Annotated in this window: 54 protein-coding genes, 5 tRNA genes and 1 other RNA gene (1 of these 60 running past the window's edge); 54 read left to right on the top strand and 6 right to left on the bottom strand. The window is 39.2% G+C overall.

Going from position 1 to position 57,671, the window contains the following annotated elements; translation table 11 throughout:
* Positions 1-21: 21 nt before the first annotated feature.
* Positions 22-93: transfer RNA gene (locus GA0061074_RS06035), tRNA-Asn, on the bottom strand.
* 398 nt (positions 94-491) lie between these two features.
* Here GA0061074_RS06035 and GA0061074_RS06040 point away from each other — a divergent pair.
* From GA0061074_RS06040 to GA0061074_RS06205, 34 genes are all read left to right on the top strand, one after another.
* Positions 492-1,214, top strand: a complete 723-nt coding sequence (locus GA0061074_RS06040; RefSeq protein WP_092462858.1) for a MucBP domain-containing protein — start codon at positions 492-494, stop codon at positions 1,212-1,214.
* Between the two features lie 20 nt (positions 1,215-1,234).
* On the top strand, positions 1,235-2,200 hold the full coding sequence (gene manA, locus GA0061074_RS06045) for a mannose-6-phosphate isomerase, class I (RefSeq protein ID WP_092462860.1): 966 nt from the start codon (positions 1,235-1,237) through the stop codon (positions 2,198-2,200).
* Positions 2,201-2,351: 151 nt separating this feature from the next.
* Positions 2,352-3,704 carry a MurT ligase domain-containing protein gene (locus tag GA0061074_RS06050; RefSeq protein ID WP_092462862.1) on the top strand — a complete coding sequence of 451 codons (1,353 nt, stop codon included), beginning with the start codon at positions 2,352-2,354 and terminating at the stop codon, positions 3,702-3,704.
* A gap of 4 nt (positions 3,705-3,708) precedes the next feature.
* On the top strand, positions 3,709-4,416 hold the full coding sequence (locus GA0061074_RS06055; RefSeq protein WP_092462864.1) for a type 1 glutamine amidotransferase: 708 nt from the start codon (positions 3,709-3,711) through the stop codon (positions 4,414-4,416).
* 209 nt (positions 4,417-4,625) lie between these two features.
* Positions 4,626-5,228 (top strand): thymidine kinase, encoded by a 603-nt coding sequence (locus GA0061074_RS06060; protein WP_092462866.1) that lies wholly within the window; start codon positions 4,626-4,628, stop codon positions 5,226-5,228.
* A 24-nt stretch (positions 5,229-5,252) separates the two neighbouring features.
* A complete protein-coding gene (gene prfA / locus GA0061074_RS06065) occupies positions 5,253-6,338 on the top strand; it encodes a peptide chain release factor 1 (RefSeq protein ID WP_092462868.1) in 1,086 nt (361 codons plus the stop codon).
* A gap of 4 nt (positions 6,339-6,342) precedes the next feature.
* Complete coding sequence (gene prmC, locus GA0061074_RS06070; RefSeq protein WP_092462869.1) at positions 6,343-7,203, top strand: peptide chain release factor N(5)-glutamine methyltransferase; 861 nt, start codon at positions 6,343-6,345, stop codon at positions 7,201-7,203.
* A 2-nt stretch (positions 7,204-7,205) separates the two neighbouring features.
* Positions 7,206-8,234 (top strand): L-threonylcarbamoyladenylate synthase, encoded by a 1,029-nt coding sequence (locus tag GA0061074_RS06075; RefSeq protein ID WP_092462870.1) that lies wholly within the window; start codon positions 7,206-7,208, stop codon positions 8,232-8,234.
* A 30-nt stretch (positions 8,235-8,264) separates the two neighbouring features.
* Positions 8,265-9,515 (top strand): serine hydroxymethyltransferase, encoded by a 1,251-nt coding sequence (gene glyA / locus GA0061074_RS06080; protein ID WP_092462871.1) that lies wholly within the window; start codon positions 8,265-8,267, stop codon positions 9,513-9,515.
* Between the two features lie 44 nt (positions 9,516-9,559).
* The gene (upp, locus tag GA0061074_RS06085; RefSeq protein ID WP_092462872.1) at positions 9,560-10,189 is read left to right on the top strand and encodes a uracil phosphoribosyltransferase; all 630 of its coding nucleotides are present in this window, start codon (positions 9,560-9,562) and stop codon (positions 10,187-10,189) included.
* Between the two features lie 310 nt (positions 10,190-10,499).
* The gene (locus GA0061074_RS06090; RefSeq protein WP_092462873.1) at positions 10,500-11,777 is read left to right on the top strand and encodes a solute carrier family 23 protein; all 1,278 of its coding nucleotides are present in this window, start codon (positions 10,500-10,502) and stop codon (positions 11,775-11,777) included.
* Between the two features lie 302 nt (positions 11,778-12,079).
* Complete coding sequence (gene atpB / locus GA0061074_RS06095; RefSeq protein WP_092462874.1) at positions 12,080-12,790, top strand: F0F1 ATP synthase subunit A; 711 nt, start codon at positions 12,080-12,082, stop codon at positions 12,788-12,790.
* 38 nt (positions 12,791-12,828) lie between these two features.
* Complete coding sequence (gene atpE, locus GA0061074_RS06100) at positions 12,829-13,047, top strand: F0F1 ATP synthase subunit C (protein WP_002828033.1); 219 nt, start codon at positions 12,829-12,831, stop codon at positions 13,045-13,047.
* A gap of 24 nt (positions 13,048-13,071) precedes the next feature.
* Positions 13,072-13,587 (top strand): F0F1 ATP synthase subunit B, encoded by a 516-nt coding sequence (atpF, locus tag GA0061074_RS06105; RefSeq protein ID WP_092462875.1) that lies wholly within the window; start codon positions 13,072-13,074, stop codon positions 13,585-13,587.
* Positions 13,587-14,129: an ATP synthase F1 subunit delta gene (gene atpH / locus GA0061074_RS06110; protein WP_092462876.1), complete on the top strand. Its 543-nt coding sequence runs from the start codon at positions 13,587-13,589 to the stop codon at positions 14,127-14,129. Before atpF ends, atpH begins: the two co-directional genes overlap by 1 nt.
* A 69-nt stretch (positions 14,130-14,198) precedes the next feature.
* A complete protein-coding gene (atpA, locus tag GA0061074_RS06115; RefSeq protein WP_092462878.1) occupies positions 14,199-15,710 on the top strand; it encodes a F0F1 ATP synthase subunit alpha in 1,512 nt (503 codons plus the stop codon).
* Between the two features lie 12 nt (positions 15,711-15,722).
* Positions 15,723-16,604, top strand: a complete 882-nt coding sequence (locus GA0061074_RS06120; protein WP_092462880.1) for a F0F1 ATP synthase subunit gamma — start codon at positions 15,723-15,725, stop codon at positions 16,602-16,604.
* Positions 16,605-16,649: 45 nt separating this feature from the next.
* Positions 16,650-18,050, top strand: coding sequence for a F0F1 ATP synthase subunit beta (atpD, locus tag GA0061074_RS06125; protein WP_092462883.1), 1,401 nt, complete (start codon positions 16,650-16,652; stop codon positions 18,048-18,050).
* Positions 18,051-18,067: 17 nt separating this feature from the next.
* Positions 18,068-18,484, top strand: coding sequence for a F0F1 ATP synthase subunit epsilon (locus tag GA0061074_RS06130; RefSeq protein ID WP_092462886.1), 417 nt, complete (start codon positions 18,068-18,070; stop codon positions 18,482-18,484).
* 177 nt (positions 18,485-18,661) lie between these two features.
* Positions 18,662-19,315, top strand: a complete 654-nt coding sequence (locus tag GA0061074_RS06135) for a deoxynucleoside kinase (protein WP_092462889.1) — start codon at positions 18,662-18,664, stop codon at positions 19,313-19,315.
* 10 nt (positions 19,316-19,325) lie between these two features.
* Positions 19,326-20,609, top strand: a complete 1,284-nt coding sequence (serS, locus tag GA0061074_RS06140; RefSeq protein WP_092462892.1) for a serine--tRNA ligase — start codon at positions 19,326-19,328, stop codon at positions 20,607-20,609.
* Positions 20,610-20,925: 316 nt separating this feature from the next.
* Positions 20,926-21,008: transfer RNA gene (locus GA0061074_RS06145), tRNA-Leu, on the top strand.
* Positions 21,009-21,030: 22 nt separating this feature from the next.
* Positions 21,031-21,103, top strand: a tRNA-Thr gene (locus GA0061074_RS06150).
* Between the two features lie 6 nt (positions 21,104-21,109).
* Positions 21,110-21,182 (top strand) — tRNA-Gly (locus tag GA0061074_RS06155).
* A gap of 33 nt (positions 21,183-21,215) precedes the next feature.
* Positions 21,216-21,289 (top strand) — tRNA-Arg (locus GA0061074_RS06160).
* Between the two features lie 158 nt (positions 21,290-21,447).
* The gene (locus tag GA0061074_RS06165) at positions 21,448-21,924 is read left to right on the top strand and encodes a CtsR family transcriptional regulator (RefSeq protein WP_092462894.1); all 477 of its coding nucleotides are present in this window, start codon (positions 21,448-21,450) and stop codon (positions 21,922-21,924) included.
* Between the two features lies 1 nt (position 21,925).
* Positions 21,926-24,418: an ATP-dependent Clp protease ATP-binding subunit gene (locus GA0061074_RS06170; RefSeq protein WP_092462896.1), complete on the top strand. Its 2,493-nt coding sequence runs from the start codon at positions 21,926-21,928 to the stop codon at positions 24,416-24,418.
* Between the two features lie 257 nt (positions 24,419-24,675).
* Positions 24,676-28,272: a DNA-directed RNA polymerase subunit beta gene (gene rpoB, locus GA0061074_RS06175; RefSeq protein ID WP_483050721.1), complete on the top strand. Its 3,597-nt coding sequence runs from the start codon at positions 24,676-24,678 to the stop codon at positions 28,270-28,272.
* Between the two features lie 147 nt (positions 28,273-28,419).
* Positions 28,420-32,076 carry a DNA-directed RNA polymerase subunit beta' gene (rpoC, locus tag GA0061074_RS06180; RefSeq protein ID WP_092463010.1) on the top strand — a complete coding sequence of 1,219 codons (3,657 nt, stop codon included), beginning with the start codon at positions 28,420-28,422 and terminating at the stop codon, positions 32,074-32,076.
* 144 nt (positions 32,077-32,220) lie between these two features.
* Positions 32,221-33,417: an iron-containing alcohol dehydrogenase gene (locus GA0061074_RS06185; protein WP_092462901.1), complete on the top strand. Its 1,197-nt coding sequence runs from the start codon at positions 32,221-32,223 to the stop codon at positions 33,415-33,417.
* Positions 33,418-33,510: 93 nt separating this feature from the next.
* On the top strand, positions 33,511-34,359 hold the full coding sequence (locus tag GA0061074_RS06190; protein ID WP_092462903.1) for a methyltransferase domain-containing protein: 849 nt from the start codon (positions 33,511-33,513) through the stop codon (positions 34,357-34,359).
* Positions 34,360-34,489: 130 nt separating this feature from the next.
* Positions 34,490-34,891 (top strand): helix-turn-helix domain-containing protein, encoded by a 402-nt coding sequence (locus GA0061074_RS06195; protein ID WP_092462906.1) that lies wholly within the window; start codon positions 34,490-34,492, stop codon positions 34,889-34,891.
* Between the two features lie 11 nt (positions 34,892-34,902).
* Positions 34,903-35,733, top strand: coding sequence for an SAM-dependent methyltransferase (locus tag GA0061074_RS06200; protein WP_092462908.1), 831 nt, complete (start codon positions 34,903-34,905; stop codon positions 35,731-35,733).
* Between the two features lie 14 nt (positions 35,734-35,747).
* A complete protein-coding gene (locus tag GA0061074_RS06205; protein WP_092462910.1) occupies positions 35,748-37,004 on the top strand; it encodes a chloride channel protein in 1,257 nt (418 codons plus the stop codon).
* 69 nt (positions 37,005-37,073) lie between these two features.
* Here GA0061074_RS06205 and GA0061074_RS06210 read toward each other — a convergent pair whose 3' ends face one another.
* Together GA0061074_RS06210 and GA0061074_RS06215 are read right to left on the bottom strand one after the other, a co-directional pair.
* Positions 37,074-37,526: a threonine/serine exporter family protein gene (locus GA0061074_RS06210; protein WP_240005827.1), complete on the bottom strand. Its 453-nt coding sequence runs from the start codon at positions 37,524-37,526 to the stop codon at positions 37,074-37,076.
* A 28-nt stretch (positions 37,527-37,554) separates the two neighbouring features.
* Positions 37,555-38,307, bottom strand: a complete 753-nt coding sequence (locus GA0061074_RS06215) for a threonine/serine exporter family protein (protein ID WP_092462912.1) — start codon at positions 38,305-38,307, stop codon at positions 37,555-37,557.
* 261 nt (positions 38,308-38,568) lie between these two features.
* On the opposite strand from GA0061074_RS06215, the gene GA0061074_RS06220 reads away from it, so the two are divergent.
* Positions 38,569-39,798, top strand: a complete 1,230-nt coding sequence (locus GA0061074_RS06220) for an ArgE/DapE family deacylase (protein WP_240005826.1) — start codon at positions 38,569-38,571, stop codon at positions 39,796-39,798.
* Positions 39,799-39,858: 60 nt separating this feature from the next.
* On the opposite strand, the gene GA0061074_RS06225 is transcribed toward GA0061074_RS06220, so the two are convergent.
* The 3 genes from GA0061074_RS06225 to GA0061074_RS06235 all read right to left on the bottom strand — a co-directional run bounded on the left by GA0061074_RS06225 (position 39,859) and on the right by GA0061074_RS06235 (position 43,511).
* Positions 39,859-40,035 (bottom strand): PspC domain-containing protein, encoded by a 177-nt coding sequence (locus GA0061074_RS06225; RefSeq protein WP_092462916.1) that lies wholly within the window; start codon positions 40,033-40,035, stop codon positions 39,859-39,861.
* A gap of 80 nt (positions 40,036-40,115) precedes the next feature.
* The gene (locus GA0061074_RS06230; RefSeq protein WP_092462918.1) at positions 40,116-41,489 is read right to left on the bottom strand and encodes a sugar porter family MFS transporter; all 1,374 of its coding nucleotides are present in this window, start codon (positions 41,487-41,489) and stop codon (positions 40,116-40,118) included.
* A gap of 216 nt (positions 41,490-41,705) precedes the next feature.
* Positions 41,706-43,511 (bottom strand): M3 family oligoendopeptidase, encoded by a 1,806-nt coding sequence (locus tag GA0061074_RS06235; protein WP_092462919.1) that lies wholly within the window; start codon positions 43,509-43,511, stop codon positions 41,706-41,708.
* 310 nt (positions 43,512-43,821) lie between these two features.
* Here GA0061074_RS06235 and abc-f point away from each other — a divergent pair, with 310 nt between their 5' ends.
* The 19 genes from abc-f to tsaD form a co-directional block, all read left to right on the top strand.
* Complete coding sequence (gene abc-f / locus GA0061074_RS06240) at positions 43,822-45,318, top strand: ribosomal protection-like ABC-F family protein (RefSeq protein WP_092462921.1); 1,497 nt, start codon at positions 43,822-43,824, stop codon at positions 45,316-45,318.
* Positions 45,319-45,416: 98 nt separating this feature from the next.
* Positions 45,417-46,382 carry an alpha/beta hydrolase gene (locus tag GA0061074_RS06245; protein WP_092462923.1) on the top strand — a complete coding sequence of 322 codons (966 nt, stop codon included), beginning with the start codon at positions 45,417-45,419 and terminating at the stop codon, positions 46,380-46,382.
* 12 nt (positions 46,383-46,394) lie between these two features.
* Positions 46,395-47,012: a class I SAM-dependent methyltransferase gene (locus tag GA0061074_RS06250; protein ID WP_092462925.1), complete on the top strand. Its 618-nt coding sequence runs from the start codon at positions 46,395-46,397 to the stop codon at positions 47,010-47,012.
* A complete protein-coding gene (locus tag GA0061074_RS06255; RefSeq protein WP_092462927.1) occupies positions 46,990-47,520 on the top strand; it encodes a nucleoside deaminase in 531 nt (176 codons plus the stop codon). Before GA0061074_RS06250 ends, GA0061074_RS06255 begins: the two co-directional genes overlap by 23 nt.
* Positions 47,521-47,532: 12 nt before the next feature.
* An RNA gene (gene ffs / locus GA0061074_RS06260) (signal recognition particle sRNA small type) lies at positions 47,533-47,630 on the top strand.
* A gap of 178 nt (positions 47,631-47,808) precedes the next feature.
* Complete coding sequence (gene dnaX / locus GA0061074_RS06265) at positions 47,809-49,545, top strand: DNA polymerase III subunit gamma/tau (protein ID WP_092462928.1); 1,737 nt, start codon at positions 47,809-47,811, stop codon at positions 49,543-49,545.
* A gap of 23 nt (positions 49,546-49,568) precedes the next feature.
* Positions 49,569-49,877 carry a YbaB/EbfC family nucleoid-associated protein gene (locus GA0061074_RS06270; RefSeq protein WP_092462929.1) on the top strand — a complete coding sequence of 103 codons (309 nt, stop codon included), beginning with the start codon at positions 49,569-49,571 and terminating at the stop codon, positions 49,875-49,877.
* A gap of 26 nt (positions 49,878-49,903) precedes the next feature.
* Positions 49,904-50,503 (top strand): recombination mediator RecR, encoded by a 600-nt coding sequence (gene recR / locus GA0061074_RS06275; protein WP_092462931.1) that lies wholly within the window; start codon positions 49,904-49,906, stop codon positions 50,501-50,503.
* Positions 50,503-50,766 (top strand): YaaL family protein, encoded by a 264-nt coding sequence (locus tag GA0061074_RS06280; RefSeq protein ID WP_092462933.1) that lies wholly within the window; start codon positions 50,503-50,505, stop codon positions 50,764-50,766. Before recR ends, GA0061074_RS06280 begins: the two co-directional genes overlap by 1 nt.
* Before the next feature lie 133 nt (positions 50,767-50,899).
* Positions 50,900-51,544, top strand: a complete 645-nt coding sequence (gene tmk / locus GA0061074_RS06285; RefSeq protein WP_092462936.1) for a dTMP kinase — start codon at positions 50,900-50,902, stop codon at positions 51,542-51,544.
* Positions 51,545-51,558: 14 nt separating this feature from the next.
* Positions 51,559-51,888, top strand: coding sequence for a cyclic-di-AMP receptor (locus GA0061074_RS06290; RefSeq protein WP_092462938.1), 330 nt, complete (start codon positions 51,559-51,561; stop codon positions 51,886-51,888).
* A 9-nt stretch (positions 51,889-51,897) separates the two neighbouring features.
* Positions 51,898-52,902 (top strand): DNA polymerase III subunit delta', encoded by a 1,005-nt coding sequence (gene holB, locus GA0061074_RS06295; protein WP_092462940.1) that lies wholly within the window; start codon positions 51,898-51,900, stop codon positions 52,900-52,902.
* Positions 52,899-53,777 carry a 16S rRNA (cytidine(1402)-2'-O)-methyltransferase gene (gene rsmI, locus GA0061074_RS06300; RefSeq protein WP_092462942.1) on the top strand — a complete coding sequence of 293 codons (879 nt, stop codon included), beginning with the start codon at positions 52,899-52,901 and terminating at the stop codon, positions 53,775-53,777. The genes holB and rsmI overlap by 4 nt, the downstream gene beginning before the upstream one ends.
* Complete coding sequence (locus GA0061074_RS06305; RefSeq protein ID WP_092462944.1) at positions 53,777-54,520, top strand: acyl-[acyl-carrier-protein] thioesterase; 744 nt, start codon at positions 53,777-53,779, stop codon at positions 54,518-54,520. The genes rsmI and GA0061074_RS06305 overlap by 1 nt, the downstream gene beginning before the upstream one ends.
* Positions 54,521-54,558: 38 nt before the next feature.
* Positions 54,559-55,551: a UDP-glucose 4-epimerase GalE gene (gene galE / locus GA0061074_RS06310; RefSeq protein ID WP_092462946.1), complete on the top strand. Its 993-nt coding sequence runs from the start codon at positions 54,559-54,561 to the stop codon at positions 55,549-55,551.
* A 237-nt stretch (positions 55,552-55,788) separates the two neighbouring features.
* Positions 55,789-56,514 (top strand): tRNA (adenosine(37)-N6)-threonylcarbamoyltransferase complex dimerization subunit type 1 TsaB, encoded by a 726-nt coding sequence (gene tsaB / locus GA0061074_RS06315; protein WP_092462948.1) that lies wholly within the window; start codon positions 55,789-55,791, stop codon positions 56,512-56,514.
* Positions 56,498-57,082: a ribosomal protein S18-alanine N-acetyltransferase gene (gene rimI / locus GA0061074_RS06320; RefSeq protein WP_092462951.1), complete on the top strand. Its 585-nt coding sequence runs from the start codon at positions 56,498-56,500 to the stop codon at positions 57,080-57,082. Before tsaB ends, rimI (GA0061074_RS06320) begins: the two co-directional genes overlap by 17 nt.
* Complete coding sequence (rimI, locus tag GA0061074_RS06325) at positions 57,066-57,521, top strand: ribosomal protein S18-alanine N-acetyltransferase (protein WP_092462954.1); 456 nt, start codon at positions 57,066-57,068, stop codon at positions 57,519-57,521. Before rimI (GA0061074_RS06320) ends, rimI (GA0061074_RS06325) begins: the two co-directional genes overlap by 17 nt.
* A 3-nt stretch (positions 57,522-57,524) precedes the next feature.
* Positions 57,525-57,671, top strand: the beginning of a protein-coding gene (tsaD, locus tag GA0061074_RS06330; protein ID WP_092462956.1) for a tRNA (adenosine(37)-N6)-threonylcarbamoyltransferase complex transferase subunit TsaD. The gene runs 879 nt beyond the window's last position; the window shows 147 of its 1,026 coding nt (coding positions 1-147); it begins with the start codon at positions 57,525-57,527; its stop codon lies off the right edge, out of view.

Raw genomic sequence — 57,671 nt, forward strand, 5'->3', positions numbered from 1 at the left:
TTGATGTTTTTGACTATGTAACTGCTCTGGCTGGGTTCGAACCAGCGACCTCCTCATTAACAGTGAGTTATTCTACCACTGAACTACAGAGCAATAATTATTTGAATCAATAAATTAACTATACAACGCATTTTATTAAAAAGCAACAATAAAAATGAATATTTTTTAATTTTTATTTTATTTAAAAAGAAATGACATAATAGACATTAATATTACTTTTATGTATAAAGCTAGATTAACTATTTACCATACTTTTAATGAAATTAAGCCTACATTACTAGTTGATTTAGATGCACTAGTTAATTAACACGTGACATTAATATACAATCTATAAAATTAAAAGTCAACAAGCAAAATGAAAATAATTTAATATTATTGATTAAATGAACTGATATCACAAGAAACACAAGGAAAAGTCGGAATAAAGCAAGAAAAATTATAATTTAATTGGTATGATAGAGGTAATAAAAAACGATGAGGGGGCAACGCAAATGGCTAACTTTCAATTAATGGGAATGCCAGTCTGGGTTTATGCCAAAGATATTGATACAAAAAGTACGATTGTCCGTACAAGATTAATTGAAGGACATGTGGGTGAAACATTTAATATCGAACCACAAGAAATAGAAGGATACCGTTTTGTATCAGCAGCTGGTGTCACTGCGGGTGTCTTTACTGAAGAAGATATGCACACAATTACATTTTATTATCGCCATGCCGAAGTTGCTGAAACAGAAGCATTAACTGATAAATATTTACATATTTTTTCTGAAGTACAGCCGGTAGTTTCTATTGATGATCAAACAGTTACTGGACAAAAATTATGGCCGGGGACGGTTGTTAAAGCCGCACAACGTATGGCCTCGCGAACAGGTGAGTTTTGGTATCAACTAGCCGATTCAAGATGGGTTAAGTATGATATGAAAACGATGAAGTTGGCAGATAATGATGGTCATAATGAACGCCCAGCCGCTGATTGGCAACGTCCTAATAATTGGCAGCCAGTTGCTTATAATGCAACGGGCGTTATTGATTATATTTCGGGGGCTGAGGTTGCGGTTTATGCACAACCATATGGTCGCGAAATTGGACGTGTTGCACATGGTACAGCGGTTGAGGTAACTGAAATGGTTATTGATTCAGCACAAGTAACTTGGTATCACGTTGCACAACAGGGTTGGATTTCAAGTATTTATGTATCATTGAACGCTTAGTATATCATTGGGGGAATATTATGACGGAACCATTAATTTTAAAGCCAACGTTACACGAGAAAATTTGGGGAGGGACGGCACTTCGTGATGTTTATGGATTAGATATTCCATCAGAAACGACAGGTGAAGCTTGGGTTATTTCTGGTCATCCTAATGGAGTCGTATCCGTTATAAACGGTAAATATGCTGGTAAATCAGTTGCACAACTATGGCATGATGAACCACAATTATTTGCCAATAAGGATGTTGAACGTCCGTTCCCATTATTAGTGAAAATTTTGGATGCGCATCAAGATTTATCTGTGCAGGTGCATCCAGATGATCAGTATGCGAAAGCGCATGCTGGTGAGTTGGGTAAGACTGAGTCATGGTATATTTTGGCTGCTAAGCCTGGGGCTACGATTTATTACGGACATACAGCAACAGACAAGGCGGCTTTTGACCAGGCTGTTGATGAAGGCGATTGGGATCACCTGCTACAAAAAGTACCCGTTAAAGCTGGCGACTTCTTTTACGTGCCATCAGGGACTTTACATGCACTAGGTGAAGGTGTTTTAACTTTAGAAACACAACAATCTTCAGACGTTACTTACCGTGTATATGATTTTGATCGAGTTGATGCAAAAACTGGTCAAAAACGTGATTTACATTTGGCGGATGCAAAAAATGTGACTTCTGTACCATTTGTGCCGGAAAAGCCCGTTCAAATTGTTTCAAATGTCGGTGATTTAACAATGACTAATTTAGTGTCTGCACCATACTTTAACGTGGTAAAGTGGGAAATTGCGGGTAACGCAACCCTTGAGGCGGTAGCACCATATACTTTAGCAACAGTTGTTGATGGTGAATTAGATTTGATTGTTGATGGGGTTACGTATCATCTAAATAAGGCGGCTAGTTTTATTTTGCCAAATGATGTACAAACATGGCAATTAGATGGTGAAGCCACGTTGTTGACAACGACACCTGGTCCACAATCATTGTAAATTTAAAATGAGTAAGTACACCAACGGTAAATGATTAGCGGTGGTGTTTTTATTTATTGAAAATGGTAAAATTTGTTAGATGCTTATATTAAGCAATTAATTCTAATATATGAAAATAAGCGTGACTAACTGACACGATTGGGAGGATGGCATGAGCCTTAAAAGTGGATTAGCAACTTTTGTTGGTAAAAGTACACATACGCTATTGCATAATATTTTACATCGCGGTGGTACGTCGCTACCTGGTAAATTAGCGACTAAAATTGACCCGAATGTAATGCAAAGTTATGCTGAAAAATATGACGTTATTTTAATTACAGGTACTAATGGAAAAACATTAACGACCACGTTGACTACACGAGTGTTACGTGAAAAGTACGCTGACGTAATTACTAATCCTTCTGGATCGAATATGATGCAAGGAATTACGGGAACTATGTTGACGGCTAAACTTAAGGATAAAAGTCAACGACCAATCGCTTTGCTTGAAGTTGATGAAGCAAATGTTGAGGAAGTAGCTCGTCAATTGAAACCAAAGGCGTTTGTTTTAACAAATATTTTTCGCGATCAGTTAGATCGTTATGGTGAAATTTATACAACGTATGAAAAGATTTTAAAAGGAATTCGTTTGTTCCCTGAAGCGACAGTGATTGCAAACGCTGATTCACCTATTTTTATGCGTGGTGAATTACCAAATCCAAAGGTTTACTTTGGTTTTAACCATTTACCAGCAACAGGCAGCATGCGTGCGCCTCATAATACCGATGGTGTTTTATCGCCAACAGATAATTCAATCTTACGTTATCACTTTATGACGTTTGGGAATCAAGGATATTATTTTTCAACAACGGATGATTTCAAGCGTCCGGCTTTAGATTATGCTGTGACAAGTTTGAATAAATTAACACCAGTTTCATCAAACTTTGATATTGATGGGATTACTTACCAAATTGAAATTGGTGGCATGTATAACATTTATAACGCCTTAGCTGCATATGCAGTAGGACGTTTCATGGGTGTTTCTGCTGAACAAATTCAACATGCTTTTTCTTCAAATGCGCAAATTTTTGGTCGTCAAGAAGCTGTTAAGGTCAAGGATAAGGAAGTCACGATTGTGTTGATTAAAAACCCAGTCGGTGCAAACCAAGTTATTGATATGATGAAGACGGATGATCAACCATTTTCAATGTTGGCATTGTTGAATGCTAATTACGCAGATGGTATTGATACTAGCTGGATTTGGGATGCTGACTTTGAATCTTTGCATGATACCGGCATTCAGGCAGTAGCAACTGGTGGCGAACGTTACAAAGATTTGTATGTTCGTTTGAAGATGGCTGGCTTTGGTGACCATCCTGTTTACCAAGATTTGCAACAAATTGTGCCTGCGATTGAAAGTATGCCAACGAAGCGGGTTTATATTTTGGCGACTTACACGGCGATGCTACAATTACGAGCTGAACTAAAACAACAAGGTTATATTAAGACAGGAATGGGAGATTAAATCAATGGCTGAATATGAAATTAATGCGGCTCATTTATATGGCGATTTAATGAATACCTATGGTGATTTTGGTAATATTGTTGCTCTGCGTTACTATGCACAACAGATTGGCATCGATGTTAAGCAACATATTGTGTCATTAGGGGATGATTTTGATGCCAAAAGCTATGACTTTGTATTGTTTGGCGGTGGGCAAGATTACGAACAAATGATTGTTGCTGATGATTTACCAAAGAAAGCGACAGCGCTACAAGCCTACATTGAAGACTATGGACCATTCTTAGGTGTGTGTGGTGGTTTTCAATTAATTGGTCAATATTTTATTTTGGCAGATGGTACCAAGGTGAATGGTATTGGTGCACTTAGTCATTACACGCTTAATCAACCAGATGGACGATTTATTGGTAATGTAACGATTAAAGATGAAGTGAACGGACTAGAGTATCATGGATTTGAAAATCATCAAGGCCGGACTTTCCTAGGGGATGATGAACGTCCCTTAGGTAAAGTTATTAAAGGAAAAGGTAACAACGGCGAAGATGGTGGTGAAGGATTGGTTTATAAAAATGCATATGGAACGTATTTCCATGGACCAATTTTAACGCGTAACGGTAATTTGGCGTTGCATATGTTGCAACTTATATTGGAACGTAAGTATCCACAAGTAGATTGGCAACAAAAAATTGCAACTATCACGCCAGAATTTTTCTAGGTTAAATAAGTTATAAATAAATGAAAAAAGAGGCTGTCAGTCTAGCATTGTTATAGTGATAGATTGGCGGCCTTTACTGTGTGTTAAACTTTGGTTCTAATTTATAATTAAGTTCAGAACAACTTTTCTCACACTTTTTTTTATTCACAATTTTGTTATACTAAAATAGAGTGTAAACTGGAGTTTTACAGGAGAAAGGCAGGAGAAGAATGGCGCAATTATTTTTTCGCTACGGCGCAATGGCCAGCGGTAAGAGTATTGAAATTTTAAAAGTTGCTCATAATTATGAAGTTCAGCAACGGCGCGTATTATTGCTAACGAGTGCGTTAGATAATCGCTCAGGGGTTGGTGAAATTGCTTCTAGAATTGGGATGCAACGCTCTGCCAGAGCTATTCATGCTGCTGACGATTTGTTTGAATTAATCTCAAAACAAGCTAGCATTGCAGCTGTGCTGATTGATGAAGCGCAATTCATGACTAAGGAGCAGGTATTACAGTTAACGCGTGTTGTTGATGAATTAGAAATACCGGTGCTAACGTTTGGTCTAAAAAACGATGCGTTTAACCAATTGTTCCCTGGTTCAGAAGCCTTACTCATTTATGCAGATAAGATTGAAGAAATGAAGACGCTTTGTTCATTTTGCGGTCGCAAGGCGGTTATGAACCTACGTTTTTCAAATGGTCAACCTGTATATGAAGGTGAACAAGTTCAAATTGGTGGCGATGAAGCTTATATGCCTGTATGCCGCAAGCATTATAATCACCCAGATTTAGCGGCTTTAGCGCGAAGAACATCAATAAATAAGGTATAAATTAAGTTAAAGGAATGACACATTATGGATGAAATTTTTGATCAATTACAATCTGTTGTGGATCGTTATGAAGAAGTTAGTGAAATGATTTCTGATCCCGACGTGATTGCTGATACGAAACGCTTTTTGGCGTTATCTAAAGAAGAAGGTAGTCTACGTGATACCGTTGAAAAGTATAAGCACTATAAAGAAATTACTGATGGTATCGCTGAAAATGAAGAAATTTTGCGTGAAGAAGCTAATGATTCAGAATTAGAAGAGTTAGCCAAAGAAGAATTAAAAGAATTACGTGCTGAAAAAGATACTGTTGAAGATGAACTAAAGATTTTGCTTCTACCTAAGGACCCTAATGATGATAAGAATATTATCATGGAAATTCATGGAGCTGCTGGTGGTGATGAAGGTGCTTTGTTTGCTGCTGATCTTTATGATATGTATGTTCGTTATGCTGAAAAGCAAAATTGGCAAGTTGAAATCATTGATGAGAACAAGACAGAAATTGGTGGTTATAAAGAAATTGTTCTGATGATTACGGGTGATAATGTCTATTCAAAGTTAAAGTTTGAAAATGGTGCGCACCGTGTGCAACGTGTGCCAGAAACAGAATCAGCTGGACGTGTTCACACATCAACGGCTACGGTTGGTGTAATGCCAGAATATGAAGATGTTGACATTGAAATTGAAGACAAAGATTTGCGTGTCGATGTTTATCGTTCATCTGGTGCTGGTGGACAACACATTAACAAGACATCATCTGCTGTACGTATGACACATTTGCCAACGGGAATTGTCGTTGCAATGCAAGACCAACGTTCACAACAACAAAATCGTGCCAAGGCGATGGAAATTCTAAAGACACGTGTCTACGATTATTATGCTTCACAGAATGAGGCTGAATACGCCGAAAAGCGTAAAACAGCTGTTGGAACTGGTGATCGTTCAGAACGTATTCGAACATATAACTATCCACAAAACCGTGTGACTGATCACCGAATTGGTTTGTCACTAAATAAGTTGGATCGTATTATGAATGGTGAATTATCAGATGTGATCGATGCCCTATTGATTGCTGATCAAACAGCAAAGCTAGAGTCATTAAAGCAAGGATAGAAATATGTTTGATGAACAATGGACGATTCAAGCAGTTCGTGAATGGGGTGATTGGCAACTTGAACCTTATCTTCACGATGAGACGGAACGTATGGCACAAATTGATTACTTGTTAACGGGTATGATGGATTGGAATTATGCACAACTAGCAAATAATCGTAATACAGTGTTAGAGGATGAAAAACGTTTGCGCTTTATGGTCGCAGTACGCGCAATTAAAGGTGGTCAACCAGTTCAATATGCGCTTGGTCATGCGGCATTTTACGGGCGTGAATTTAATGTTGATCGTCGTGTTTTGATTCCGCGTCAAGAAACTGAAGAATTAGTGGAATGGATTTTAAAAGACTACGCTGGTAAAGAAGCTAAGAATGTTTTAGATATTGGAACAGGTTCAGGAGCAATAGCGGTGACGTTAAAGGCTGAACGGCCCGCATGGCATGTTTTAGGATCAGATATTTCAGCGGATGCATTAGTTGTTGCAAAAGAAAATGCACAATTGTACGCACCAGATGTTCAATTAGTGACAAGTGACCTGTTTACAGATGTAACAGGGACGTTTGATATTATTGTGGCTAATCCACCTTATATTAGTCGTGATGAGCAGTTAGTGATGGATGAATCAGTGGTTGCATTCGAACCGGACATCGCGCTATATGCAGATGATGATGGATTAGCATTGTATAAAAAGATAGCAACCGGCCTACTTAATTACCTAAATCCTGGTGGTGCAGCATATTTTGAAATAGGTTATCAACAAGGAAAGTCCTTGGTTGATCTTTTTTCGGCTTTGCCACATGTACAGGTTACTTTGCACCAAGATTTAAGTGGTCATGACCGAATGATTAAAGTATTGCGGGAGATGTAAAAATGACAGAAACAAAAATATGGACAGTCGATGAAATGGACGCCGCTGCGCGTGCCATTAAACGTGGTTCATTAGTAGCCTTTCCAACGGAGACGGTTTATGGATTAGGCGCAGATGCTTTTAATGAAGAAGCAGTTGGAAAAGTATACGCGGCAAAGGGACGTCCTTCTGACAACCCATTGATTGTTCACGTAGCTGATCCAGAACAGGTTGATGAGTTTGCGATTGTTAACGAACAAGCGCAAAAATTGATGTCAGCTTACTGGCCAGGACCATTGACTATGATTTTGCCAGTTAAACCAGGAACTTTGTCATCTATTGTAACGGGTGGCTTGGATACGGTGGCTGTACGTCTACCTGACAATGATGCAACACGCCAATTAATTCGTGAAAGTCATACACCGATGGTTGGACCATCTGCCAATACTTCAGGAAAGCCATCTCCAACTTTAGCTAAGCACGTTTATCATGACTTGCATGGCAAGATTGCGGGAATTTTAGATGATGGGCCTACAAAGATTGGTGTTGAATCAACAGTGCTTGATTTATCTACTGATATGCCAGCTGTTTTGCGACCTGGTAAAATTACGCCAGCACAGATTGAAGCCGTATTAGGTACAACTGTAGATTCTGAAGTTCATCATGTTGCTGATGATGAAACACCAAAGGCCCCTGGTATGAAATATCGTCATTATGCACCAGATAAAGATGTTTATATGGTAGCGCCAGAAGATTGGACGCAAGCAATCATTTGGATGCAGGCACAGTTGGAACCAGTTGGTGTTATGTTGACGAATGATTTGATTGTTCAACACCAATTGGCAGGAATGGATTTCGTTTGGTCACTAGGTGATAATAATGAAACTGCTGCTGCTAAGTTGTTTGCTGGACTACGTTATTTTGATGATAAAAAAGATGTTCAAACTGTTTTGGTAGCAGCATTACCAAAACTAGACGTTAATGGTGCTTATAATAACCGCTTGGGGAAAGCTGCTGGCGGACATTGGATTAGTGAACTACTAAATGATTAATCTGTTTTGACTGATAAGGAGGTCAAGCCTATGACAAATTACCGTGAATTCGATCCACAATTGTGGGCCGCAATTGATCGTGAAGCTGATCGACAAGAACATAATGTTGAATTGATTGCTTCAGAAAATATTGCATCTGCTGGTGTACGTGCTGCGCAAGGTAGTATTTTAACTAATAAGTACGCAGAAGGTTATCCTAACAAGCGTTACTATGGCGGAACTGAGTATATTGACCAAGTTGAGCAATTAGCGATTGATCGTGTAAAAGAATTGTTTGGTGCAGAATACGCAAATGTGCAACCACATTCTGGTTCACAAGCAAATGCGGCGGTTTATGCTGCTTTACTTGAACCAGGTGATCATGTTTTAGGGCTTGATTTAGATGCTGGTGGTCATTTAACACATGGTTCGCCAGTTAACTTTTCAGGTAAAAATTACCACTTCCATGCATATGGATTGAACGATGATGAGTTGATTGATTATGATCAAGTAGCTACTTTAGCTGATGAATATAAGCCAAAGTTAATTGTAACTGGTGCCTCAGCATATTCACGGTTTATTGATTTTGATCGTTTCCGTGAGATTGCTGATTCAGTTGGTGCTTACTTGATGGTCGACATGGCTCACATCGCTGGTCTAGTTGCCGCTGGTGTACATCCATCACCAGTTGGCATTGCTGATGTTGTGACTTCAACAACGCACAAAACGTTGCGTGGTCCACGTGGCGGTTTAATTTTGGCAAAAGCGGAGTTGGGTAAAGCACTTAATTCTGCTATTTTCCCTGGTACACAGGGTGGTCCGCTAGAACATGTGATTGCTGGTAAGGCAGCTGCCTTTTATGAGGCAATGCAACCTAGCTTTAAGACTTATGGTCAACAAGTTGTTGCTAATGCTAAAGCAATGGCGAAAGTATTTAATGAATCAGATTTGGTACGTGTTGTTTCGGGTGGTACTGATAACCATTTGTTTAATTTAGATTTAACAGAAACGGGTATTTCAGGTAAGAAAGCACAAAATGTGTTAGATCAGGTTTACATTACGACAAATAAAGAAGCAATTCCTAATGATCCACGAAGCCCATTTGTGACTTCAGGTATTCGAATTGGAACGCCTGCAATTACAACGCGTGGCTTTAAAGAGGCTGAAGCAACCCAGGTTGCAGAGTTCATTTTACAAGTTCTAGCTAATCCAGATGATGAAGCCAATCTTGCTGAAGTAAAGCAGGCAGTGGTGGATTTAACAAGTCGTTTCCCGCTATCAGCGATTGAACACGCAAATTAAGATAAAAAGTTATATAATAAAGAAAAATGAAATGGAGCTTTTAAATGAGTAAGCTAACGGTTTTTGATCATCCACTAATTCAACACAAATTAACGATTATTCGTGATAAGAATGTTGGAACAAAAGAATTTCGTGAAATTGTCGATGAAATTGCTTCATTGATGGCCTACGAAGTAACCCGTGATTTGCCTGTTGAGGATATTGAAGTCCAAACACCAGTTGCGACAACGACGCAAAAGACGCTTGCTGGTAAGAAACTAGCAATCGTACCTATTTTGCGTGCTGGTTTGGGAATGGTTGATGGTATCATGAAGTTGATTCCTGCTGCCCGTATTGGTCACATTGGTATGTATCGTGATGAAGAATCATTAGAACCAGTTGAATACTTCGTTAAGTTGCCAGAAGATATTGATCAACGTGAGGTATTGGTTGTTGATCCAATGTTGGCAACTGGTGGTTCAGCTGTGATGGCAATTGATGCATTGAAGAAGCGTGGCGCAACTAAGATTAAGCTAATTACATTGGTTTCAGCACCAGTTGGTGTTGAGACAGTGCAAAAGACACATCCTGATGTTGATATTTACACAGCAGGCTTGGATGAAGGGCTTAACGAACATGGTTACATTATTCCTGGTCTTGGGGATGCTGGTGACCGTTTGTTTGGTACTCACTAATTTTATAAATAAGAACGCTTGTGACTCTGATGGATTTATTAAAGTTACAAGCGTTTTTTTGTTAGTTAATTATAGTTAAAACGTTTAACTGTATTTGATACTGTTTACTAACTCTGTTAACTAATATATAATAAAACATTGTAAATACCTTTAACTTGGTCCTGTGAGGCTAATAAGATTAACTTGTTTTGATTGGCTTTATTTTGCTGTCATGACAACTATCATATTAGAAAAATGAACCAAGCTGAGGTGTCTTATATGCCTCAGCTTTTTTAGTGTAAATAATGTGTCGGATGAAAGGAATAATATGATGGAAACAAAACGCGATGTCGTTTTAGATGTAGATGAAAAGCCAAAATTCTTGCAGTGGGTAGGGTTGTCGTTACAACACATGTTTTCAATGTTTGGGTCAACTGTATTAGTACCGTTGTTAGTTGGTTTGAACCCTGGTATCGCGTTGTTTAGTTCTGGGGTCGGAACATTACTACATATTTTAATTACCCAACGGAAGATTCCAGCGTACATGGGATCAAGTTTTGCTTTTGTTATCCCAATGGTAGCTTTGATGAAAACGACGGGATATCCGGGCGTTGCGACTGGTGTCATTTCTGTAGGAATCGTTTACTTAATTGTTGCAGTAATTGTTGGGCTGATTGGAACGGAATGGATTGAAAAGTTGCTACCACCAATTGTTGTGGGTCCTATCATTATGGTAATTGGATTGTCATTATCAGGTTCAGCTGCTGAATCTGCGACGTTATTGAATGGAAAATATGATTTGCGTGTATTCTTAGTCGCAATGATAACGTTAGGTGTGACGATTTTCTTTAACATGTATATGCGTGGTTTCTTAGGTTTAATTCCAATTTTGCTTGGAATTGTTGTTGGTTATGTTATTGCCATAATGTTTGGCTTAGTTGATTTACAACCTGTTACACAGGCAGCATGGTTTGCACTACCAGACTTTGATTTTCCTTTCATTGATTACAAACCAATTGTTCATTGGGATGCTGTGCTGGTTATGGCACCTATTGCATTGGTAACAATTACCGAACACCTAGGTCATTTGATGGTATTGGATGATTTGACAGGCCGTGATTATATCAAGGATCCTGGTTTGCATCGTACATTGGCTGGGGATGGTGTTGCATCATTGTTCGCTGGATTAGTTGGTGGACCTTCTGTAACGTCATATGGTGAAAATATCGGCGTTATGGCTATCACTAAAGTTCATTCAGTTTATGTTTTGATTGGTGCGGCTGTTTTCGCAATTTTGTTCTCATTCGTTGGTAAGTTATCAGCTTTGATTCAAACTATTCCAGGAGCTGTAACTGGTGGTGTATCATTCCTATTGTTTGGTGTTATTGCAGCGTCTGGTTTACGAATTATCGTTGAAAATAAAATTGATTTCAATTTAAAGCGTAACTTGATGATTTCATCATCAGTGTTGGTTATTGGAATTGGTAACGCATATCTTCAACTAGGACATGGTAATAATATTGTGCAATTCTCAGGTGTTGCAATTGCAACTGTCTTAGGAATCGTCTTGAATTTGATATTACCAGATAAGGCGATGTCAGAAAAATAATTAACAAGTAATAAAACCCGTGATGGATTAAGGACATCACGGGTTTTATTTGTAAGTTATGTCGTTCACATGAGTTCCTTTTTTGTATATGTATAGTCGTGTTATTCTTATTTGGAATACTTGGAATTGTGATATATCAACCTTTAATGAAAATAGTTGCAAAATTGGTACAAATTAGGGAAGTCTTAAATGATTGAATTACCGTCAAAAAGGGGTAATATAGTGGAGAAAAGTTAAACGGTTCTGCTTTTGATATGGGTACCGCTTGATTAAAATTCAAGAAAGGAATGAGGTGAATTTCATTGGAGAAAACCGCGACCTTTAGTATTGCGGGGTTAACGTTTGATTGGAATGTGGTTATTTCGACACTTGTTGTTGTAGCAGTTGTCTTTCTTCTAGCATTGTGGACTTCTCGTAAACTGGTTTTGAAGCCAGCGGGAAAAAGCAAGCAGAATATGCTGGAATGGGTAATTGATTTTACAAACAACATTGTTGATGGATCACTACCAAATAAGACGGGAAATGGATTGAAATTTTTCATATTTTCATTGTTTTTGTTTATCTTCGTTGGAAATCAATTAGGTGTTGCTTTTACAGTAGCTGTTAATGGCGATACATTTTTGAATTCACCCACAGCTAATCCGTTAGTGACAATGACCTTAGCATTAATCGCTATTAGTATTGCTCACTTCTTAGGTGTGGAAAAACAAGGTTTTAAGAACTATTTCAAGTCAGTTTATCTGTCACCATTTAGCGTTTTGCTCCCTTTGAATCTTATCGAACAATTCACGAGTTTCCTAACGTTAGGATTACGTTTATTCGGTAATATTTTTGCTGGTGAAATGGTATTGTCGTTGTTATGGCAATTGGCACAATCTGCAGGTGTGGTTTCCTTTGTACCAGCTTTTGTGTTAACAATCATTTGGCAAGCCTTTTCATTGTTTATTGGAGCCATTCAAGCGTTTGTCTTCGTCACTTTGACGACTGTCTATGTTTCAGAAAAGACAGAGTAACTACAGTAACTGTTTAAATTAATTGGAGGATTTTAAAGATGGATGTTGCAACCATTGGTGTTGGTGTTGCCGCAGCTGGTGCCGCAATCGGTGCTGGTATTGGTAACGGTATTGTTATTTCAAGTATGATCGCTGGTACAGCACGTCAACCTGAACTAGAAGGTAAGCTACGTACAAACATGTTTATCGGTGTTGGTTTGGTCGAGGCCGTACCAATTATTGCGATTGCGATCGCCTTCATGTTGTTAGCACGATAGTCAAAACGCGGAGGCCAACTAATTATGTTTAATCAAATTGTTCTAGCGGGTGCTAGCGAAGGGTTGGCTTTGGGTAACATGTTGTTTGTGCTAGTGGCATTCCTAGTGTTGATGCTTCTATTAAAGAAGTATGCTTGGGGACCAGTAGTCAAAATGATGGAAAAACGTGCAGAAAAAGTTGCACATGATTTAGATACTGCTCAAGATGCACGCGAAGAAGCTGAAAAGATGGCTGCGCAACGTGCAGAACAGTTGCAATCTGCACGCTCTGAAGCTAATGGTATCGTAGCCGATGCTAAAGAAGCAGCAAATCAACAACGTGATAAAATTGTTGAAGACGCTCAAAAAGATGCCCAGGCAGCAAAGGACCAAGCTGGTGCTCAAATTGCCCAGGAACGTTCTGAAGCCATGGCAGATATTAAGAGTGATGTTGCTGAGCTTTCAGTAACCATTGCACAAAAGATTATCCAAAAAGAACTAAAGTTAGATGATCAAAAAGCGTTGATTGACGCTTATATCGAAGGGTTAGGTAAGAAATAATGGCATTGGATCAAGCAACGATTGCTAAACGATATGCCGTTGCTTTGTTCGAATTAACCCATGATCAAGGAACTGATGCAGCGACTTTGGCTGAGTTATCAACAATTCGTGAAGTATTAGTTCAAAATCCAGACATCATAAAAGCGTTGTTATCTTTGCGAATTGATGAAACGTCGAAAACACAATTATTGCATATGCTTTCAGATGGTACGAGTCAAGTCGTAACAAATCTGATAAATATGGCATATGATTATCGACGTATGCAAAACTTACCAGCAATTATTGACGAGTATCAAACCTTAGTTAATAAGGCTGCTGGTATTGTCGATGCTGAGATAACAACGGTCGTGCCATTAAGTGATGAACAAGTTGCACGTTTAACTGAGCAACTTGTGAAGCGTTATGAAGCTAACGAAGTGCGACTAACGCAAGTCGTTGATGAAGACTTACTTGGTGGGGTTATTATTAAAGCTAATAACCAAATTTTGGATGGATCATTAGCAACGAAATTAGCTGCTATTCGTCAGAGTATTATCCGCTAGTAATCAAAATTTAGTAGCAATAAAGTTGTGTGTAAAAAAACGCACTATAAAGAAAGAGGAACTGCTGAAATGAGCATCAAAGCTGAAGAAATCAGTTCACTCATCAAAAAGCAATTAGCAAATTATCAAGATGATTTGACAGTTCAAGAAACGGGTACAGTTACCTACGTTGGTGACGGTGTTGCTCGTGTAACTGGACTGGAAAATGCACTTGCTGGTGAGCTGGTTGAATTTGAAAACGGCGTTTATGGTATGGCACAAAACCTGGAATCAAATGATGTTGGTATCATTATTTTGGGAGCATATGACGGTATTCGCGAAGGTGATATCGTTAAGCGTACAAGTCGTATCATGGAAGTGCCCGTTGGTGAGCAACTGATTGGTCGTGTTGTAAATGCTTTGGGACAACCCGTTGATGGAATGGGCCCAATTGAAACAGATAAAACACGCCCTGTTGAAGTAAAAGCACCCGGTGTTATGGAACGTAAATCTGTTTTTGAACCACTACAAACTGGTTTGAAGGCGGTTGATGCGTTGGTACCGATTGGACGTGGTCAACGTGAGTTAATCATTGGTGACCGTAAGACCGGTAAAACATCAGTTGCTATCGATACGATTTTAAATCAAAAAGATCAAGATATGATTGTTGTCTATGTTGCCATTGGACAAAAAGCTTCAACTGTTCGTACACAAGTTGAAACACTACGTCGCATGGGTGCTATGGATTATACAATTGTTGTTACAGCTGGTCCTTCAGAACCAGCACCATTGTTGTACTTGGCACCATATGCCGGTGCAGCTATGGGTGAGGAATTCATGTATAACGGTAAGCATGTGTTGATTGTGTATGATGATTTGTCAAAGCAAGCAACGGCATACCGTGAGCTGTCATTGATTCTTCGTCGTCCACCTGGACGTGAAGCCTATCCTGGTGATGTCTTCTACTTGCACTCACGTTTACTAGAACGTGCTGCTAAGTTGTCAGACGAACTGGGTGGTGGCTCAATGACGGCCTTGCCAATTATTGAAACGCAAGCTGGGGATGTGTCAGCATATATCCCAACTAACGTTATTTCAATCACTGACGGTCAAATTTTCTTGGATGCTGATCAATTCTATGCCGGTGTTCGTCCTGCCATTGATGCTGGAACATCTGTTTCTCGTGTTGGTGGGGATGCCCAAATTAAGGCAATGAAGAAGGTTGCTGGAACGTTGCGTTTGGATTTGGCTTCATATAAAGAGCTAGAGTCATTCGCACAATTCGGTTCAGATTTGGACGAAGCAACTCAGACCAAGTTAGCTCGTGGTCGTCGTACTGTTGAATTGCTAAAGCAACCATTACATCAACCATTGCCAGTTGAAGAACAAGTGCTTTCACTTTATGCTTTGACACACGGCTTTATGGATGATGTAGCGGTAGATGATATTTTGCGTTTTGAGTCAGAATTAATTGCTGCTGTTCGTGCATCAAATAATGATTTGTTAACGACAATCGCTGAAACTAAGAACTTGCCAGATGGTGATAAATTAGATGAAGCAATTAAGTCGTTTAAAGCAACCTTTACTAGTTCAGCAGAATAGGAGGGGTAATAGATGGCAGCTTCTTTACAAGATATTCAACGCCGTATTGCCTCAACATCAAAGACACGTCAGATTACAAGTGCTATGCAGATGGTTTCAACCGCAAAGTTGAGCCAAATTCAACGACACGGTGGTTCTTATACAGTGTATTCAGATGCTTTGCATGATGTGGTCGCACATTTAGCAACAGCACACATTAATAATGTGAAGGGTACATTGTTAGAACAACGCCGTGTGACAAAGGTTGGATTCTTAGTTATTTCTTCTGATCGTGGTCTTGTTGGTGGTTATAATTCAACACTACTAAAAGAAGTTATGGCAGAAATTACGAGACGTCAATTAACAACTGATCAAGTTGTTATTTTGGCTGTTGGTGGTAATGGTGCTGATTTCTTTAAGAAACGTGGTTTTGATGTTGCGTATGAATACCGTGGCGTGTCAGATGTGCCAACCTTTGACGAGGTTCGTGAGATTGTCCAAATGGCAACAACCATGTACGACAATGAAGTATTCGATGAATTAAACGTGGCTTATCAGCATTATGTTAGTCGTATTAGTAATGAAGTTCATCTTGAAAAGATGTTGCCAGTTTCAACTGATGACTTGGTAGAGTCAAAAGATGAAACAAAATTTACGGCCGATTATGAGATGGAACCATCAGCTGAACAAATTTTGAGTATTGTTTTACCACAATATGCAGAAAGTTTAGTATACGGTACCATTTTGGATGCAAAAACCGCAGAACATGCGGCATCAGCTAATGCGATGTCATCCGCTACTGATAATGCTAAGGAAATCATCGACTCACTTGGTTTGAAATACAACCGGGCACGTCAGAGTGCAATTACGACAGAAATTACAGAAATTACTGGTGGTATGGCCGCTTTGAATTAAAAGCATCCTGCATCAAGTTGATATGAATGAAGAAAGGAAACGACAATGAATACCGGACAAGTTGTTCAAGTCATTGGTCCCGTTGTCGACGTTGCCTTTCCATCAGGAACAAAGATTCCGGACATTAACAATGCTTTGGTTATTGATAAAGGTGACCAAAAGACATTAACAGTTGAAGTTTCTTTGTCTTTGGGTGATGGTGTCGTGCGAACGATTGCCATGGACTCAACAGATGGATTGCAACGTGGAATGACGGCAACTGACACTGAAGCTTCAATCAGTGTCCCTGTTGGTGAAAAGACGTTAGGCCGTGTGTTTAACGTGTTAGGAGAACCGGTTGACGGTGGTGAAGTTCTTTCAGATGATGTACCACGTGATCCAATTCACCGTGATGCGCCATCATATGATGAACTATCAACATCAACAGAAATTTTAGAAACTGGTATCAAGGTTATTGATCTATTAGCACCATATGTTCGTGGTGGTAAGATCGGACTATTCGGTGGTGCCGGTGTTGGTAAGACGGTGTTGATTCAAGAATTGATTCACAACATCGCACAAGGTCACAATGGTATTTCCGTCTTTACTGGTGTGGGTGAGCGTACCCGTGAAGGTAATGACATGTACTATGAAATGAAAGAATCAGGCGTTTTGAAACAAACAGCCATGGTTTATGGTCAAATGAACGAGCCACCTGGTGCACGTATGCGTGTTGCTTTGACTGGTTTGACAATTGCTGAGCATTTCCGTGATGTGAATGGACAAGATGTGCTATTGTTCATCGATAACATTTTCCGTTTCACGCAAGCCGGTTCTGAAGTTTCAGCCTTGCTAGGTCGTATTCCTTCAGCCGTTGGATATCAACCAACTTTGGCTACTGAAATGGGACAATTACAAGAACGAATTACTTCAACTAAGAAGGGATCAGTTACATCAATTCAAGCCGTTTACGTGCCTGCCGATGATTATACTGACCCTGCCCCAGCAACGACATTCGCCCACTTGGATGCTACAACTAACTTGGAGCGTTCTTTGACGCAACAAGGTATCTATCCAGCGGTGGATCCTTTGGCATCAACATCAACAGCTTTAGCACCAGAAATTGTTGGTCAAGAGCATTATGATGTTGCTACTGAAGTGCAACAAACATTGCAACGTTATCGTGAACTACAAGATATTATTTCTATTTTGGGAATGGATGAATTGTCAGACGATGAGAAGACGGTTGTTAACCGTGCTCGTCGTATTCAATTCTTCTTGTCACAGCCATTCTCTGTTGCTGAAACATTTACGGGCTTGCCTGGTGAGTATGTACCACTTGAGGACACTATTCGCAGCTTTAAAGAAATTTTGGCTGGTAATTATGATCAGTATCCTGAAGATGCTTTCCGTAATGTTGGAGTCATCGAACAGGTTGCTAAAAAGGCTGCCGAGATGGATAAGTAAGCAAAGGGGGGAGTGCTATGAGTGAACACACCCTACATGTTAAGGTGGTAACGCCAAATGGAATTATCTTTGATTACGAAACTGCTTCATTAGTTGTTTTAGATACAACTAATGGTAGTGAAGGAATCATGGCTAATCACGCACCCATTATTGCAGCAATGCAAGTTAGCGAAGTGAAAGTTGTCGATGAAGAGTCAAGCTTTGAAGAAATTATTACGATTAGTGGTGGATTTGCTGAATTCTCAGAAAATACATTAACTGTTGTTTCTGATAGTGCCGAACGGGCTCAAGACATTGATGTTAAACGTGCACAAGAAGCTAAGGAACGTGCTGAAAAGCATATCGCTGCAAGCGACACGGATGATGTTGTTCGTGCACAAGCTGCCTTAATGCGTGCAGTTAACCGTATTCATGCAGTTACTGGTAGCAAGTAATTAATTGAAACGTTCATAAATTAAATACGTCTGTGTGGAAGTTATTCTTTTGCACGGGCGTATTTTTTGATTGCACATTTTACATAGTTCAAGTCAGTTCATAAAACTTGATGTGTTAGAGAGCATAAAGTTTGATAGAATAGACATAGTATTGATTAAAGAAAGTAGGACAACAGGATGATCGTATTATCAGGAACTATTGGTGCCGGAAAGACCAGCTTAACAACAATGCTTGCAGAACATTTAGGAAGTGAAGCATTATACGAATCCGTTGATGATAATCCGATTTTGCCATTGTTTTACGAGGATCCAAAGCGTTATGGTTTCTTGTTACAAAATTATTTTTTAAATAAGCGATTGGATAACATCAAGGACGCACAAGGTAGTCAATTAAACGTCATTGATCGATCTATCTTTGAAGACTTGTTGTTATTTAAATTAAATGCTGATTTAGATAGAGCAACTCAAACTGAAGTGCAAATTTATGGTGACTTGTTAAACAATATTATGGAACAAGTTGATTTTTCAGATGATGCCATTGTTAAAACACCTGATTTACTAATTTACATCCATGTTAGCTTTGATACGATGTTAGAACGTATTAAAAAGCGTGGTCGTAAATATGAACAAATTGAGAATGATCCATCACTATACAATTACTACAAAAGCTTGAATGAACGTTATGTGGCCTGGTTTGAATCATATGACCGTTCACCAAAGTTGAGTATTGATGGTGACCGTTTTGACTTTGTAACGGATGATGAGGCAGCTGAGCAAGTGTTAGCAATAATTGATGATAAAATTAAAGAGCTAGGTTTGAAAAATAATTAGGAGAATTATTATGCTAGATATGAAAATAATTCGTCAAGAGACGGAACAAGTAAAAGAACGTTTGGCAACTCGTGGGGTTGACCCTAAAGAAGTTGATGCGCTATTAGCTGATGATGTTAAGCGTCGTGAATTATTAGTACAAACTGAAGAATTAAAAGCACGTCGCAATACGGTTTCAGATCAAATTGGTTTGAAGAAGCGTCAAAAAGAAGATGCCAGTGAAGTAATTGCCGAAATGCAAAAGGTTTCAGCAACTATCAAAGAATTAGATGAACAAGTTGTAAAGCTAGATGAACAAATTAAGGAACGTGCTTTGCACTTCCCAAATTTGCCAAATAATACAATTCCTGTTGGTCCTGATGAAGATTCTAATCGTGAAGAACGTCAATGGGGTGAAATTCCAACGTTTAATTTTGCACCAAAGGCTCATTATGAAATTGGTGAAGATTTAGGTATTTTAGATTTTGAACGTGGTGCTAAAGTTTCTGGTGCCCGCTTTGTATACTATGTTGGTCAGGGAGCTCGTTTAGAGCGTGCAGTTTACAACTTCATGTTGGATGAGCACCAAAAAGAAGGCTACAAAGAAATGATCACACCATACATTGTAAAGAATGAAGCAATGTACGGTACGGGTCAGTATCCAAAGTTTATGGATGATGCTTACCGTGTTGGAACTAATGACGATATGACATTGATTCCAACGGCTGAAGTGCCTTTGACGAATTATTTCCGTGAAGAAGTGATTGATGATGCTAAGCTACCATACAGTGTGACAGCATTATCACCTGCATTCCGTCAAGAAGCAGGTTCAGCTGGTCGCGATACACGTGGTTTGATTCGTATGCACCAATTTAATAAGGTTGAAATGGTTAAGTTTACAAAGCCTGAGGATTCATACCAAGCTTTGGAAGATATGACGTTTAACGCAGAAACTTTGTTGCAAAAATTGGGCCTACCTTATCATGTGATTACGTTGTCAACAGGGGACATGGGCTTCTCTGCTGCTAAAACATATGATGTGGAAGTTTGGATGCCACAACAAAATATCTATCGTGAAATTTCTTCTGTTTCAAATACAGAAGCATTCCAAGCTCGTCGTGCACGAATTCAATATCGTGACGAAAATGGCAAGTTGCAATTTGTTCATACTTTGAACGGATCTGGATTAGCTGTTGGCCGTACAGTTGCAGCTATTTTAGAAAACTACCAAAACGAAGATGGTACGGTTACAATTCCAGAAGTTTTGCGTCCATACTTCGGTGCTGATAAGATTGTGCCAGAAGACACGATTTAAACAGTAAGTAACAACTATTAATTGAATAATTAAAACTAGAGGCAGCCGATTTTTATAAAATTGACTGCCTTTATTATCTATTTATAATGGTAAAATGACGTTGTAAACGACTGTAAATAAATAAAAATAAAAAAATACTAAAAAAGTAATTGCAAAAACATCAAAAAGCTAGTAATATATATCGAGTGGTAAGGAACTGCTAATTGTTTTACCACATACAGCAGTTGTTAGTTATTTGAAATTAAGTGTTGACACTTGATTGATAATTAGATATACTATAAAAGTTGTCGGATGTTATGTTCGACAGACGTCTGTTGCGGATGTGGCGGAACTGGCAGACGCGCTGGATTTAGGTTCCAGTGCCCCTAGGGCGTGCAGGTTCGATTCCTGTCATCCGCATATATCGTTTATCGATACAGAAGCCGACTTAGCTCAGCTGGCAGAGCGCTTCACTAGTAATGAAGAGGTCGCTGGTTCGAATCCAGTAGTCGGCATCCCATGCGAATATAGTTCAGCTGGTAGAACGCTACCTTGCCATGGTAGAGGTCGCGGGTCCGAATCCCGTTGTTCGCTTTCTTCCTTAAAAAGGAAGCATTAAATTAATATGCACCTATAGCGCAACTGGATAGAGTGTCTGACTACGAATCAGAAGGTTGAAGGTTCGAATCCTTCTAGGTGCATCAATTGAAAACCATCAAGAGAAATCTTGGTGGTTTTTGTGTCAGCAAATTAATTTGGATAGTGGGCACAAATATTATAAAAAATATGGGGTTTTAGTGGCATTGTGTTGCAATGCGTTCTATAATTATGTCAATATTGGTCAAAGGGGGTGTTAGCTATGGCTGATTCAAATATGTCTGATGTTATTGAGGCGTACTTGAAACAGATTCTACAGCAGGCGAATGAAATTGAAATTCGTCGTGTTGATCTTGCCCAACGCTTTAGTGTTGTTCCATCACAAATTAATTATGTCATTAAAACCCGTTTCAATACGGAAAATGGTTATTTGGTTGAATCGAAACGTGGTGGTGGTGGTTATATTCGTATCGTCAAAATGGCGTTGCGTAGTGAACCACAGTTAATTGAAGAAATAAAACAACAACTCCCAGAGGTAGTTAGCTTTAGAACAGCAACATCCGTGATATCTACCTTGTATCGCGAACAGATTTTAACAGCTCACGAAGGTGAATTAATTCTCACTTTACTTTCGAATGAGACGTTAAGCGTGGGAAATATAACGGTCCAAGGCCAGTTACGAGCGAGACTATTACAACAATTACTAAGCCGTTTAAGGTTTGAAAGTGAGCGTGATTAATATGGATAATCAATATACACCGAGTGCAAAGAATGTCTTAGTTGTTGCACAAGAACAAGCAAAATATTTTAAACATCAAGCAGTTGGTACTGAACACCTACTACTTGCGTTAGCGATTGAAAAAGAAGGTATTGCTAGTAAGGTAATGCAAGAATTTGATGTTAACGATGATGATATTAGAAGCCAAATTGAACAATTTACGGGATATGGTACGTTGTCACGTAATGCTAAAAGTGCTTATTTACCATATTCACCAAAGGCTGCAGATATTATGCGCTTATCGCATGAAAATGCCAAGCAGCTACATCAAGACCAGACAGGTACTGAGCATTTGTTATTGGCACTATTATCAGATGAAACGATTTTTTCATCACGAATTTTGGCTAATTTGAATGTTAATCCTTCTGAAATGCGCCGAGCAACTTTGCGTAAATTAGGCGTTAAAGAAGTTGCTAAAAAGCGTGATCCTCGTCGTAATCGACGTGGTCAACAAGCACAAGAAGCTGAAGGTACACCAACATTAGATATGTTGGCACGTGACTTAACGCAATTGGCACGTGATGACAAAATGGACCCAGTTGTTGGTCGTGAAGATGAAGTTAAGCGTGTTATTCAAATTTTGTCGCGTCGCACAAAGAATAACCCTGTTTTGATTGGTGAGCCTGGAGTTGGAAAGACGGCAATTGCCGAAGGCTTGGCACAACGAATTATCGCAGGCGATGTTCCTTCAGATATGACTCATAAGCGTTTGATGATGCTTGATATGGGTTCATTAGTTGCTGGGACGAAGTATCGTGGTGAATTCGAAGACCGTTTGAAAAAGGTAATTGATGAAATTCAACGTGATGGTCAAGTTATTCTCTTCATTGATGAGTTGCATACGTTAATCGGTGCTGGTGGTGCTGAAGGAGCAATTGACGCTTCAAATATTTTGAAGCCTGCTTTAGCTCGTGGTGAATTGCAAACAATTGGGGCAACAACCTTAGATGAATACCAAAAGTACATTGAAGCTGATGCAGCCTTAGAACGTCGCTTTGCTCAAGTAAGTGTTGAGGAACCAACCCAATCAGATGCTATTGCAATTTTGAAGGGGCTAAAGCCACGCTATGAGCAACATCATCAAGTTGCTATTCCAGATGAAGCAATTGTGGAAGCGGTAAAATTATCAGTTCGCTATGTTACGGATCGTTTCTTGCCAGATAAAGCTATTGATATTATGGATGAAGCGGCCGCAAAGGTACGTATTGATCGAGTAGGTCATGAAACGCCTGTTGCTAAACAACAAGAGAAGTTGGTAGCTTTGCGCCGTGATAAAGATGAAGCGATTGAACGTTTGGACTTCGAACTAGCTGCTGAGTACCGTAAAAAGGAAATGCGCCAAAAGCGTCATATTGATAAGCTTTTGGATGAACAAATCGCTAATCAAGCGAATAATCATTATGATTTAACTTTGTCGGTTCACGATATTGCCCAAGTTGTTTCTGAACAAACTGGGGTACCGTTGACACAAATGGAAAAGTCAGAACAAGAACGTCTAGTTAACCTAGAAAAGGTTTTGCATAATCGTGTTATTGGTCAAGATGAAGCCGTATCAGCGATTGCACGTTCTATTCGTCGGGCGCGTTCTGGTTTGAAAGACCCACAACGTCCAATCGGTACTTTCTTGTTCCTAGGACCTACTGGAACTGGTAAGACAGAGTTAGCAAAGGCACTTGCCGAGGCTGTTTTCGGTTCAGAAGATAACATGATTCGTGTTGACATGTCAGAATATCGTGAAGCTTATTCAGCAAGTCGTTTGGTTGGATCGGCTCCTGGTTATGTTGGCTATGAAGAAGGTGGTCAACTAACAGAAAAGGTACGTCGTCATCCATATTCAGTTGTATTACTAGATGAGGCGGAAAAGGCTCACCCAGATATTTATAATTTGATGTTGCAAGTCTTTGATGATGGTTATATGACGGATGCTAAGGGACGCAAGATTGATTTTAGAAATACAATCATTATCATGACGTCAAACTTAGGGGCAACACGTTTGCGTGATGAAAAGTCAGTTGGATTTGGTGCTGTCGATAATTCATCTAACTACGATGCAATGCGTGATACGATTATGAAGACGGTGAAGGAGACTTTCCGTCCTGAGTTCGTAAATCGTTTGGATGAAATTGTTGTCTTCCGTTCATTAAACAAGGATGAACTACATCAAATTGTTAAGTTGATGGCTAAATCAGTTTTGCAACGAATTAGTGATCAAGGATTTAATATTAAGATGACGCCTGCAGCGATGGATGTAGTCGCCAAAGCTGGATTTGATCCAGAATATGGTGCTCGCCCAATTCGCCGTGCATTACAATCAAAGGTTGAAGATGCACTTTCAGAAGAGTTGTTGCAAGGTAACATTACAATCAATGATCAAGTAACGGTTGGTGCTAAAAATGGTGAAATTACGATTAACGTGAAACCACTAAAAACTGATACTGCAACTGTTGCAGATTAAAATTAAAAAGTAAGCGTTGACAAGAAGACTTTTTCTTGCTAATGCTTACTTTTTCTTGTATACTTATTATTAGTTTAATTGTGTATAAAACAACGGTTGACAGGAAATATTGTCCCTGAAAGCCTGCATAGTAACGACAAGAGCGTTTTCATTACTGGGGATGCTGTTGTCTTTTTTGCACTTAAAAACCGGTAAAAAACAGAAATTGTAAACAAACTGTAATAAACTGGATGCACAGTTGGCCAATTCAAAGCGAGGTGGAAAACTTGGTAGGAACGCTTGTAAAGTATGGTAAACACCGTGTTCGTCGTAGTTATGCTCGAATCAAAGAAGTTCTTGATTTGCCTAACTTGATCGAAATTCAAACGGACTCATACAACTGGTTCTTGGATGAAGGATTACGTGAAATGTTTATGGACATTTTGCCAATCGAAGATTTCCAAGGTAAGTTGTCTCTAGAATTTGTGGACTATAAGCTCATGGAGCCTAAGTACACAGTAGAAGAAGCACGTAACCATGATGCTAATTATTCAGCACCATTGCACGTTACGTTGCGTTTAACAAATCAAGAAACTGGCGAAATCAAATCACAAGATGTTTTCTTTGGTGATTTCCCATTGATGACTCCAGCAGGAACTTTCATTATTAATGGTGCTGAGCGTGTTATCGTTTCACAATTAGTACGTTCTCCTGGTGTGTACTATAACGAAGAACTAGACAAGAATGGTCGTCCAAACTTTGGTACGACATTCATTCCAAGCCGTGGTGCTTGGCTAGAATTTGAAACTGATGCTAAGGGTCTTAGCTATGTTCGTATCGACCGTACCCGTAAGCTACCAATCACTGAATTGGTACGTGCATTGGGTTACGGATCAGATTCTGAAATCCTACAAATTCTAGGTGATCAATATGATTCAATTTCATTAACATTAGATAAAGATGTGCACAAGGTTATTGAAGACTCACGTGTTGAAGAGGCCTTGAAAGATATCTACGAACGTCTTCGTCCCGGTGAGCCAAAGACAGCTGATTCAGCACGTGCATTGTTGACAGCTCGTTTCTTTGACCCAAAGCGTTATGACTTAGCACCAGTTGGTCGTTACAAGATCAACAAGAAGCTATCATTAAAGTCACGTTTGATGGGCTTGACGTTAGGTGAAACTTTAGCTGATCCAGATACTGGTGAAATCATTGCTGAAAAGGGTACTGTGATTGATAAGCAAGTAATGTCTGCTTTGTCACCTTACTTGGATCGTGATGACTTTAAGCGTACGACTTTTACACCATCTGATGATGCTGTCGTAACTGAACCAATGGTTTTGCAAACTATTTTAGTTGAAAATCCAGAAGATCCTGAAAAGACTGTACCAGTTATTGGTAACGGTCAATTTGATCCAAAGGTTCGTACAGTTAAGCCAGCTGACATTATTGCTGGAATGAACCACTTCTTGAACTTGCCATTAGGCATTGGTACGACCGACGACATTGACCACTTGGGTAACCGTCGTATCCGTCGTGTTGGTGAATTGTTACAAAATACATTCCGTATTGGTTTGAGCCGTATGGAACGTGTTGTTCGTGAGCGTATGTCAATTCAAGATCCTGATACTGTAACGCCACAACAATTGATTAACATTCGTCCAGTTGTTGCTGCTGTTAAGGAATTCTTTGGTTCATCACAATTGTCACAATTCATGGACCAAACTAACCCATTGGGTGAGTTAACTAACAAGCGTCGTTTGTCAGCCTTAGGACCCGGTGGTTTGACTCGTGACCGTGCCGGATATGAAGTTCGAGACGTTCACTATACTCACTATGGTCGTATGGATCCAATCGAAACGCCCGAAGGACCTAACATTGGATTGATTAATTCATTGGCCACTTACGGACGTGTTAACAAGTACGGTTTCATTGAAACACCATATCGTCGTGTTGATTGGAATACGCACAAGGTTACTGACCGTATCGACTACTTAACTGCCGATGAAGAGGATAACTTTGTGGTTGCACAAGGAAATTCTGTCTTAAATGAAGACGGTTCATTTGCTACTGATACTGTTTTGGCTCGTAAGAGTGATGTCAACGTTGAAGTGCCAATTGATCAAGTTGACTACATGGACGTTTCTCCTAAGCAAATCGTTGCCGTTGCTACGGCTGCTATTCCTTTCTTGGAAAACGATGACTCAAACCGTGCTTTGATGGGTGCCAACATGCAACGTCAAGCGGTTCCTTTGATTGATCCACATGCACCATTAATTGGTACAGGTATCGAATACAAGGCTGCCCACGACGCTGGTGTTGCTATCATTTCAAAGTATCCTGGTGTTGTTGAATATGTTGACGGTCGCGAAATTCGTGTTCGTCGTGAAGATGGTTCATTAGATAAGTACGCTTTGATGAAGTTCCGTCGTTCAAACGCAGGTAAGAATTATAACCAACGTCCAATTGTTAAGGTTGGCGATAAAGTTGATGCCGATGAAGTATTGGCTGATGGACCTTCAATGGAACAAGGTGAATTGGCCTTGGGACAAAACCCATTGATTGCCTTCATGACTTGGCAAGGTTATAACTTCGAGGATGCCATCATTATTAATGAACGTTTGATTCGTGATGATGTTTATACATCAATTCACATTGAAGAATATGAATCAGAGGCTCGTGATACAAAGCTTGGCCCTGAAGAATTTACACGTGAAATTCCAAATACTGGTGAAGACCAATTGAAGAATTTGGATGAACGTGGAATTATCCGTATCGGTGCTGAAGTAGAAGACGGTGATATCTTGGTTGGTAAGGTTACTCCTAAGGGAGTGACTGAGCTATCAGCCGAAGAACGTTTGCTACACGCTATCTTTGGTGAAAAGGCACGTGAAGTACGTGATACTTCATTAAAGGTACCTCACGGTGGTGGTGGTGTCGTACAAGATGTACGTATCTTCACTCGTGAAAATGGTGATGAATTGTCACCAGGTGTTAACATGATGGTTCGTGTCTACATTGCCCAACGTCGTAAGATTCAAGTCGGTGACAAGATGGCTGGACGTCACGGTAACAAGGGTACTGTTTCAGTTATCGTTCCTTCAGAAGATATGCCATTTATGCCAGATGGAACACCAATCGACATTATGTTGTCACCAATGGGTGTGCCTTCACGTATGAATATTGGTCAAGTGCTTGAGTTGCACTTGGGTATGGCTGCTCGTGAATTAGGTATCCACGTTGCATCACCTGTCTTTGATGGGGCTCGTGACACGGATATTTGGGATGCTATTCAAGAAGCTGGTTTGCCAGCCGATGGAAAGACAATCCTATACGATGGTCGTACAGGTGAAGCCTTTGATAAGCGTGTGTCTGTTGGTATCATGCACTACATGAAGCTAGCTCACATGGTTGATGATAAGATTCACGCCCGTTCAATCGGACCTTACTCATTAGTTACGCAACAACCACTTGGTGGTAAAGCACAATTCGGTGGACAGCGTTTCGGAGAAATGGAAGTTTGGGCCCTTGAAGCTTATGGTGCTGCACATACGTTGCAGGAAATCTTAACATACAAGTCTGACGACGTTGTCGGACGTGTTAAGACTTACGAAGCCATTGTTAAGGGTGAACAAATTCCTAAGCCTGGTGTACCAGAGTCATTCCGTGTGTTGGTTAAAGAATTGCAAGCACTTGGTTTGGACATGAAGGTATTGGATGCTGATGATCGCGAAATTGAATTGCGTGATATGGATGAAGATGATTCAGTTCTAAACGTTGAAACTGCTGGTCAAAAGACTGACAAGTTAGCACAAGAATTTAATGCTGATGGTACAACCAAGGCAGCTGCTAATACAACAGATAGTGCTAAATAGAATTTAAAATAAAGTGTAGCCGACCTAGCTTTTGCTAGGTTTGTGCTTAGTGTGGCGGGCATGTAGTAGTGATCATCATACTAAGGACAAATCTAGTAAATTGTGGGGTCGGAATTGTATAAAGAACCTATGAAAGGGGTCGAACAATTGATCGATGTCAATAAGTTTGAAAGTATGCAAATCGGTCTGGCAAGCCCAGATAAGATTCGCAGCTGGTCTTATGGTGAAGTAAAAAAGCCTGAGACAATCAACTACCGTACACTTAAGCCTGAAAAAGATGGTCTTTTTGATGAGCGTATCTTCGGACCTACAAAAGATTATGAATGTGCTTGTGGAAAGTACAAGCGTATCCGTTATAAGGGAATTGTTTGTGACCGCTGTGGTGTTGAAGTAACTTCTGCTAAGGTTCGTCGTGAGCGCATGGGTCACATTGAGTTGGCTGCGCCAGTATCACATATCTGGTACTTCAAGGGTATTCCATCACGTATGGGACTAGTCTTGGACATGTCACCACGTTCACTTGAAGAAGTTATTTACTTCGCTTCATACGTTGTTACAAAGCCTGGTGATACACCATTGACTGAAAAGCAATTGCTTTCAGAACGTGAGTATCGTCAACTAAAGGCTGAATATGGTAACGCCTTTGAAGCTGGTATGGGTGCTGAAGCTGTCCAAACCTTGTTAGCAAATGTTGACTTGGAAGAGGAAGTTACAGAATTAAAGGCACAATTGCGTGAAGCAACTGGTCAAAAGCGTGTTCGTGCTGTCCGTCGTTTGGACATTATCGAAGCCTTTGTTAAGTCTGGTAACAAACCAGAATGGATGGTTATGGATGTTATTCCAATTATCCCTCCTGACTTGCGTCCGATGGTTCAACTTGAAGGTGGCCGTTTTGCCACTTCAGATTTGAACGATTTGTACCGTCGTGTTATTAACCGTAACAACCGTTTGAAGCGTTTGCTAGAGTTAAATGCACCTGGTATCATCGTGCAAAACGAAAAGCGTATGTTGCAAGAAGCAGCCGACGCATTAGTTGATAATGGTCGTCGTGGTCGTCCAGTTACCGGTCCTGGTAACCGTCCATTGAAGTCACTATCACACATGCTTAAGGGTAAGCAAGGACGTTTCCGTCAAAACTTGCTTGGTAAGCGTGTTGATTATTCTGGACGTTCAGTTATCGACGTTGGTCCTTTCTTGAAGATGAACCAAATGGGACTACCTCGCCCAATGGCTATGGAATTGTTCCGTCCATTCATTATGAAGGAATTGGTTAAGCGTGATTTAGCTGGTAACATTCGTGCCGCTAAGCGTAAGATTGATCGCCATGATGAAGATGTAATGGACGTTTTGGAAGACGTTATCAAGGAGCACCCAGTTCTATTGAACCGTGCACCAACGTTGCACCGTTTGGGTATTCAAGCATTCGAGCCAGTCCTAGTGTCTGGTAAGGCTATGCGTCTACACCCATTGGTAACTGAAGCTTATAACGCCGACTTCGATGGGGACCAAATGGCCATTCACGTGCCACTATCTGATGAAGCACAAGCTGAAGCACGTTTGCTAATGCTAGCTGCTGGACACATTTTGGCACCTAAGGATGGAAAGCCTATCGTGGCACCATCACAAGACATGGTTATCGGTAACTACTACCTAACGACTGAAGAAGCTGGTCGTGAAGGTGAAGGTATGATCTTTAAGGATCTTAACGAAGTTCGTACGGCTTACCAAAACAAGTATGTGCACTTGCACACACGTATTGGTATCCAAACTTCTTCATTACCTGCCGAAAAGCCATTTACTGCTGAGCAACGTTCACGTATTATGATGACGTCTGTTGGAAAGCTATTCTTTAATGATATCTTGCCAGTGGACTTCCCATATTTGAACGAGCCAACAGAAGCTAACTTACACGAAATTGATAACCGTTTCTTCTTGGAGCCAGGTGAGGATATCAAGGCACGTTATGCTGAGACACCAATCTTGCCACCATTTAAGAAGGGTTACTTGTCAGACATCATTGCCGAAGTCTACAAGATTTACAAGGTTACAGAAACATCATTGCTATTGGACCGTATGAAGGACTTGGGTTACGATGAGTCAACTAAGTCTGGTTTGACAGTGGGAGTTGCCGACGTTACTGACTTGAAAGAAAAGCCAGAAATTATCGAAGATGCTCACAAGCAAGTTGCAACTGTTACAAAGCAATTCCGTCGTGGATTGATTACTGATTCAGAACGTTATGAACGCGTTATTGCTATTTGGAATAAGGCTAAGGATGACATTACTGAAAAGCTAATCGAACACTTCGAACCAGATAACAACATCTTCATGATGTCTGATTCTGGAGCTCGTGGTAACATTTCTAACTTTACGCAATTGGCTGGTATGCGTGGATTGATGGCCGCACCTAATGGTCGTATCATGGAGCTACCTATCATCGCCAACTTCCGTGAGGGACTATCTGTTTTGGAGATGTTCTTCTCAACTCACGGTGCTCGTAAGGGAATGACCGATACGGCCTTGAAGACCGCCGATTCTGGTTATATGACACGTCGTTTGGTTGATGTGGCACAAGATGTTATTATCCGTGAAGAAGACTGTGGTAGTGATCGTGGTTTGGATGTTTCAGCCATTATGAATGGTAATGAAGTCATCGAATCGTTATACGAACGTATCTTAGGTCGTTATGCACAAAAGTCAGTCTTTGATCCAGAATCTGGTGATAAGCTGGTTGGTCACAACGAAATGATTACTGAAGATATTGCAAAGCGTATCGACGAAGCAGGTATCACAACTGTTACAATTCGTTCAGCATTTACTTGCAACACTGAACACGGAGTTTGTGTTCGTTGCTACGGCCGTAACATGGCTACTGGTGATGTTGTCGAAGTTGGTGAAGCTGTTGGTACTGTTGCCGCACAATCAATCGGTGAGCCAGGTACGCAATTGACTATGCGTACGTTCCACACTGGTGGTGTTGCCGGAAACGATATTACGCAAGGACTTCCTCGTGTGCAAGAAATCTTTGAAGCACGTAACCCTAAGGGTCGTGCGATGATTACTGAAGTTACTGGTGAAGTAACAACCATTGAGGAAAACCCAGCTGATCGTACTAAGGAAGTTACTATCCAAGGTGAGACAGATACTCGTACTTACACATTGCCTATGACCGCACGTATGCGTGTTGGTGAAGGTGATCATATTCACCGTGGTGAGACGTTGAACGAAGGTTCTGCTGATCCTAAGGAAATTATCCAAGTTCGCGACACTTTGGCAACAGAAAACTACATTGTGCATGAAGTACAAAAGGTTTACCGTATGCAAGGTGTTGAGATTTCTGATAAGCACATCGAAGTTATGGCTCGTCAGATGTTGCGTAAGGTACGTGTCATGGATCCAGGTGAAACTGATCTATTGCCAGGTACTTTGATGGATATCGCACAATTCCGTGATGCAAATGAGAAGACTTTGTTTGAAGGTGGTTTGCCTGCAACTGGTCGTCCTGTTTTGCTTGGTATTACTAAGGCATCATTGGAGACTAACTCATTCTTGTCAGCCGCATCATTCCAGGAGACAACTCGTGTCTTGACTGATGCTGCTATTCGCGGTAAGAATGATCCACTTGTTGGTTTGAAGGAAAATGTTATTATTGGTAAGCTAATCCCAGCTGGTACTGGAATGAAGCAATATCAAGAGATCGAAGATAAGGTCGTTGCAGACCCAATCGTTACTTCTTCTGAAGAAGATAATAATGCACCAACTTCAATTGCCGATATTGAAAATGCAATGAACTTAACAAAATAAGACGTATTTATAAAAGGTAATCTTTTTTAAAACGTATGAAATAGCCCATAGATGACATTTATTTGTTATCTATGGGCTGTTTTTGTTATGATAAAGGAAGTTAAATAGTTAATAATCAAACAATCTAATTCCTAGGAGGATTGTATGGAAGATTTTAGATTTCAAAATAAAACCGATATTCGTTTTGGTAAGCATCACATTGATGAAGAGTTACATGATGCAGTTGCCCAATTTGGGGATAAAGTATTGTTGACTTACGGTGGTGGTTCAATTAAGAAGTCTGGTTTATACGATCGTGTCATTAAAGCATTGGCTGATTTAAAAGTCGTTGAATTATCAGGCATTGCCCCTAATCCAAAAATTGACTCTGTTCGTGAAGGACAAAAATTAACCAAGGAACATGATATTGATGTCATCTTATCAGTAGGTGGTGGATCAGTATTAGATGCTTCAAAGGTTATCGCATCAGCTAAGTTTTATGATGGTGATGCTTGGGATTTAGTTGCTGATCGTGGTGCAAAGTCACGTGCCAATATTGACCAATTACCTGTTGTTGATATTTTAACTTTGTCAGCAACTGGTTCTGAAATGAACAGTGGTTCTGTAATTTCAAATCCTGATTTGAACATTAAGTTGGGAACAAATGGGCCAAATACACCAGCAGTTTCATTCTTAGACCCACAATTAACATATTCCGTTTCAAAGTGGCAAACAGCTGCCGGTTCTTTTGATGTTTTCTCACATTTGACTGAACAATATTTTGACCGTGCCACTGCAAATGATGTTACAAGTGGTTTGATTGAAGGAATGATGCGTTCAGTAATTAAATGGGCACCGGTTGCTTTAGCTGAACCTGATAATTATGACGCACGTGCTAACCTAATGTGGGGCGCTACAATGGCTTTGAATGGTATTGCCCGTTCTGGTACAAAGAATGGTTGGACTGTGCACCCAATTGAACATGAGTTATCAGCTTACTATGATATTACGCATGGTGTTGGTCTAGGAATTTTGACACCACGTTGGATGAAGCGTGCTTTATCTACTGAAACACAAGCTCGTTTTGCTCGTTATGGTCGTGAAGTTTGGCATTTAACTGGTGATGATGATCAAGATGTTGCACAACGTGCTATTCAAGCAACGTATGATTGGATTAAGTCACTTGGTATTCCGATGACACTCGCTGGTGTTGATATCAATTCTGATGATAAGTTTGAGGAAATGGCTGAAGAAGCCGTACGAATTGGTAACCTTGACCATAATGGTGGTTACGTTAACTTAACGGTTGACGACGTTGTTGCTTTATATCAAGCTTCGATGACAACAACCGATTTTGAATAATAGTATAAAAACTAATGTAAGGAATCAAATTTAACCAGATTCATTGGGGACTTTTGGTTCTTTTTAATTGAAAATAGAAAATGATGGTAGAACATGAAAAAAATTGATAAGGGTATCAGCTTTGTCACTCAAAATCTGAAAATGTTTCGTTGTTTAGTTGATAATGAACCCTATGATCACATGGAAGAACATACTTTGGTGTGTCCACATGGTCATCGTTTGGATTTGAATAAGAAGGGTTCATTATATTTTTTGAATAAAGCTGTAAACACGGAATATGATGACAGTATGTTGGCATCACGACGTAAAGTATTAACAGCCGGATTGTTTGATGGGATTGTACAAGCAGTTTATGAAGAACTACCTAGTCATCCCCAACGTATTTTAGATGTTGGTACAGGTGAAGGGACACCATTAAAACGCTTGTTAGATTTACGTAAGCAAGCTGACACAGCCATTGGTTTTGATATTTCAAAAGCTGGTGTTAATTTAGCAACGCAATTAGAGTCAGATGCTTTTTTTGCAGTAGCGGACTTAGCAAATCTACCATTTACGGATGCTAGTTTTGATAGTATTGTGGAATTTTTCTCACCAAGTGCTTATGGAGAATTTAAACGTGTTTTAGCGCCTGGTGGGACTTTGGTTAAAATTGTGCCAGCATCAGGCTACTTACATGAACTGCGAGAGATGTTATATCCAGTTGATTCACCTAAGCATACTTATCAAAATGATAAGGTCGTGCAACGCTTTATGGAAAATTATCCAACGGCAACACAGCGAGAGATATCATATAAGTGGGATATTCCAAGTGATTTATATGTTGATTTATTACATATGACACCTTTGCACTGGGGAGCCCGCCCAGAAACACAAGCGATGGCAGAAAATACGCCATTAAAACAGGTTACTGTAAACGTTGTTGTGATGACTTATCAACACTAATTGTGCATAATGTGGATAAAACAGGTATTTTTCCACAAAAAATTGTGGAAAAAGTTATAAAAATTCTGTAAAATAGTCATAATAGGGTGAGAGCCCAGTATGACTATATTTAATGAATGGAGCTGCGTATATGTTTCCTGATCGCTTACGTGAATTACGAAAAGGTCGTAATATCACATTGGAAAATCTTGCTGAAGAAATGAATAAACATCTTGAGCCAGGTCAAAAACCAAATACAGCTGCTCAAATTGGAAACTGGGAGCGCGGCGACCGTTCACCATCGTATATTGAAGTTCGCAAATTAGCAGATTTCTTCAATGTGTCGATGGACTTTTTAGTGGGACGTGCGATGTCAGAAAAGACAGATTTGTCTTTGTTGTTCCTATCTGGTAAAGAAATTGACTTTAACGGTAAGCCTTTAACAGATCAACAGCGTTTTGATATTTTCCAATATGTTAATGCTTATTTGAATCCAGTCTCATATACTGCTGAAGATGATTTGCGCAGTAACCATCAAGAAAGTCTATTTTAAAAGGAATGTATATGAACCAAACAGAATTAATTCGATTTGGTACTGGTCGACAGCTCACTGAGATTGATTATCTTAGTGAGCTGTTGTCGTATCAAACGTCATTTAAATCAATTAAATCTATCAATCAATTGATTACAACAGTTAGTCAGGTTATTAAAGATATTAATCAGGGACTTCTACCACAACAGTTACCGGTTTTAGAAGTAACGGACACCATGATTAGTGATGTGCAAAAATTTATTCTAAATAAATTTCCAACACAACCAGCTAAGGGTAATGCATTGTGGGGAAAAATGAGTGATGACCTTGAAGCTATCGATTTTTTAGTTCGTCATTTACGCGATGCCTTAATCGAATATTTTAGTATGTACGGTTACGTTTCCACACCTTTTATTCAAGATTTATCTACCTATTTGGCAGGAAAACCTGTTTTGGAATTAATGGCTGGACATGGTTATTTATCAGCTGGATTACGTGCATACAATCCAACGCAAACAATCATTGCAACTGACAATCAACTATGGCGTGAGCAACCAGATATAACGCTATACCAACCGGTAACAACAGTTGAAAATATGACGGGTTTGGCTGCGTTAGAGGAGTATGGCGAACAAGTCGCTGTAATTATTATGAGTTGGGCGCCCGATACATCAACTGCTGACTGGGAATTATTACAAGTTATTCGTAACCAGTATCCAAGCAAGAAACTGTTGGTTATTGGTGAGTATCTCGGTGCAACTAATTCAAAAGTATTTTGGCAGCAGGCTAAATTAAACCCAATTTTGGCTACGCACCATCATACTTTTGATTTAATAGATGAACAAGTTTATGAAGTAGAATAGGATATTATTTAAAAATGTTAGCTGAAACAAAACGTCAAACAATAGCGTTAGTGATTGCAACGATTGCATTAGGAATCATTGTTGGCTTTAGTTCGTTATTATTAGGTCAATTATTAGATATTGTTGAACAGTTATTTTTACATTTTGAAGAAAATGCACATATACCAGTTGCTACTGCTGCAACACCAATTAATCGCTTAGTTTCAGTGACATTAGGCGGAATTATTGTTGCCTTAATTTGGTATGCATTGCAACGTTATGGTAAACCAACTGTTAGCATCAATAAAGCGTTGCAAGGAGAGAAGATGCCGTTTGGTGTGACAATTATTCACGTCATGACACAAATCTTCTATGTAGCAACAGGTGGTTCAATTGGTCGCGAATTAGCACCGCGTGAAGCTGGAACATTGATGGCGCAAACGTGGCAAAAATTTGCAGGTCGAATTGGATTAGCTGAACTATCGGTTGATGATCAACGCTTGTTATTAGCTTCTGCAGCAGGAGCTGGGTTTGCGGGTATTTATATCGCGCCTATTACGGGGATGCTATTTGCTGTTGAAATTTTACTTAAAAAAGTAGATATTAAAACAGTATCGGTTAGCTTGAGCATGTCTGTGATTGCGATGCTAGTTGGTTCGATTACGAAGGGATTTGTGCCTTATTATTTAATTGCTCATAAGAATTTTTCAATTAAGATGTTACCATTTGTCGTAGTGGTTGCATTGGTTATGGGACTATTAGGTGGTCTTTTCCGACGTGGTTTTCAATGGGCTGGCAAGCATAGTGCACAGAGCAAACAGATTTTGTGGCAGTTGCCATTAGTTGCGCTATTAACTGGTATAGTTGCCATGAAGATGCCTCAAATCATGGGAAACGGTCGTGGTTTGGCTGAATTTTCTTTTGTGAACCTTGATCAAAAGGTAATTGTTTTCTTGTTAGTAGGGGCAGCATTAAAAACGATTGTTACCATTCTTACTATTAAAGCAGGAGCTGCAGGTGGTACATTGACACCGTCAATTGCAATTGGTGGTGCGCTAGGTGGTGTTATCGGGTTTGCATACATGGTTATTATGCCTGGTTTATCAATGGCGACAATTGCTCAGGCAGGTGTTATTGGTGCCGTCGGATTCTTGGCAGCTTCACAGCAAGCACCTTTGATGGCATTGTTTATGTTATTTGAAGTTTGTCATTTAGATTCCTCAGCATTATTACCACTAGGGTTAACAGTAGCTTTGGCTAGTGTATCTTCTAAATTAGTTTTAAGTAAATAATATGTTAACAAAAAAGCGACAGGCAACCAATCTTGGTTAGCTTGTCGCTTTTTATGTGTCTGAAAAATTTTATGATTTTTTAGGTCGTTTTTTATAAACAATTTCAGAAATCATTTGTGAAGTAACATACCCTAAGGCAATAGCGCCGGTAACCATGGTAACATGGATAGTTTGTGTTAATGCCTCAACGGGCTGTTGATTAACAAATGACGTTAGTGCTTGATAGGCACTGGCACCAGGAACTAAGGGGACTAAGCCAGGAATACTGAAAATAGTACTAGGGGCCTTTTTACGAATGGAAAAAATAATGCCGCCCAGTCCAACGACAAGGGCGCCTAAAAAGTTACCAAGGATTGAACCGCCACCTAATTTAAATAGTACCCAGTAAACAATCCAGCCTAAACCACCAAGTAGGCTAGCTTCATTTAGCATTTTTTTCGGCACGTTAATGAATAATCCGAAGGTGAAAGTACCCAGATAACTAAAGACAAATTGAATTATAAAATGAAATAATGTCATCATTTATTACCTCTAAAAATTAATGTGTGGGTTAAGCGTAGCGTAGAACGGCACCAATTCCGAACGCAATGGCGCTGATTACAATTAGCGACTCAATCATACGTTCGATACCCGATAGTAGGTTTCCCTCAAATATATCGCGTAGGGCGGTTGTCATCGGTACGCCAGGCACTAATGGCATAATTGCACCGATGATAATGTTGGATATGCTAATACCAAGATGTAAACGAACACCAACTACAACACTAATACCAACAGTTAAGGCACCCAAAAATTCGCTCATAAAACGAATTCTAACGTGTTCACCGACATACCAGGCTACAATGTAGCCCAATGCACCAGCGACAAAGGTGATTGGTAAATCAAACCAATCATATTTTTGAGTAAATGTAATCATCAAAAAAGCACTCTCTAAACCAGCCCCAATTGTTTGTAACCACAGTGGGTACAAACTTTTCGATTTATTGAGTTCAAGTAAACGTTGTTTTAGTTCGTCAATATCAATAACGTTTTCGGAATATTGACGGGATAGATGATTAATAATATGAATTTTATTCATATTAATACCACGCTTAGCGACTTGAACAAAACGAGTTGCTGATGAATCATCCTGTAGGTTGACTAGCACACCAGTTAAACTGGTAAATGCTTCGGCTTCGATTTCTGGATTGCGATTAATAATATGTTTAATTGTGTCTTCGACACGCCACATTTCTGCGCCTGATTCAATCAACATCCGACCTGCCAAAGCACCAACATCGATGGTTTTACTTACTGATGTCATGTTTTATCTATCGGTGGCGGTTTAAAAATTTTAACGGCCAACCGTCCTTTCTAATAAAATTCGTTACTATCTAGTGTATATGAAATTTATTAGAAAGGACAAGTACCAAAAAAATATTTGATTGGCAAAGTGAAAACGGGGTGGAATACTTTTTTACTATGGCTTGAGACTTTTATAATGTTTACATTAATATAATGAAGTGTTAAATTTGTCATAACCTAATTAAAGAAGGCACAGAAAAAATTTATGGGGGAATTTGTGATGCAAGAAGAACAAAAGTTATCAATTTTGAAAGACATTATTGCAATTCAATCTGTGAATGATCATGAAAGAGATGTTGCGGTTTACTTAAAGAAATTATTTGATGAAGCTGGTATTAAAAATGACATCTTGCCTTTGGGTGATTCGAAAACACGTGCTAATTTAGTTGCTGAACTTGGTACAGGTAAGCCGGTGCTTGCGATTTCTGGTCATATGGATGTTGTTGAGGTAGATGCTGACCATTGGGCAACCGATCCATTTACACTAACGGAAAAAGATGGCAATCTTTATGGTCGTGGTGCAACGGATATGAAGGCTGGTTTGGCGGCAATGGTGATTGCCATGCTGGAATTAAAAGAGTCTGGCACAGCAATTCCGGGTACGATTCGTTTGTTAGCGACTGCTGGTGAAGAAGTCGGTATGCCTGGTGCAAAGGCTTTTAAAGATCAAGGTTATATGGATGATGTTGATGCTCTATTGATTACAGAGCCATCAGGTATTTATCGTGCTATCTACGCAAATAAAGGTGAGTTGAATGTTACTGTAAACTCAGCTGGTAAAGCTGCTCATAGCTCAATGCCATATCTTGGCAATAATGCTGTGGAGCATTTGATTAATGTTTTACAAAACATTAAGACAGGTATTCAGGATGCAACAGCTGATATCAATGATGATGTACTTGGTGATACGGTTATTAATATCGATACAATTAAGGGTGGTAATCAGGTTAATGCCATTCCGTCTGCTGCCCAAGCTGAAATTAATATTCGAACAATTCCAGAATTTGATAATGCTAAACTTTGGGCAAAGTTACAAGAAATTATTAAAGCCTATAACGATTCAGGAACAGGTGATATTTCCGTTACAGTAGGTATGGATGTGACACCTATTAGTGGTAACAGTGACTCTAAACTGTTGAAAGATATTCAACGTATAGCTGCACCGTTTGTTTCTAGCGATAAAATGTCTGCTGATGAGCTACAGAAATTGACTGCAGAAGCTAAAGATGTTGGTATCAAAGATTACAAACCTGGTGATATTATTGCAGAAGGTGTTCCTGGGGGTACTGATGCAAGTCAATTAATTATTGATCAACCAATGGGCTTTGATTTTGTAATGTATGGACCAGGTAATAATACACCACATCAAGATAATGAATTTGTACCAAAGTCACAGTATTTGAACTTTATTGAAATTTATAAGCAACTATTTACTGAATTTGGAAAGTAATATAAAAAAGGGCTGGTAAGTTATCATTGAGATAGCTTACCAGCCCTTTAAATTAATATTTTATTTTTCAGGCAACAATAACCATAGAATTAGGTAAATAACTAAACCAGGAAATGGACTAAGTGTTAGTAATATCCAAATAATTCTTAGTAAAGTAACATTCCAACCAAAACGTTCAGCTAGGCCACCTAAGACACCAGCAAAAACGCGATGATTCGTTGAACGATATAAATTCATAATATATTTCCCCCCTGCGTCCCTTTAGTTTCATTATACATGAAAAGCTACAGAACTCTAAGAATAATCACTTAAATGTCTTATTCAAATTTTGCTGCAGCACGCTTAATCAAACGTGAATTTGCAAAGACGGCTGACAAACCAATGCAGCCAAGGTTGGCAAACGTAAAGATGAAGAAGACACCGGCAGTTCCGAGTTGGGCAATTAGTAGTGGGAAGACTAAACTGATCCCAAAGTTGGTCAACCAAATCATAGCCGTACTAATGGCGTTGAAAGTTGTTCGTAATTGTTGTGGGAACATTTCAGAAAGCAACATCCAAGTTACCGGGCTGATTAATCCTTGTTGTGTGGCTAAGAAATAAGCCAAAATGATTAGAATTAAAATATTATTCATCCCCGGCGCTAGTGGTGTTGTTTTCATGACCCAGCTGAGTAGTCCTAAACTAATAACATTTGAAGCAAGTCCAATCGTTAATAAGCGATAGGGTGAGAGGCGCTCAACGACACGTCTACCAGCAAAAATAGCAATTGATGAAACGATACCAATTAAAACATTACCGTATAGTGATGCACCTGAACCTAATCCCACTTTTTCAAGAATAATTGAACCATAATACATCACAGTGTTAATACCAGAAGCTTGTTGAATAAAACCAATTGTTAAACCTGCACCAAGAATGTAGATGGCGGCTTTAGAAGAAAAAATAAGATGCCAATCGGTTTTTTCACCTTGGCGAATGGATTGCTTAGCTTCATTAATATTTTCACGAATATCTAGTTTTGGAAAACCTAATTTTTTAAAAACACGTTGCGCACGATCACGTTGGCGTTCTAGTAGATACCAAAATGGACTATTAGGAATATTAGTTGAAGAAATCCATAAAAAGATGGCTGGTACAGCTGCTGCTAGCATCATAATACGCCAAATTGGATGCCAATCTGGCCAAAGTGATCCAAGAATAGCGTTAACTGTAAAAGCAGTTAGTTGTCCCATAACGATGGCAATAGCGTTTTTATTGACGTTTTTTGTTTTAAGTCGATCAGGAGAAATTTCATCCAAATATAACGGTGATAGACTTGAAGCACACCCGACAGATAAGCCGAGAATAAAACGAGAAATGATTAACATCCAAGCGTTAATAGATAATGAACAAGCAACGGTTGCAACTGTAAAAATAGCTGCTACCCATTGTAGTAATTTTTTACGCCCAAGATTATCGGCTAGTGTGGTGACTGCCAAAGCACCAAACATACAGCCTAATACTAAGGCACTAGAAATTAGTCCTTGCACAGTCGGTGAGGCACCTAATTGGTCAGGGCGACTGATGAATGTTAATGCACCATTAATTACCCCAGTGTCGTAACCGAATAGAAATCCACCTAGTGCGATAATGTATGATGTGTAATTAAGAAATGCGTTGTTCTTTTTGGGACCAGACTTTTCTTTCTGCAAAATAAAATACACTTCCTTTCAGAATTTAAAAAAGACCTCAATGATTGTACTGAATTTATCAAGTTAATTATAGAAAAAACGATCATATTAAAAGAAACATCCCTACAAAAAGTAGTGTACTACTCGAAACCTTAAATGAAAAATAAAAATATATCAAAAAAGACGCTTAAATCCGCGTTATGACTGGATTTAAGTGTCTTTTATGTTTTATTCAAACTAGATGAATTGTTCAGAAAGTTCTAGGAATTCATCGATATCTTTTTTAATTAAATCGGCACCTGCTTGCCAGAAATCAGGTTTTGTCAAATCAACACCTAAGTGCTTTTGTGCTAATTCTTCAGTTGTCATGTTGGCAGTATCACGTAGCAAAGCGATGTAAGCTTCTTCAAAATTCTCTTGTGTTTGGGCCCAGGCATAGATACCTTGGCTAAATAGGTAACCGAACGTGTAAGGGAAGTTGTAGAAAGGTACATCATTGATGTAGAAATGAAGCTTTGATGCCCAGAAGTGGGGATGTAATTCATCTAAAATACCACCAAAGGCTTGTTCTTGGGCCGCTGACATTAACTCATTTAATCGGTTAGCAGGGACAAATCCTTGTTGACGTTCTTCGTAAAAACTCTTTTCAAAGAGGAAACGTGCACGAATGTTCAAGAACATAGCGATTGGGTTAGCCATCTTGGCATCGAGTAAAACAACTTTTTCAGCATCGGACTTAGCAGCTTGAACATTGGCATCAGCAATTAGCATTTCAGCAAATGTTGATGCCGTTTCAGCAACGTTCATGGCATAATCATCACGCCAAACGGGTAGATCAGTTAGGACTGATGTATGGAAACCATGACCAATTTCATGAGCAATCGTTGCCGAGTCGTTAACTGATCCCGTAAACGTCGTAATAATACGTGATTCATGAATGTCAGGAACACTTTCCATCCAAGCACCAGGTGTTTTACCTGTGCGATTTTCGGCTTCAATCCACTGATTTTCAAAAGCATGTTGTGCAAAGGCAGCCATTTTAGGTGAATATTTACCAAAGTTCTTAATGATGAAAGCAGCTGCTTCATCATAAGTTAATGTCGATGGTGTGTAGTCACCAAGTTTTGTGATTGGTGCTGATTGATCTTGCCAGCCAATTTTTGTTAAGCCTAGTAGTTGCGCCTTACGTTCAAAGTAAGGTTTGAACATCTCCTTATTGTCGTCGACAACTTGCCACATCATATTGAGTGTTTCACGTGATAGGTGATTTAATTCTAGCGGCTCTTCTAAAAAGTCTTTGTAGCCGTGTGCGGCTTGTTCAGTTAAACGAGCACCTGCCAAATGATTTAGGGTATCAGCGGCTAGATTTTCAGCATTACCCCACATTTTTTCATATTGGCGCATGATTTCGGCGCGAATTGTGTTATCAGGATAGTCATCGATACGGTTAAGAGCTTGACCGGCTGATAAGGTTTGTTGCTCACCATTTTCGTCAGTGTAGGTCATTGTTAAACCAGCACTAATGGTGTCATAGTGTTCAGACCAGGCATCTAATCCATCTAAACGTAATGTGTTCAATAGCTGTTCAGTTTGGTCGTCTAGTAAACGATTAGCTTGATGGCGTAATTCCTTTAAATGAAAGGCAACTGGTGTTACTGATGTTTCCGTTAATGCTTGTTCAAAATCAGCATCTGAAAAAGTTGTTAATAGTTTGGCAAAAGCATTTAATGGTGTTTGGTAAGCAACTGATAATTCAGATACCTTTGTTTGATAAGGACGGTATTCTGAATTTGTATAGTCAGCGGCTGATAGGGCATTTACGAAGAGTCCAGCCGTGCGTAAACCAGAAAAGATAGTTTGGTTATCTGCTACAAGTTGGGCAAATTTTTTAAAACCGGTATCGCTAGCTAAATCGTAATCGCTAATTGCCGTTTTTAAATCAGCAATTTGTTGTGCTAATAACTTTAATTTATTAGCAAATTCTGGTGAATGAATACCACCAGGATAAATGGTGTCTAAGTTCCAATTTAATGAATAAGTCATTTTTCATCTCCATCAATCTCATGTTTTTTTAATTAATTTGTTATTTATTCTATCATAACTTGCTAGTAGTACAAAAACAGGATGATATGAGTTGTTAGTAGATTAATCATTGTGTTTGTGTTAATCTATGCTTACATTAAATAGAAATCGAGGACCGTCCATTGAAGAACTAATACTATTTTGAAATTGCGATTATTGTTTACACTCTTAGGGTGTAGTGTGCATTTCAGGTAGTATTAGTTTAGATGGAAGGTCTTTTTTTGTGCCCTTTTATCATGCTGATTACCTGAATTTAAAATGAGGTGATAATTTGGGTAATATTGAATTAAAGCAAGTAACGTTTGGTTTTGATAATCAAGCACAACTTTTGTTTAATAAAGCTAATTTAACGATTGATACATCATGGAAGCTAGGTTTAATTGGACGCAACGGTCGTGGTAAAACGACATTGCTTAATTTACTACAGGGTGTATATCCATACCAAGGAACGATTACACATGATGTTAGTTTTAATTATTTTCCACAGCAGATTAGTGATGATGAACAATTAACTTACGATGTATTGTCTGAAGTAACAACTGTTGAAATTTGGCAAATTGAAAAAGAATTACAGTTAATGCAAACGGATGATGCCATTTTATGGCGACCATTTGTTAGTTTATCTGGTGGTGAAAAGACTAAAGTTTTGTTGGCATTATTGTTTAGTGACCACAATCATTTTCCGTTGATTGATGAACCAACTAATCATTTAGATCAACAATCAAGAAAACATATTGCGCAGTATTTGAAGGATAAGAAACAAGGTTTCATTTTAGTTAGCCATGATCGGTCGTTTGTTAATGAAGTTGTGGATCATGTGATTGCAATTGAAAAACGGCAATTGATGGTATACCAAGGAAATTTTGCGACCTATGAAGAACAAAAAGGCCGTCGTGATCAATATGAATTAGATCAAAATAAAAAATTAAAAACAGAAATCGGACGGTTGAAACAGACGGCTAGTGAAAAAGCGGAATGGTCACGTGGGCGTGAAAAAGAAAAATTTGGTAATCGCCATGTTGCAGGAAGTGGGGCTATTTTTGACCGCGGTGCGATTGGTGCACGTGCTGCACGAACCATGAAACGCTCTAAAACATTAGTACGGCATATGGAAGATAAAGTTGCCGATAAGGAGCAGTTACTCAAAGAAATAGAGACAGTCGATATGTTAACTATGAACTATCAGTCCAGTTATCATAAAGTGCTATTAGAGGTTAAAAATTTACAATTAGCGTACGAACAACCATTATTTGAACCGGTTTCGTTCCAGCTAACAAAGAGAGAGCGTGTTGCGATTCAGGGTGCTAATGGATCGGGAAAATCGTCGATTATTCATTATTTATTAGGAATGTTTACTGGTCAGGCTGATGGGGAAGTGGACATGCCAAGCAATATACGTATTAGTTATGTGCGCCAAAATTATGAAAATAATGTTGGTACTTTGCAAGAATTCGCAAATGAACATCACTTATCATACGAAACATTGCTGAATAATCTACATAAGTTAGGTGTAGAACGGTGTGTATTTAATACACGTATTGAAGATATGAGTATGGGTCAGCGAAAACGTGTGGAATTAGCAAAATCGTTAGCAACACCAGCAGAGTTATTTATTTGGGATGAACCATTAAATTATTTGGATGTTTTTAATCGCGAACAATTAGAACAAGTTATTCAACTAGTGCAACCGACTATGTTGCTAGTTGAACACGATGAAACATTTTTGGATAATGTTGCAACACAGATAATTAGACTACAACATCATTAAAGATCGGTTATGAAATTTAGATTGATAAATAAAGTAGTGAATCCCTTGTGCTATAATATCTTGAGTAAGTTTTATAGGGACGAGATAAGGATTTAGAGATGGTAAAACAACATAAAAAATGGTCAACAAAACGCAAAGTATGGACGGCGGTCGCCACATTGGTTGTCGTAGTTGGCGCAGCTATACTTGGTGCAGGAGGCTATTTCTTCCATGTTGCCGAAGTGAGAGCTAAAAAAGATTTTGTGGGTAGCGGTTTAGTTAGCAAGAAAAATCCGTTGTATGCCCAGCAAGAAAAATGGTTGGCTGCAGACACTAAAAAGTGGCAACTAAAGGCTGACGATGGTACTAAATTAGTAGGAAAATATTTACCTGCTGCGAAAAAAACGAATAAAACTGTGATTGTTATTCACGGTTTTGGTGTTGATCATAAAGCAATGGCGCCTTATGGTGAGATGTTCCATCGCTTTGGTTATAATGTTTTGATGCCAGATGATCGTGCATCTGGTAAATCTGAAGGTAAGTATATTGGTTTTGGTTATTTGGATGCCAAGGATTATCAAAAATGGATTAATCAGGTTCTTGCCAAAAACGGTAAGGATAGTGAAATTGTTGTAATGGGTGCATCAATGGGTGCTGCAACCACTATGATGCTATCTGGTATGAATCCGCCATCACAGGTAAAAGCTTATATTGAAGATTCAGGATACACATCAGTAGCAGATGAATTACATTACGAAGCAGGTAATATGTATGGGTTGCCTAAATGGTTAGCAAATGTGTTAATTCCAGTTGTATCAGGCTACTCAAAGGTGTTAGCAGGATATAGTTATCATCAAGCAGATGCTGAAAAATTGTTAGCTAATAATAAACGACCAATGTTGTTTATTCATGGTGATAATGATAAATTTGTGCCAACTAAGTTTATGGAACCAGTTTATCAGGCAACAAACGGGCCTAAGGAAAAGTACCTTGTACCTGGCGCTGCGCATGTAGACTCATATCGAACTAATCCAGCTAAATATGAAAAAACAGTTCAAAACTTTTTACAAAAATATTTTAATTAAAAGAGGAGCAATATGCCGGAACATTATTATACAGCTAATCCAACTACGGCCCATGATGAGCATACATGGACATTTGAGTTATTGGATCATGCTTTAACTTTTACAACTGATGCCGGGGTTTTTTCTAAAGGAACCGTTGATTATGGAACGCGTACTATGCTGAATGCTTTTAATCGCGACATTCCAGCCGGTAAAATTCTTGATTTAGGTGCGGGTTACGGACCGGTTGCAATTAGTCTAGCTAAAGTATTGCCAGAACGTGAGTTTGTTGCTGCCGAAATTAATGCACGGGCTGCTGAATTGGTGCAGCGAAATGCACAGCGCAACCATGTCGACCAACAAATTACGGTTGTACAATCTGATCGTTACGAAAATGTTGATGGCAAATTTGCAGCAATTCTAACAAATCCACCAGTACGTGCTGGTAAGCAAATTGTTACGGACATGATTGCAGGTGCGATTAATCATTTGGTACTTGAAGGGACACTAACGGTTGTTTTGCAAAAGAAGCAAGGTGCACCATCGGCTAAGAAACTAATGGCTGAATTATTTGGTAATGTGCAAACAATTGCTAAGGACAAAGGCTATTATATTTTGGAGAGTACGTATGTCGGGACAACTAACAGCTGATCAAATCCATTATTTTATGGGTGAAGCCTTGCGTGAAGCACGTAAAGCAGCTTTAATTGGTGAAGTTCCAATTGGGGCAGTCGTCGTGCAGGATGGTCAGATTATCAGTCGAGCCTTTAACTTACGTGAACATTTGCAAGATGGCAGTCAGCATGCTGAGTATCAAGCGATTTTAGAAGCAAATCGTCTGCAACATTCTTGGCGTTTACCTGAGGCACAATTATTTGTAACATTGGAACCTTGTATTATGTGTGCGGGTTTAATTCAACAAACACGCATTACGGATGTTTATTATGGTGCCAATGATGCTAAGGGCGGTGGTGTGACTTCAATGTATGAGCTACTAACTGATGAACGACTAAACCATCAGGTAGCGGTCCATGCAGGTGTTCGTGCCCAAGAAGCCAGTGCACTCTTAAAAGCATTTTTTAAAGCTGTAAGAAAAAGAAAAAAGGCTGAGAAGAAAGCGCGGCAATTAGCTGAGAAAAATACTGGTCAAATTTCTTAGTTCTTGCTATAATATATTTGGTGAGGCAAGTGTGCACTTCGAATTGTGTCAGGGTCGGAAGGCAGCAGCACTAAGGAGACCGTATATTGTGCTTCACTTCTTAAGTAAATTAGCGGAGGTTAGAACAGATTGTTCTAGCCTCTTTTTTGTTTATTATTGTCGTATAATTTCGGACTAGGTTTGTTTAAATGTTGGCTGTTCGTAAAACGCTTTTTCTGATATTATTGGTAATGATAGTTACACACATAAATCAGGAATAAAATACTGATAGAAAAGGGGTCACAAGTCATGGCATATCAAGCTTTATATCGGACATGGCGTCCACAAAAATTTAGCGATATGATTGGTCAAGAAGTCGTGACCAAAACATTAAAAAATGCCATTATTACAGGGCAAATAACGCACGCTTATTTGTTTAATGGACCGCGCGGAACTGGTAAAACATCAGCAGCTAAAATTTTTGCGAAGGCAATTAATTGTTTACATCCAGTTGATGGTGAACCTGATGGGACTTGTGAAATTTGTCAGGCAGCTGATGCAGGTACACTAGGGGACGTGATCGAATTAGATGCGGCATCTAATAACGGGGTCGATGAAATCCGTGAAATTAGAGAAGACGTTACTTATGCACCAACGCAGGCTAAGTATAAAGTATATATTATTGACGAGGTGCATATGTTATCAACGGGAGCATTTAATGCCCTATTGAAAACATTAGAAGAACCACCTGCCAATGTTATTTTTATTTTGGCCACAACTGAACCACAAAAAATCCCGGCTACTATTATTTCACGTACACAACGATTTGATTTTAAACGTATCAATGCGCAGGCCGCGTATGAACGGATGGTTTATATTTTGAATGAGCGTGGTAATACGTACGATGAAGCAGCGTTACGTGTGATTGCGAATGCTGCTGATGGTGGAATGCGTGATGCTTTGAGTATTCTTGATCAGGCGCTATCTTTTGGGGATGGGCATGTAACATTAGAAAATGCCTTGTTGGTAACGGGATCTGTTACACAAACCTTATTGGGACAATACGTACAAGCAGTGGTACAACAAGACACTAAAGCTGCTTTGGCAAAGCTATCTGAGGTATTGGATGCTGGTAAGGATGCTAATCGTTTCGTTGAAGATTTGATTAGTTATGCGCGTGATTTATTGCTTTACACGGAAGCACCAGAGTTAGTAACGCTAGTACCTGATGAAACGTTCATGCAGTTAGCAAAAGGACAGGCAGCACCAGTTTGGTATAATATGATCGATCAATTAAATGAAACGCAACAGCAGTTACGTTATACGAATCGACCAGCTATTTATTTAGAGGTATTGACGGTAAAACTTAGTCAACCAGTTATGCCTGCTACAAATAACGTACCAACTGCATCAGCGCCTAAGGAACAGACGCAACCACAGACAGCACCTGTACAAACAGTTTCCCTAACATCAACTGCGGCGCAATCAGATGAACCAGTTGCTGAAACAAAAACGGTAGCACCGCATAAACAGGTGCCTACTGTGCATGTTAGTGAAGATCAAACGGCTGTGTTTAAAGTGCTGGCCGAAGCAACACGTGGGGATCTTAATCGCATAACAGCTGTCTGGTCAGATATGGTAAACATGTTGCCTGTTTCTGAGCAGGCAATGTTAAATGTTTCTAGACCGGTAGCTGCATCAGCTAATGGCTTGGTGGTTGCCTTTAATTTTGATATTATTCGGCACAATGCGATGCAAAAGAATGACCTCTTGCAAACAATGGTGACCCAAATTCGTGAATTAACGCAAGCCGCTAATGAACGTCAGTTGGTTTTCATCACGAGTGATGATTGGCAACAATTACGTGCTAAATATGTTGCGCAATTAACTAAGCAACACACCCAAGCACCAGCATCGGATGAAGCAACTGCACAACAGATGCCAGTAGAACCAGCGGTGGATCAACCAGTAGAACAAGAAGATAGTTTAGTAACAGAAGCAAAAAACATCTTTGATGAAGATCTTGTCGAAGAAATTGATGATTAATTAAAAGAAATGAGGAATGAATAATGTTCGGTGGACAAAATATGCAACAAATGATGAAGCAAGCAAAGAAGATGCAAAAGCAAATGGAAGATGAGCAAGCTGCCATCTCTAAGACTGACTATGTGGGTCATGCACCATCTGATTTAGTTTTAGCAACGTTTAATGGTGATCGTGAATTGAAAGATTTGCAAATCAAGGCAGACATCGTTGATCCTGAAGATGTTGATGGCTTGGCAGATATGGTCCTAGTTGCAGTTAACGATGGTTTGAAGCAAATCGAACAAGACCAACAAAAGCGTTTGGGTCAATTTGCACCTAAGGGTATGTTCTAACATATCAATAGAAAGAAGGCAGTTGTATGCAGTATCCAGAGCCAATTGCAAAGTTAATTGATAGTTATACAAAATTACCTGGTATTGGCATAAAGACGGCAACACGTTTGGCGTTTTATACAATTGATATGCCTGAAGAAGATGTGACAAGTTTTGCGCAGTCTCTGATTTCAGCAAAACGTGATTTACATTTTTGCTCAATCTGCGGTAATTTAACAGAAACTGATCCTTGTGTAATTTGTTCAGACAATAGTCGTGATCAGAGTACGGTTTTAGTTGTTGCCGAAGTAAAAGATTTAATGGCAATCGAAAATACGGGCGAGTACAAAGCGTTGTACCATGTGTTACATGGTGTTTTGTCACCACTTGAAGGTAAAGGACCTGATGATATTAATATCGAATCATTGGTCAATCGTTTGCAAAAGGATGATACGATTCAAGAGGTTATCGTTGCAACTAATGCTAATGCTGAGGGTGAAGCGACAGCGATGTACTTATCAAGGTTGTTAAAGCCAGCTGGATTAAAGGTATCACGATTGGCAACAGGGTTGTCAGTTGGTAGTGATATTGATTATGCCGATCAAATTACGTTAATTAAGGCAGTTGAGGGGAGGACGCAGTTGTAATGTTTAAGTTACGCAGTAAACGTCCAAAATTTGACGCAAAAGCCTATGATGAACGGTTGAACCAGGCGATTGAACGGGCAAAGTATGACTATGAAAAAGCACGCATATCTGAGGATGCCATGTTCGAAAGTAATATTGCACCAAATATGATTAAGGCAGAAACAGCTCGTGCCAAGCAGAAATATTTCTTTCTTTTACGAGCTGCTCGTGAACGTGGTATGAAGGGACATTGGTCCACAGCTTTTGTTCATCCTGAGAAATAAAATGTAATGAATTTTATATAAATAACGAGATTTATTGTTGTTTATCTTAAAAAAGAGGCCGAAGCTATTTTGTATCGACCTCTTTTTTAGGTTATAATTAAAAATAATCAATGATTAGAAAGCGGTGAAATACATGTCAGGGACATTTATTACATTTGAAGGCCCTGAGGGTGCAGGAAAAACATCAGTTTTACGAGCAATTGTTGAACGGTTAGCACCTTTGTTAGATGATCAATTAGTGTTAACTAGAGAACCAGGTGGCAAAGGTAGCCCTGTTGCAGAAGCGATTCGTGACTTAGTACTAGATCCAAACTTACCTAGTATGGATGCTTGGACTGAAGCGTTGCTATATGCTGCATCTCGTCGTCAACATTTAGTTGATACTGTTTTGCCAGCGTTAGCAGAGGATAAAGTTGTTATTAGTGATCGCTACTTAGATAGTTCCATTGCCTATCAAGGTGGTGGCCGAAATCTAGGGGTTGATGCAATAACAACGATTAATCGATTTGCAACGAATGGTGTTATGCCAACGGCAACAGTTTATTTGGATATTCGACCAGAAGTTGGGTTACGAAGAATCCAAGAACATCGGCAGGATGAAGTTAATCGTTTAGATGTAGAGGCATTATCGTTCCACCAACGTGTAGCAGATGCTTATCACCAGTTAGCTGAACAATCACCAGAACGTTTTCTAATTATTAATGCTGAGCAAGACTTAGCAACAGTTATTTCAGATACATGGACAGCACTGATGCCAATACTTGGTATCCAGGACTAGGAGGTTTTCACATTATGAAAATGATTATTGCAATTGTACAAGATAAAGATGCGAACAAATTGGGTGGTAAGTTTGTAAAGGCAAACGTACGTGCAACCCGGCTAGCAACATCTGGCGGATTTCTTCGTTCTGGAAACACAACGTTTATGATTGGTATTGAAGATGACCGTGTTCAAGAAGTGTTAGATTTGATTGAAGATACATCACACACACGTAAGCAATTTATGACACCTGCAGTTAGCTTGGATGTCGCAATGGAATCAACTGCTGCAACACCAATGGAAGTACAAGTTGGTGGTGCAACAGTCTTTGTTCAAGATATTGAGCAATTCCACCGCTTTTAAGAGGTGCTCATGAATGCCGAAGAATTAATTGCGCATGCTAATGACTTGCAGCCACAGTTAATTGCGCAACTACAAAAGGCGTCAGCAAGCCAACAACTTGCTCACGCTTTTTTGTTTACTGGTCCGGCTGGTCGTGGACAAGCATTGGTGGCCGATTGGTTAGCAATGCGCTTAATGTGTCCGAATGTTGATGCAAATGGTCAACCTGATGGTACTTGTCATCAGTGTCAACGAATTGCAAATCATGAACACCCTGACGTAATTGAAGTAAAACCAGATGGTAAAAGTATTAAGGTTGATCAAGTGCGCTTCTTAAAAGCCGAGTTTACAAAAACTGCGGTTGAAGGGCAACAAAAGATTTTTATTATTAACGGTGCTGATACAATGACCAGTAGCGCAGCCAATGGTCTATTGAAATTTATTGAAGAGCCTGCACCGGGGCAAACAGCGATTTTAATTGCTGAAAATAAGGCGCAATTATTACCAACCATTGTTTCACGTACGCAGGTAATTAATTTTACCAATATTAGTCAGAAACAATTTGCAACGGCATTAAGTGACGCAGGTTATTCTGAAATTCAAATACCATTAGTGCAGTCATTAACTGATAGTGTGCAAGTAGCACAGGAATGGTTAGTTGATGATTGGTTTTCTCAGGTAAGTCAGGCTATCGTAACGTTAGCAGAGACAATGTTGAAAAATTCTAACCAAGCGTTTGCACAAGTTCAAATGACTTTCGTACCGTTAGCGGATAGTCAAGAGTCTAAACAGATGATTTTGATGATGTTTGCACAGGCTTGGCGCGATATTCTGTTAACTAAAGCAGGTGTTCAAGCCAATCATTTTGCTAAGGATTGGACACCTTTGGTACAACGTTACGATGAAGCAACGCTATTAGATGTTGCTAAAATTGTATTGGCTGCACCACAGAAGTTACAAAAGAATATTAATTTTCAAACAACGTTGGAAGCAACTATTTTAGCAAGTCAATTTAAGTTAGCAGGTTTAGCATGAAACAACAAAAGAGTTTTGGTACGCAAGAAGTGGGTACCTTATATTTAGTTCCAACACCTATTGGTAATCTTGGTGATATGACCAATCGTTCGATTCAAGTAATGCAAACGGTTGATTTAATTGCAGCTGAGGATACTCGGCATACACAACAATTATTGAATCAATTTAATATTGATACGAAGCAAATTTCCTTTCACGAACACAATAAAGAAAATCGCATTCCAGAATTAGTTGCGCGTCTGCAAGCTGGTGATAGTATTGCCCAGGTTTCTGATGCGGGGATGCCATCAATTTCTGATCCAGGTCATGAATTAGTTAAAGCAGCCATTTTGGCAGATATTCCGGTAGTTCCTATTCCGGGTGCTAGTGCAGGTATTACAGCTTTAATTGCGTCAGGATTAGCCCCACAACCATTTATGTTTTATGGTTTTTTGCCACGTAAATCTAAAGAGCAATTACATGAATTAGAAACGTTAAAGTCACACCAAGAAACAATGATTTTTTACGAAGCACCACATCGGTTAGCTAAAACATTAAAAGCAATTTTGACAGCATTTGGTCCTGACCGTGAAGTTGTTTTGGCTCGTGAATTGACTAAACGTTACGAAGAATTTTTACGAGGTACGGTTGAAGAATTGGTGACTTGGGCCAGTGAAAATGAAGTGCGTGGTGAATTCGTTGTCTTGGTGGCAGGTAATGAACATGCTGATGAGGAAAGTGATGAAGATCCATTAGCTGATTTGAATCCAGTACAAGCAGTTCAAGCGTTGGTTGATAATGGGCTTAAACCAACCGCAGCAATTAAAAAGATTGCTAAACAACGTTCATTAGATCGTCAAACGTTGTATTTACAATATCAAGGAGAGAATAAATAATGGCCGTAGAATTTCGGATGCCACATGACGTCGTTTATTATGAATCTGATGTTACTGGTAAATTGAGTTTACCAATGTTATATAATTTGGTGATTCTTAGTTCAACGCAACAAGCAATAGATTTGGGGATAGGACCAGATTATACACATGAAAAAGGTGTGGGCTGGGTCGTATTACAACAAGTTGTTACAATCAAACGTCGTCCAAATGATGGCGAAAAAGTTATCTTATCGACAACAGCTAAGCAATTTAATCCATTCTTTGCGCGTCGTGAGTATCGTATTCTTGATGCCGATGGTAATGATTTAGTTGTTATGGATGGCTTTTTTTCAATGATTGATATGAATAAGCGTAAGTTAGCACGCATTCCTCAGGAAATGGCTGAAGCATATCAACCTGAACATGTGCGTAAGATTGAACGCTTAGCGGCAGTTGATGGTATTGATGACGATCAAACGATTGATTATAAAAAAGAATATGAAGTCCGTTTCTTAGATATTGATTCAAATCATCACGTTAACAACTCTAAATATTCTGACTGGATGGTGGATGTCTTACCATTAGAATTTTTAACGAGTCATGAACCAACGGCTATGAATATTAAATATGAACACGAAGTTTTGCCAGGTAATCAAGTTGTGTCTGAAGTACAGGTTGTTGGCAATACAACAAAGCATCGAATTATGTTTGGAGACACTGTTTCAGCTGAAGCCACAATTGATTGGACGTTAGCAAATAATTAGGCTAAACTAAAGATATTAAGACAATAAGGAGAGTGGAAATGTCCGTACTAGTATTAGGGGGAGCTGGTTATATCGGTTCTCATATGGTAGCTACATTATTGGCTGCTAAGCGGGATGTTGTTGTTGTTGATAATCTATTAACAGGTCATCGTGCATCAGTGCCAGAGGGGGTACCTTTTTACGAAGTAGATATTCGTGACAAGGCGGCATTGACTGAAGTATTTGAAAAAGAAAATATTGATCAAGTGGTTCATTTTGCGGCATCTTCAATTGTGCCAGAATCAGTGGAACAACCACTAAAGTATTTTGATAATAACGTTTACGGTATGATTAACTTACTTGAAGTAATGTTGGACTTTGATGTTAAGCAAATTGTCTTTTCATCAACGGCTGCAACATATGGTGTGGCAAAAGAGAATCCAATTAAGGAAACAACACCACAAAATCCAATTAACCCATATGGTGAGTCAAAACTTCAAATGGAACATATCATGAAGTGGGCTGATCAAGCTTATGGTTTGAAGTGGGTAGCATTACGTTACTTTAATGTTGCTGGTGCAAAGTCAGATGGGTCTATTGGTGAAGATCATCCAACAGAAACGCATTTGGTACCAATTATTTTGCAAACAGCTTTGGGAAAACGTGAAAAGATTATGATGTTTGGTGATGATTACAATACACCAGACGGCTTTAACGTTCGAGACTATGTGCATGTTATGGACTTAGCTGATGCCCATGTTTTGGCGTTAGACTACCTAGCTAAGGGTAACGAGTCAAACCAATTTAATTTGGGATCAGCAAATGGTTTCTCAGTTAAGCAAATGGTTGAAGCTGCTCGTGAAGCAACGGGTAAAGAAATACCAGCTGAAGTAGGACCTCGCCGTGCTGGTGACCCTGATTCATTAGTTGCTTCTTCAGCTAAGGCTCGTGAAGTGCTTGGTTGGGAACCAAAGTATGATGATGTTAAAGAAATCATCCGTACAGCTTGGAACTGGATGCAAAAACATCCAAATGGTTATGAAGACCGTTAATTAAAATGAAGTTATGTTAAAGACCGCTAAATTCTTTTTTGAGTTTAGCGGTCTTTCATATAATATCAATTTTGTATATACTTACGATTAGAAGGATGTTAATTCTGATAAAATGGAAATGTTAAAATTAATACCTTATTAAATGTGACAACCGCTATCCATGTAATTAATGTGTTGTTCAACTAAAATTGCGGTAGAATGAATAATAGTATTTTACAAATAAAGGAGTTAGGTGATATGAAAACCATTGCTTTTGATACAAGCAATCAACCTTTGAGCGTGGCATTATTTGAAGATGACCAATTAATTGATCAACGTGAAACAAATGTGCAACGAAACCATTCAACACAATTATTACCATTTATTGATGAGTTGGTGCGCCAAGCAAATTGGACACCGCAGGATTTAGATAATGTTATTGTTAGTCAAGGACCTGGTTCATACACCGGTTTACGTATTGCAGTGACAACAGCTAAAACTTTAGCGTTTACACTAGGGTTAACGTTAACGGGTATTTCAAGTTTGGCACTATTAGCTAGCAATGTTACTGATGAAAGTGCTGTAATTGTTCCGGTTATGGATGCACGTAACCAAAATATTTATGCTGCCCAATATCAATGGCAAGCAGGGCATTTAGTTGCTGTTCAGGCAGATGCACATATGAATCTTGAGACGTTGCAAGCATCGTTGGCTGATCAAAAGCAAGCGATTATATTTGTCGGTGAATGGCAACGTTTTGAAACACAATTAAAAACGGCCTTTCCTGACGCGGAGTTTGCTAGCGATAATCTACCACATGCAGCTAACAGTTTGCAATTATCTAAAGATAGTCAAGAATTAACTAATATGGCAGATATTCACCAATTTGTCCCTAATTATCATCGCCTTTCACAAGCTGAAGCTGATTGGGCCAAAGCACATCCAGAGGATCACGGTGGACACACCTATGTGGAAAAAGTTTAATGATTGGTTCGAAAATATAAAACGTCCACTTCCAGAAAGTGCGCAACGTTTTCATCAGAAAATTGGTATTAAGAATTTCGAGTTTGATTTAATGCCAGCACAGGAAGCTGATTTAGCCGATATAATTGCGTTACAAGAAAATGCCTATCAGGGAGAAACGCAATGGCCGTTGGAAGTATTCACAGAAGAATTACAACGAACAAATGATCGCTTATATGTAGTTCTTCGTCAACCTGAAACAGGTTCATTAGTTGCGCTTATTGGTTGTGCTTTTCGTATGGGCATCCACGAAGTACATATTACTAACATTATGGTAGCACCTCACTGGCAAAATCGAGGAATTGGTACCTTTTTGGTGATGTATATGATGACAATTGCGCAGCAACTTGATTTTCACCGCATGTCATTAGAGGTGCGAGTATCAAATGTGTCTGCAAAGAAATTATATGAACGCTTAGGCTTCCAAGTTGTACGACGAAAGACGCATTATTATGGTGAAGATGGTGAGGATGCATTTGATATGGCCCAGTTGTTAGGAGAGTACATTAATCATGAACTTCTTAACTAAACATTCGTTGACTGCCCGACAATTATTTCAAGTAGCTGATGATGCGTATCCAGTGGGTTCACCATGGCAATTAAAAACATTTGAGGCCGAATTAGCAAATGACTATACTCATTATTTGGGGATGGTTAATGATCAAGGAGACTTAATCGGATTTGTTGGTGGTACCTATTTAGATGATGTTTTAGATATTAGTAACGTTGCCATTATACAGGCATATCAAGGAAATCATCTTGGTGAGGTGTTATTGAGAACTTGGTTCAATAACTTTGCAGAAAAAACAACAGTGTTATTGGAAGTTCGTGTTGGTAATAAAGGCGCCCAACGCTTGTATCAGCGTTTGGGTTTTGAGACATATCGACAACGAAAAGCATATTATAACCATCCTGTTGAAGATGCAGCACTGATGATGTTGCAATTACCGATAAAATCAAAGGAGTAAGGTATGACAGAAACACGTTATATCATGGCATTTGAATCAAGTGCTGATGAAACGAGTGTCGCCATTGTTAAAAATGGTGTTGAAATTATTAGTTTGGAAACGGCAACCCAAATTAAAAGTCACCAACGTTTTGGTGGTATTGTGCCAGAA

The organism is Weissella bombi, from assembly GCF_900094835.1.
GTDB classification, from domain to species: domain Bacteria; phylum Bacillota; class Bacilli; order Lactobacillales; family Lactobacillaceae; genus Weissella; species Weissella bombi.

What these genes read in the sequence shown, in the direction of transcription:
- GA0061074_RS06040 (WP_092462858.1), top strand. Translation starts at nt 492, where the DNA reads ATGGCTAACTTTCAATTAATGGGAATGCCAGTCTGGGTTTATGCCAAA.
- manA (WP_092462860.1), top strand. Translation starts at nt 1,235, where the DNA reads ATGACGGAACCATTAATTTTAAAGCCAACGTTACACGAGAAAATTTGG.
- GA0061074_RS06050 (WP_092462862.1), top strand. Translation starts at nt 2,352, where the DNA reads ATGAGCCTTAAAAGTGGATTAGCAACTTTTGTTGGTAAAAGTACACAT.
- GA0061074_RS06055 (WP_092462864.1), top strand. Translation starts at nt 3,709, where the DNA reads ATGGCTGAATATGAAATTAATGCGGCTCATTTATATGGCGATTTAATG.
- GA0061074_RS06060 (WP_092462866.1), top strand. Translation starts at nt 4,626, where the DNA reads ATGGCGCAATTATTTTTTCGCTACGGCGCAATGGCCAGCGGTAAGAGT.
- prfA (WP_092462868.1), top strand. Translation starts at nt 5,253, where the DNA reads ATGGATGAAATTTTTGATCAATTACAATCTGTTGTGGATCGTTATGAA.
- prmC (WP_092462869.1), top strand. Translation starts at nt 6,343, where the DNA reads ATGTTTGATGAACAATGGACGATTCAAGCAGTTCGTGAATGGGGTGAT.
- GA0061074_RS06075 (WP_092462870.1), top strand. Translation starts at nt 7,206, where the DNA reads ATGACAGAAACAAAAATATGGACAGTCGATGAAATGGACGCCGCTGCG.
- glyA (WP_092462871.1), top strand. Translation starts at nt 8,265, where the DNA reads ATGACAAATTACCGTGAATTCGATCCACAATTGTGGGCCGCAATTGAT.
- upp (WP_092462872.1), top strand. Translation starts at nt 9,560, where the DNA reads ATGAGTAAGCTAACGGTTTTTGATCATCCACTAATTCAACACAAATTA.
- GA0061074_RS06090 (WP_092462873.1), top strand. Translation starts at nt 10,500, where the DNA reads ATGGAAACAAAACGCGATGTCGTTTTAGATGTAGATGAAAAGCCAAAA.
- atpE (WP_002828033.1), top strand. Translation starts at nt 12,829, where the DNA reads ATGGATGTTGCAACCATTGGTGTTGGTGTTGCCGCAGCTGGTGCCGCA.
- atpF (WP_092462875.1), top strand. Translation starts at nt 13,072, where the DNA reads ATGTTTAATCAAATTGTTCTAGCGGGTGCTAGCGAAGGGTTGGCTTTG.
- atpH (WP_092462876.1), top strand. Translation starts at nt 13,587, where the DNA reads ATGGCATTGGATCAAGCAACGATTGCTAAACGATATGCCGTTGCTTTG.
- atpA (WP_092462878.1), top strand. Translation starts at nt 14,199, where the DNA reads ATGAGCATCAAAGCTGAAGAAATCAGTTCACTCATCAAAAAGCAATTA.
- GA0061074_RS06120 (WP_092462880.1), top strand. Translation starts at nt 15,723, where the DNA reads ATGGCAGCTTCTTTACAAGATATTCAACGCCGTATTGCCTCAACATCA.
- atpD (WP_092462883.1), top strand. Translation starts at nt 16,650, where the DNA reads ATGAATACCGGACAAGTTGTTCAAGTCATTGGTCCCGTTGTCGACGTT.
- GA0061074_RS06130 (WP_092462886.1), top strand. Translation starts at nt 18,068, where the DNA reads ATGAGTGAACACACCCTACATGTTAAGGTGGTAACGCCAAATGGAATT.
- GA0061074_RS06135 (WP_092462889.1), top strand. Translation starts at nt 18,662, where the DNA reads ATGATCGTATTATCAGGAACTATTGGTGCCGGAAAGACCAGCTTAACA.
- serS (WP_092462892.1), top strand. Translation starts at nt 19,326, where the DNA reads ATGCTAGATATGAAAATAATTCGTCAAGAGACGGAACAAGTAAAAGAA.
- GA0061074_RS06165 (WP_092462894.1), top strand. Translation starts at nt 21,448, where the DNA reads ATGGCTGATTCAAATATGTCTGATGTTATTGAGGCGTACTTGAAACAG.
- GA0061074_RS06170 (WP_092462896.1), top strand. Translation starts at nt 21,926, where the DNA reads ATGGATAATCAATATACACCGAGTGCAAAGAATGTCTTAGTTGTTGCA.
- GA0061074_RS06185 (WP_092462901.1), top strand. Translation starts at nt 32,221, where the DNA reads ATGGAAGATTTTAGATTTCAAAATAAAACCGATATTCGTTTTGGTAAG.
- GA0061074_RS06190 (WP_092462903.1), top strand. Translation starts at nt 33,511, where the DNA reads ATGAAAAAAATTGATAAGGGTATCAGCTTTGTCACTCAAAATCTGAAA.
- GA0061074_RS06195 (WP_092462906.1), top strand. Translation starts at nt 34,490, where the DNA reads ATGTTTCCTGATCGCTTACGTGAATTACGAAAAGGTCGTAATATCACA.
- GA0061074_RS06200 (WP_092462908.1), top strand. Translation starts at nt 34,903, where the DNA reads ATGAACCAAACAGAATTAATTCGATTTGGTACTGGTCGACAGCTCACT.
- GA0061074_RS06205 (WP_092462910.1), top strand. Translation starts at nt 35,748, where the DNA reads ATGTTAGCTGAAACAAAACGTCAAACAATAGCGTTAGTGATTGCAACG.
- GA0061074_RS06210 (WP_240005827.1), bottom strand. Translation starts at nt 37,526, where the DNA reads ATGATGACATTATTTCATTTTATAATTCAATTTGTCTTTAGTTATCTG.
- GA0061074_RS06215 (WP_092462912.1), bottom strand. Translation starts at nt 38,307, where the DNA reads ATGACATCAGTAAGTAAAACCATCGATGTTGGTGCTTTGGCAGGTCGG.
- GA0061074_RS06220 (WP_240005826.1), top strand. Translation starts at nt 38,569, where the DNA reads ATGCAAGAAGAACAAAAGTTATCAATTTTGAAAGACATTATTGCAATT.
- GA0061074_RS06225 (WP_092462916.1), bottom strand. Translation starts at nt 40,035, where the DNA reads ATGAATTTATATCGTTCAACGAATCATCGCGTTTTTGCTGGTGTCTTA.
- GA0061074_RS06235 (WP_092462919.1), bottom strand. Translation starts at nt 43,511, where the DNA reads ATGACTTATTCATTAAATTGGAACTTAGACACCATTTATCCTGGTGGT.
- GA0061074_RS06245 (WP_092462923.1), top strand. Translation starts at nt 45,417, where the DNA reads ATGGTAAAACAACATAAAAAATGGTCAACAAAACGCAAAGTATGGACG.
- GA0061074_RS06250 (WP_092462925.1), top strand. Translation starts at nt 46,395, where the DNA reads ATGCCGGAACATTATTATACAGCTAATCCAACTACGGCCCATGATGAG.
- GA0061074_RS06255 (WP_092462927.1), top strand. Translation starts at nt 46,990, where the DNA reads ATGTCGGGACAACTAACAGCTGATCAAATCCATTATTTTATGGGTGAA.
- dnaX (WP_092462928.1), top strand. Translation starts at nt 47,809, where the DNA reads ATGGCATATCAAGCTTTATATCGGACATGGCGTCCACAAAAATTTAGC.
- GA0061074_RS06270 (WP_092462929.1), top strand. Translation starts at nt 49,569, where the DNA reads ATGTTCGGTGGACAAAATATGCAACAAATGATGAAGCAAGCAAAGAAG.
- recR (WP_092462931.1), top strand. Translation starts at nt 49,904, where the DNA reads ATGCAGTATCCAGAGCCAATTGCAAAGTTAATTGATAGTTATACAAAA.
- GA0061074_RS06280 (WP_092462933.1), top strand. Translation starts at nt 50,503, where the DNA reads ATGTTTAAGTTACGCAGTAAACGTCCAAAATTTGACGCAAAAGCCTAT.
- tmk (WP_092462936.1), top strand. Translation starts at nt 50,900, where the DNA reads ATGTCAGGGACATTTATTACATTTGAAGGCCCTGAGGGTGCAGGAAAA.
- GA0061074_RS06290 (WP_092462938.1), top strand. Translation starts at nt 51,559, where the DNA reads ATGAAAATGATTATTGCAATTGTACAAGATAAAGATGCGAACAAATTG.
- holB (WP_092462940.1), top strand. Translation starts at nt 51,898, where the DNA reads ATGAATGCCGAAGAATTAATTGCGCATGCTAATGACTTGCAGCCACAG.
- rsmI (WP_092462942.1), top strand. Translation starts at nt 52,899, where the DNA reads ATGAAACAACAAAAGAGTTTTGGTACGCAAGAAGTGGGTACCTTATAT.
- GA0061074_RS06305 (WP_092462944.1), top strand. Translation starts at nt 53,777, where the DNA reads ATGGCCGTAGAATTTCGGATGCCACATGACGTCGTTTATTATGAATCT.
- galE (WP_092462946.1), top strand. Translation starts at nt 54,559, where the DNA reads ATGTCCGTACTAGTATTAGGGGGAGCTGGTTATATCGGTTCTCATATG.
- tsaB (WP_092462948.1), top strand. Translation starts at nt 55,789, where the DNA reads ATGAAAACCATTGCTTTTGATACAAGCAATCAACCTTTGAGCGTGGCA.
- rimI (WP_092462951.1), top strand. Translation starts at nt 56,498, where the DNA reads ATGTGGAAAAAGTTTAATGATTGGTTCGAAAATATAAAACGTCCACTT.
- rimI (WP_092462954.1), top strand. Translation starts at nt 57,066, where the DNA reads ATGAACTTCTTAACTAAACATTCGTTGACTGCCCGACAATTATTTCAA.